42 protein-coding genes and 1 tRNA gene are annotated in these 51,886 nt (G+C 73.7%); 22 read left to right on the forward strand and 21 right to left on the reverse strand.

The genetic code is table 11. The annotated features are described in order from the left end of the window. Positions 1-105: 105 nt before the first annotated feature. Complete coding sequence (locus tag ACFV1L_RS03610; protein WP_380362523.1) at positions 106-1,068, forward strand: zinc-binding dehydrogenase; 963 nt, start codon at positions 106-108, stop codon at positions 1,066-1,068. A gap of 97 nt (positions 1,069-1,165) precedes the next feature. Here ACFV1L_RS03610 and ACFV1L_RS03615 read toward each other — a convergent pair whose 3' ends face one another. The 7 genes from ACFV1L_RS03615 to ACFV1L_RS03645 form a co-directional block, all read right to left on the reverse strand. Further along, positions 1,166-2,155: a PadR family transcriptional regulator gene (locus ACFV1L_RS03615; protein WP_380362525.1), complete on the reverse strand. Its 990-nt coding sequence runs from the start codon at positions 2,153-2,155 to the stop codon at positions 1,166-1,168. Between the two features lies 1 nt (position 2,156). Further along, complete coding sequence (locus tag ACFV1L_RS03620) at positions 2,157-3,050, reverse strand: DUF4097 domain-containing protein (protein ID WP_380362526.1); 894 nt, start codon at positions 3,048-3,050, stop codon at positions 2,157-2,159. A gap of 210 nt (positions 3,051-3,260) precedes the next feature. Then, entirely contained in the window at positions 3,261-3,440 is a 180-nt protein-coding gene (locus ACFV1L_RS03625; protein ID WP_035866044.1) for a DUF6104 family protein, read from the reverse strand. A gap of 59 nt (positions 3,441-3,499) precedes the next feature. After that, positions 3,500-5,221: a serine/threonine-protein kinase gene (locus ACFV1L_RS03630; RefSeq protein ID WP_380362529.1), complete on the reverse strand. Its 1,722-nt coding sequence runs from the start codon at positions 5,219-5,221 to the stop codon at positions 3,500-3,502. Positions 5,222-5,430: 209 nt separating this feature from the next. Further along, the gene (locus ACFV1L_RS03635; RefSeq protein WP_380362530.1) at positions 5,431-9,177 is read right to left on the reverse strand and encodes a multifunctional oxoglutarate decarboxylase/oxoglutarate dehydrogenase thiamine pyrophosphate-binding subunit/dihydrolipoyllysine-residue succinyltransferase subunit; all 3,747 of its coding nucleotides are present in this window, start codon (positions 9,175-9,177) and stop codon (positions 5,431-5,433) included. Between the two features lie 305 nt (positions 9,178-9,482). Continuing rightward, on the reverse strand, positions 9,483-10,622 hold the full coding sequence (locus ACFV1L_RS03640) for an ATP-binding protein (protein ID WP_380362532.1): 1,140 nt from the start codon (positions 10,620-10,622) through the stop codon (positions 9,483-9,485). Positions 10,623-10,705: 83 nt separating this feature from the next. Beyond that, positions 10,706-11,416, reverse strand: a complete 711-nt coding sequence (locus ACFV1L_RS03645; RefSeq protein WP_035866049.1) for a response regulator transcription factor — start codon at positions 11,414-11,416, stop codon at positions 10,706-10,708. A gap of 381 nt (positions 11,417-11,797) precedes the next feature. Between ACFV1L_RS03645 and ACFV1L_RS03650 the strand changes: the two genes are divergently transcribed. The 3 genes from ACFV1L_RS03650 (at position 11,798) to ACFV1L_RS03660 (ending at position 15,660) form a co-directional block, all read left to right on the forward strand. Next, positions 11,798-12,493 (forward strand): rhomboid-like protein, encoded by a 696-nt coding sequence (locus tag ACFV1L_RS03650; RefSeq protein WP_380362534.1) that lies wholly within the window; start codon positions 11,798-11,800, stop codon positions 12,491-12,493. 122 nt (positions 12,494-12,615) lie between these two features. Beyond that, positions 12,616-15,057 (forward strand): endopeptidase La, encoded by a 2,442-nt coding sequence (gene lon, locus ACFV1L_RS03655; RefSeq protein WP_380362535.1) that lies wholly within the window; start codon positions 12,616-12,618, stop codon positions 15,055-15,057. A 78-nt stretch (positions 15,058-15,135) separates the two neighbouring features. Beyond that, positions 15,136-15,660: a GtrA family protein gene (locus tag ACFV1L_RS03660; protein ID WP_380362537.1), complete on the forward strand. Its 525-nt coding sequence runs from the start codon at positions 15,136-15,138 to the stop codon at positions 15,658-15,660. A gap of 25 nt (positions 15,661-15,685) precedes the next feature. Here the strand turns inward: ACFV1L_RS03660 and ACFV1L_RS03665 are convergent, their stop codons facing one another. After that, a complete protein-coding gene (locus ACFV1L_RS03665) occupies positions 15,686-16,720 on the reverse strand; it encodes a DUF3533 domain-containing protein (RefSeq protein WP_380362539.1) in 1,035 nt (344 codons plus the stop codon). A gap of 107 nt (positions 16,721-16,827) precedes the next feature. On the opposite strand from ACFV1L_RS03665, the gene ACFV1L_RS03670 reads away from it, so the two are divergent. Together ACFV1L_RS03670 and ACFV1L_RS03675 are read left to right on the forward strand one after the other, a co-directional pair. Beyond that, on the forward strand, positions 16,828-17,292 hold the full coding sequence (locus ACFV1L_RS03670) for a MarR family winged helix-turn-helix transcriptional regulator (protein ID WP_380362541.1): 465 nt from the start codon (positions 16,828-16,830) through the stop codon (positions 17,290-17,292). Positions 17,293-17,398: 106 nt separating this feature from the next. Continuing rightward, positions 17,399-18,979: an MDR family MFS transporter gene (locus tag ACFV1L_RS03675; RefSeq protein ID WP_380362543.1), complete on the forward strand. Its 1,581-nt coding sequence runs from the start codon at positions 17,399-17,401 to the stop codon at positions 18,977-18,979. A gap of 85 nt (positions 18,980-19,064) precedes the next feature. Here ACFV1L_RS03675 and ACFV1L_RS03680 read toward each other — a convergent pair whose 3' ends face one another. Both ACFV1L_RS03680 and ACFV1L_RS03685 read right to left on the reverse strand, forming a co-directional pair. Continuing rightward, positions 19,065-19,292, reverse strand: a complete 228-nt coding sequence (locus ACFV1L_RS03680) for a hypothetical protein (RefSeq protein WP_380362545.1) — start codon at positions 19,290-19,292, stop codon at positions 19,065-19,067. Between the two features lie 13 nt (positions 19,293-19,305). Further along, positions 19,306-20,460, reverse strand: coding sequence for an anion permease (locus ACFV1L_RS03685; protein WP_380362547.1), 1,155 nt, complete (start codon positions 20,458-20,460; stop codon positions 19,306-19,308). A gap of 288 nt (positions 20,461-20,748) precedes the next feature. Here ACFV1L_RS03685 and ACFV1L_RS03690 point away from each other — a divergent pair, with 288 nt between their 5' ends. Continuing rightward, complete coding sequence (locus tag ACFV1L_RS03690; protein WP_380362549.1) at positions 20,749-22,248, forward strand: NlpC/P60 family protein; 1,500 nt, start codon at positions 20,749-20,751, stop codon at positions 22,246-22,248. Positions 22,249-22,284: 36 nt separating this feature from the next. Here the strand turns inward: ACFV1L_RS03690 and ACFV1L_RS03695 are convergent, their stop codons facing one another. The 3 genes from ACFV1L_RS03695 to ACFV1L_RS03705 form a co-directional block, all read right to left on the reverse strand. Further along, entirely contained in the window at positions 22,285-24,570 is a 2,286-nt protein-coding gene (locus ACFV1L_RS03695; RefSeq protein ID WP_380362551.1) for an FdhF/YdeP family oxidoreductase, read from the reverse strand. Between the two features lie 71 nt (positions 24,571-24,641). Further along, positions 24,642-26,537 carry an FAD/NAD(P)-binding protein gene (locus tag ACFV1L_RS03700; RefSeq protein ID WP_380362553.1) on the reverse strand — a complete coding sequence of 632 codons (1,896 nt, stop codon included), beginning with the start codon at positions 26,535-26,537 and terminating at the stop codon, positions 24,642-24,644. Beyond that, positions 26,534-27,487 (reverse strand): amino acid ABC transporter permease, encoded by a 954-nt coding sequence (locus tag ACFV1L_RS03705; protein ID WP_380362555.1) that lies wholly within the window; start codon positions 27,485-27,487, stop codon positions 26,534-26,536. The genes ACFV1L_RS03700 and ACFV1L_RS03705 overlap by 4 nt, the downstream gene beginning before the upstream one ends. A gap of 594 nt (positions 27,488-28,081) precedes the next feature. Between ACFV1L_RS03705 and ACFV1L_RS03710 the strand changes: the two genes are divergently transcribed. Genes ACFV1L_RS03710 through ACFV1L_RS03720 form a run of 3 tightly spaced genes read left to right on the forward strand, consistent with a single transcriptional unit; the run spans position 28,082 to position 30,943 of the window. Further along, positions 28,082-29,224: an LLM class flavin-dependent oxidoreductase gene (locus ACFV1L_RS03710; RefSeq protein ID WP_380362557.1), complete on the forward strand. Its 1,143-nt coding sequence runs from the start codon at positions 28,082-28,084 to the stop codon at positions 29,222-29,224. Beyond that, positions 29,221-30,159: an ABC transporter substrate-binding protein gene (locus ACFV1L_RS03715; RefSeq protein WP_380362559.1), complete on the forward strand. Its 939-nt coding sequence runs from the start codon at positions 29,221-29,223 to the stop codon at positions 30,157-30,159. The genes ACFV1L_RS03710 and ACFV1L_RS03715 overlap by 4 nt, the downstream gene beginning before the upstream one ends. Positions 30,160-30,175: 16 nt before the next feature. Beyond that, positions 30,176-30,943 (forward strand): amino acid ABC transporter ATP-binding protein, encoded by a 768-nt coding sequence (locus ACFV1L_RS03720; protein WP_380362561.1) that lies wholly within the window; start codon positions 30,176-30,178, stop codon positions 30,941-30,943. On the opposite strand, the gene ACFV1L_RS03725 is transcribed toward ACFV1L_RS03720, so the two are convergent. Genes ACFV1L_RS03725 through ACFV1L_RS03745 form a run of 5 tightly spaced genes read right to left on the reverse strand, consistent with a single transcriptional unit; the run spans position 30,938 to position 36,103 of the window. Further along, positions 30,938-31,801, reverse strand: a complete 864-nt coding sequence (locus ACFV1L_RS03725; protein ID WP_380362563.1) for an STM4011 family radical SAM protein — start codon at positions 31,799-31,801, stop codon at positions 30,938-30,940. The genes ACFV1L_RS03720 and ACFV1L_RS03725 overlap by 6 nt on opposite strands. Further along, positions 31,798-33,123, reverse strand: coding sequence for an STM4012 family radical SAM protein (locus ACFV1L_RS03730; protein WP_380362565.1), 1,326 nt, complete (start codon positions 33,121-33,123; stop codon positions 31,798-31,800). Before ACFV1L_RS03730 ends, ACFV1L_RS03725 begins: the two co-directional genes overlap by 4 nt. After that, on the reverse strand, positions 33,120-33,950 hold the full coding sequence (locus tag ACFV1L_RS03735; protein WP_380362799.1) for an STM4013/SEN3800 family hydrolase: 831 nt from the start codon (positions 33,948-33,950) through the stop codon (positions 33,120-33,122). The genes ACFV1L_RS03730 and ACFV1L_RS03735 overlap by 4 nt, the downstream gene beginning before the upstream one ends. A gap of 36 nt (positions 33,951-33,986) precedes the next feature. Further along, positions 33,987-35,111 carry an STM4014 family protein gene (locus ACFV1L_RS03740; protein WP_380362567.1) on the reverse strand — a complete coding sequence of 375 codons (1,125 nt, stop codon included), beginning with the start codon at positions 35,109-35,111 and terminating at the stop codon, positions 33,987-33,989. A gap of 38 nt (positions 35,112-35,149) precedes the next feature. Further along, positions 35,150-36,103: an STM4015 family protein gene (locus ACFV1L_RS03745; RefSeq protein ID WP_380362568.1), complete on the reverse strand. Its 954-nt coding sequence runs from the start codon at positions 36,101-36,103 to the stop codon at positions 35,150-35,152. Positions 36,104-36,267: 164 nt separating this feature from the next. Between ACFV1L_RS03745 and ACFV1L_RS03750 the strand changes: the two genes are divergently transcribed. Continuing rightward, a complete protein-coding gene (locus ACFV1L_RS03750) occupies positions 36,268-36,594 on the forward strand; it encodes a hypothetical protein (protein ID WP_380362570.1) in 327 nt (108 codons plus the stop codon). 43 nt (positions 36,595-36,637) lie between these two features. Then, complete coding sequence (locus tag ACFV1L_RS03755; RefSeq protein WP_380362571.1) at positions 36,638-37,744, forward strand: DUF6745 domain-containing protein; 1,107 nt, start codon at positions 36,638-36,640, stop codon at positions 37,742-37,744. 25 nt (positions 37,745-37,769) lie between these two features. Here the strand turns inward: ACFV1L_RS03755 and ACFV1L_RS03760 are convergent, their stop codons facing one another. Continuing rightward, positions 37,770-38,528 carry a TetR/AcrR family transcriptional regulator gene (locus ACFV1L_RS03760; RefSeq protein WP_380362573.1) on the reverse strand — a complete coding sequence of 253 codons (759 nt, stop codon included), beginning with the start codon at positions 38,526-38,528 and terminating at the stop codon, positions 37,770-37,772. 135 nt (positions 38,529-38,663) lie between these two features. On the opposite strand from ACFV1L_RS03760, the gene ACFV1L_RS03765 reads away from it, so the two are divergent. From ACFV1L_RS03765 to ACFV1L_RS03785, 5 genes are all read left to right on the forward strand, one after another. After that, positions 38,664-39,326, forward strand: coding sequence for a rhomboid-like protein (locus ACFV1L_RS03765; protein WP_380362575.1), 663 nt, complete (start codon positions 38,664-38,666; stop codon positions 39,324-39,326). A 44-nt stretch (positions 39,327-39,370) separates the two neighbouring features. Continuing rightward, the gene (locus ACFV1L_RS03770; protein WP_380362577.1) at positions 39,371-41,083 is read left to right on the forward strand and encodes a DUF885 domain-containing protein; all 1,713 of its coding nucleotides are present in this window, start codon (positions 39,371-39,373) and stop codon (positions 41,081-41,083) included. Between the two features lie 253 nt (positions 41,084-41,336). Further along, positions 41,337-42,749, forward strand: coding sequence for an MFS transporter (locus ACFV1L_RS03775; protein WP_380362801.1), 1,413 nt, complete (start codon positions 41,337-41,339; stop codon positions 42,747-42,749). A gap of 205 nt (positions 42,750-42,954) precedes the next feature. Next, on the forward strand, positions 42,955-43,929 hold the full coding sequence (locus ACFV1L_RS03780; RefSeq protein WP_380362579.1) for a trypsin-like serine peptidase: 975 nt from the start codon (positions 42,955-42,957) through the stop codon (positions 43,927-43,929). Positions 43,930-44,006: 77 nt separating this feature from the next. Then, positions 44,007-44,759, forward strand: coding sequence for a hypothetical protein (locus ACFV1L_RS03785; protein WP_380362581.1), 753 nt, complete (start codon positions 44,007-44,009; stop codon positions 44,757-44,759). A 7-nt stretch (positions 44,760-44,766) separates the two neighbouring features. Here ACFV1L_RS03785 and ACFV1L_RS03790 read toward each other — a convergent pair whose 3' ends face one another. Continuing rightward, positions 44,767-45,144, reverse strand: coding sequence for a hypothetical protein (locus ACFV1L_RS03790; protein WP_380362583.1), 378 nt, complete (start codon positions 45,142-45,144; stop codon positions 44,767-44,769). Positions 45,145-45,230: 86 nt separating this feature from the next. Then, positions 45,231-45,302: transfer RNA gene (locus ACFV1L_RS03795), tRNA-Arg, on the reverse strand. 166 nt (positions 45,303-45,468) lie between these two features. Here ACFV1L_RS03795 and ACFV1L_RS03800 point away from each other — a divergent pair. The 5 genes from ACFV1L_RS03800 to thrC all read left to right on the forward strand — a co-directional run bounded on the left by ACFV1L_RS03800 (position 45,469) and on the right by thrC (position 51,777). Next, complete coding sequence (locus ACFV1L_RS03800; protein ID WP_380362584.1) at positions 45,469-45,984, forward strand: response regulator; 516 nt, start codon at positions 45,469-45,471, stop codon at positions 45,982-45,984. A gap of 117 nt (positions 45,985-46,101) precedes the next feature. Then, the gene (gene argS / locus ACFV1L_RS03805; protein ID WP_380362586.1) at positions 46,102-47,757 is read left to right on the forward strand and encodes an arginine--tRNA ligase; all 1,656 of its coding nucleotides are present in this window, start codon (positions 46,102-46,104) and stop codon (positions 47,755-47,757) included. A 99-nt stretch (positions 47,758-47,856) separates the two neighbouring features. After that, positions 47,857-49,248 (forward strand): diaminopimelate decarboxylase, encoded by a 1,392-nt coding sequence (lysA, locus tag ACFV1L_RS03810; RefSeq protein ID WP_380362587.1) that lies wholly within the window; start codon positions 47,857-47,859, stop codon positions 49,246-49,248. Positions 49,249-49,380: 132 nt separating this feature from the next. Next, complete coding sequence (locus tag ACFV1L_RS03815) at positions 49,381-50,673, forward strand: homoserine dehydrogenase (RefSeq protein ID WP_035866108.1); 1,293 nt, start codon at positions 49,381-49,383, stop codon at positions 50,671-50,673. A gap of 6 nt (positions 50,674-50,679) precedes the next feature. Then, on the forward strand, positions 50,680-51,777 hold the full coding sequence (gene thrC / locus ACFV1L_RS03820; RefSeq protein WP_380362589.1) for a threonine synthase: 1,098 nt from the start codon (positions 50,680-50,682) through the stop codon (positions 51,775-51,777). Positions 51,778-51,886: the final 109 nt, after the last annotated feature.

Below are 51,886 nucleotides of genomic sequence, written 5' to 3' on the forward strand. Positions count from 1 at the left end.
GGACTGCGCAGTCCCCCGCGCCCGGGCGGCGCCCTTCCCGGTTGTGCGACCCGTCACAGTGAGTCGTGGTTAACAGGCGGGAGGGTGCGGGGCTATGGTCCGGGCATGTTTGCTGCCTATGCCGCCCGAATCAGTCCTGACGACCCGTTGAGCGCGCTGGAGCTGGGCGAGTTGCCCGAGCCCGAGGTGCGGCCGGGGTGGAGCGTGGTGACGGTGAAGGCCGCCACGCTGAACCACCACGACCTGTGGTCGCTGCGGGGGGTGGGGCTGCCCGCGGAGCGGCTGCCGATGATCCTCGGCTGCGACGCGTCCGGCGTGGACGAGCACGGCAACGAGGTGGTGATCCACTCGGTGATCGGGCAGAGCGGCCACGGAGTGGGCCCGGACGAGCCGCGGTCGATCCTCACCGAGCGCTACCAGGGCACGTTCGCGCAGCGCGTCGCGGTGCCGACCTGGAACCTGCTGCCGAAGCCGAAGGAGCTGAGCTTCGAGGAGGCGGCCTGCCTGCCGACCGCCTGGCTGACGGCGTACCGGATGCTGTTCACCAACGCGGGCGTGAAGCCGGGCGACACCGTCCTGGTGCAGGGCGCCGGCGGCGGGGTGTCGACCGCGCTGGTGGTGCTGGCGAAGGCCGCCGGGCTGCGGGTCTGGGTGACCGGCCGGGACGAGGCCAAGCGGGCCCGCGCGGTGGAGCTCGGCGCGGACGCCGCGTTCGAGAGCGGCGCCCGGCTGCCCGAGCGGGTGGACGCGGTGATGGAGACGGTGGGCGCGGCGACCTGGTCGCACTCGGTGAAGTCGCTGCGTCCGGGCGGCACCGTCGTGATCTCGGGGGCGACCAGCGGGCCGAGCCCGAAGGCCGCCGAGCTGAACCGGATCTTCTTCCTGGAGCTGAAGGTGGTCGGCTCGACCATGGGCTCCAAGGAGGAGCTGGCCGGCCTGCTGGCGCTGTGCGCGAACTCCGGGGTGCGCCCGGTGATCGACTCGGTGCGCCCGCTGGCCGACGCCCGGGAGGCGTTCGAGCAGCTGGAGCGCGGCCAGGTGTTCGGCAAGCTGGTGCTGACGCCCTGAGGGCCGTCCGAGCCGGACGAGTCGGACGAGTCGGACGAGTCGGACGAAGAGCTCCCGGCCCCGAGCGGGTGGGAGCTCTTCGTCCGGTCCGGCGCCGTCAGCGCCGGTGCAGGGCGCGGGCGGCGGCGGCCAGGGCCTGCTGGGCGCGGGCCAGTCCGGCGGCGTCCACGCCGCGGTCGCGGGCGGTGTCGCGGACGTGGTCGCGGAACCGGTCGAGCAGGCGCTCCAGTTCGCGGGCGGGGTCGCCGGCCGGGTCGGTGCGGGCCCAGTCGGGGAGGTCGGCGGGGGCGTCGTCCTTGTCGAGGTCGATCCGGACGGGCTCCTCGGCGGGCGTGCCGGGGGAGCCCCAGCGGGCGGCGTCGGCCAGCGAGCCGAGGCCGCGGGTGAGTTCGGCCAGGCCCTCGGCGAGGCCGGTGGACCAGTCGCCGTGCGAGGTGTGCTCGCGGACCTGCTCCTCGATCCGGCGCTTGAGCCGCAGCGCCTCCTGCTGGGCGGCGGTGCGGGCCGCCCTGGACTGCTCGCGCAGCCGCTTGGCCTCCGCCTCCGCGGCCTTGGCCTGCTGCCGGGCCGCCTTCTCCTGCTCCTTGGCGCGCCTGGCCTGCTCCTTGGCCTCGGCCTTGAGGCGGGCGAACTCGTCCTTGGCGCGCTGCCAGGACTCCTTGCTCTGCCAGGGCGCGGCGAACGGGTCGCCGCCGGCGGCCGGGGTGTCCTTGGCCTGCTGCCACAGCTCGGCCCGCAGGTCCTTGGCGCTGTCCCGGACGTCCTGCCGGATGGCGCCGGCCAACTGGCCGACCGAGTCGTGGATCTCCGCCTCCAGGGCCGTCAGTTCGTCCTGGCGGGAGGCGAGTTCGGTGCGCCCGGTGTCGGTCAGCCGGTAGACCTTGCGGCCGCCCTCGGTGGTGTGGCTGACCAGGCCCTCGGCCTCCAGCTTGGCGAGCCGGGGGTAGACGGTGCCCGCGGAGGGCGCGTACAGGCCGTGGAACCGCTCCTCCAGCAGGCGGATCACCTCGTACCCGTGCCGGGGGCTCTCGTCGAGCAGCTTCAGCAGGTACAGGCGGAGCCGGCCGTGGCCGAACACCGGGGTCATCTCAGGCCTCCTTGGTCAGGTCGAGCGGGCTGGCGGGCAGTTCCTTGGCCGGCCGGTCGTCCTCGGCGTCGGGGCGGCGCTGGACGGTGACCGCGCCGGTGACGGTGGTCACCTGGAGGCGGCCCCGGCCGGAGCCGAGCTGGCCGGAGAGCTTCTTGGAGCCCCAGCCGCCGCCGACGCTGAGCTCGTCGAAGGCGCTGGACAGGGTGCCGCTGGTGGTGCCGGCCTCGACCTTGGCGTCGGCGAAGGAGGGCAGTCGGACGCCGACCGGGCCGGAGACGGTGGTGACGCCGATGTCGGTGGGGGTGGCGGCGTCCAGGTCGAGGGTGACCGCGCCGGACACCGAGTGGGCGCGGATCCGGGTGGCGCTGCCGGCCACCAGGGTCACCGCGCCGGAGACCGTGTTGACCTTCAGCTCGCCGGACAGGCCCTCGGCGTCCACGTCGCCGGAGACGGTGTTGGCGGAGACCGCGCCGGTCAGGCCGGCCAGCGTGGTGTCGCCGCTGGCGCCGTGCACCCCGACCTCGCCGGCGATGCCGGAGACGGTGGCGTGCGCGGAGACGGTGCCGACCTTGACCGAGGCGGCGGCCGGGACGGCCAGCGTGACCTCGACGCGGCGCTTGCGACGCAGGCCGGAGAAGTAGGACTTGACGCTCTGCACGGACTTTGCGGCCTCGCCGAACTCGGCCCAGCTGAGGTCCTTGTAGGTGACGGTGAGCACGCCGTCGACCAGGGTGACCTGGAGCGGCTCGCCCTCCAGGGCCGCCACTTCGAGGCGCGCCGGTCCCTCGGTGGGGACCACGTTCACGGTGCCGTCGACGACCCGCACGTGCAGGATGTGCACGGCCTCGTCGAAGGTGATGGTCTCGCTGCTGTCTACCGTCCGCTCGAACATGTCCGGCTCCCCGTCCTCCCATACGCGATGTATCGCGTTGTCGTTGATATTTACGATATATCGCGTCCGGCGGAAGTCAAGGCGGTCCGGCCCCGATCCGGACCCGGAGCGCACCCCCACCCGACCCCGAGGGCACCCCGAGCCCTGACTCCGGAACGCCGACGGCCCGGCAGGCGGAATCGCCTGCCGGGCCGCGCGGGTGACGCTGCGTCAGTCCTCGTCCTCGTCGTCCAGCCGGGCCAGCCAGGTGGCCAGCCGCTCCACCGGCACCTCGAAGTCCGGGTTCAGGTCGACGAACTCCCGCAGGCGCTCGGCCAGCCACTCGAAAGTGACCTCCTCCTCGCCTCGCCGGCTCTCCAACTCCTCGATGCCGCGGTCGGTGAAGTACACGGTGTTCTCGCTCCGGGTGGTGGTTCTGGTACGCCGCCGCCCAGGATAGTGCGCCCCGATCAGCCCCCGTGCCGGTAGTAGCCGATCGACAGCCGGACGGCGGCGGAGCCGGTGTCGTGGCTGACCACCCGCACCACCGCGATGCTCCGGTCCTTGCGGTTGCGGGCGCAGAACACCCGCCCGTCCGGCAGGTCCTCCCAGCCCAGGCGGGCGGCCGGGCTGCGGTCGATGCCGTCCGCGCACTGCTGCGCCGTGAGCGGGTCCGACCGGCCGATGTACGCGTCGAAGTCGGTGTCCAACCGCAGCCCGTCCGCGGTCGGGTCCACGAAGGTCGCGGGCGTCCCGCTCGGCGCCACCCGGCCGTTCGGCAGGTCGAAGCCGTAGTCGGAGCTGGGCGAGGAGAGCTCCCGGTTCTCGTACACCGCGACGTAGCCGCCGGCCGGGGCGGACTCCCGCGGCGAGGCCGAGGCGCCCGGCCGGGTGGCGGACGGCGGCGGCGAGGACGGCACCCGGTCGCCGCCGCCCGCGTTCGCGCCGTCGCGGGTGCCGGAGGCGGTCGGGCCGGCCTGCCCGGAGGCGCCGCCGTCGTCCTTCTGCAGGCCCCGCATCAGCGCCAGCCCGCCGGCCGTGCCCGCCAGCAGCGCCACCAGGACCACCACCAGCAGGGTCCGCCACGACACCCCGCCGCGCGGCGCCGGGTGCGGCTCCTCCCGGGCCGGAGCCGGGGCGGGCGCCGGGGCGGGCACGGGAGCCGGGACCAGCGGGGGAGCGGACGGCATGGTGGGCACCGGCACGACGGTCGGCACGGGGGCGGCCTCCGGTACCGGCAGCGGCGTCGGCGGGGTCCGCGGCAGGTCCGCCCGGCGGGTGATCTCGGTGTTCACCCGGCCCGGCAGCCAGTCCTCGCCGAACCTCAACTGCCCGCCGACCACCGGGTGTTCACGGGCCGCCCGGATCAGCTCCGGCGGCGTCGGCCGGTCCTGCGGAGCCTTCGCCAGGCAGCGCGCCACCAACTCGCGCAGCGCCGGCGGGACGCCTCCCAGGTCCGGCTCCTCGTGCACCACCCGGTACAGCACCGCACTGTCCGGCCCGTCCCCGAACGGCGGGGCGCCGCCCGCCACGTACGCCGTCAGCGAGCCCAGCGCGAACACGTCGGTGGCCGGGGTGATCGGACCGCCCTGCGCCTGCTCGGGCGACATGAACGCGGGCGAGCCGATCCGGTAGCCGGTGCCGGTCAGCGCGGTCGCGTCGGCCGCCCGGGCGATCCCGAAGTCGATCACCCGCGGCCCGTCCGCCGCCACCAGCACGTTCGCCGGCTTCAGGTCCCGGTGCACCACCGCGACGCTGTGGATCGCCTGCAACGCCTCCGCGATCCCGCCGACCAGCAGCAGCACCGTGCGCACCGGCAGCGCCCCGTGCTCGCGCACCACCTGCTGCAGCGACGGCCCCGGCACGTACGAGGTGACCAGCCACGGCGCCCCGGAGTCCAGGCCGCCCGAGTCGATCACCTGCGCGGTGTACAGCCCGTGGATCCGCTGCGCGCTGCTCACCTCCTGCGCGAACCGGCGCCGGAACTCGCCGTCCTCGGCGAACTCCGGGCGGACCACCTTCACCGCCACCGGCCGCCCGCCCGGCGTGTACGACAGGTAGACCCGGCCCATCCCGCCCGACCCCAGCCGGGCGAACAGCCGGTAGCCGCCGACCTCCCGCGGATCGTCCGGGAGCAGCGGCTGGAACACCGGCGGAAGCGGGACGGAGTGCTGCGGACTGTCGGACGGCATGCGGCGAATCCCCCTCGGAACGAGCGAACCCGGCCGGGCCGCGCCCGTGGGAGGCGCCGCGGCCCGGCGGCGGAAACCGGCGAAGGACAACCTATCGATCCGTCAGTTCCCGTGCGGCGCAAAGGAACCGGCCGGTCCCGGGAACGGCGACGGCCCCCGCCCCCGGAGACCGGGGACGGGGGCCGTGCGGGCCGGGCGGCGTCAGCGCGTCAGAGCGCGAACACCTCGTCGACCAGCGCCTTCTGCTCGGCCGCGTGACGCTTGGCCGAGCCGACCGCGGGGGCCGAGGAGGCCGTGCGGGCGACCCGGCGCAGGCGGGCGCCGCCGTTGGCGGAGCGGCCGATGACGACCTGCAGGTGGTCGACCAGGTTCATCGCGATGAACGGCCAGGCACCCTGGTTGGCCGGCTCCTCCTGCGCCCAGACGAACTGGACGTTCTCGCCGTAGCGGGCCAGCTCCTCCTGGAGCTCGGCGATCGGCAGCGGGTACAGGCGCTCGACGCGGACGATGGCGGTGTCGGTGACGCCGCGCTCGGTCCGGGCCGCCTCCAGGTCGTAGTAGAACTTGCCGGAGGTGATGACCACCTTGCGGACCTGCGCCGGGTCCACCGTGCTGTCGCCGATCACCGGGCGGAACGAGCCGCTGGTGAACTCGGAGGCGGCGGACGCCGCGGCCTTCAGACGCAGCATCGACTTCGGGGTGAAGACGACCAGCGGCTTGTGGTGCGGGTTGTGCGCCTGCCAGCGCAGCAGGTGGAAGTAGTTCGACGGCAGGGTCGGCATCGCGACCGTCATGTTGTTCTGCGCGCACAGCTGCAGGAAGCGCTCCGGGCGGGCGGACGAGTGGTCCGGTCCCTGGCCCTCGTAGCCGTGCGGCAGCAGCAGGGTGACGCCGGAGTGCTGGCCCCACTTCTGCTCGGCGGACGCGATGTACTCGTCGACCATGGTCTGCGCGCCGTTGACGAAGTCGCCGAACTGCGCCTCCCACATGACCAGCGCGTTCGGGCGGGTCAGCGAGTAGCCGTACTCGAAGCCCATCGCCGCGTACTCGCTGAGCAGCGAGTCGTAGACGGTGAAGCGGGCCTGGTCCTCGGTCAGGTACATCAGCGGGGTGTAGTCCTCGCCGGTGTTCCGGTCGATCAGCACCGCGTGGCGCTGGCCGAAGGTGCCGCGGCGGGAGTCCTGGCCGGCCAGGCGGACCGGGTGGCCCTCCATCAGCAGCGAGCCGATGGCGAGCGCCTCGCCGGTCGCCCAGTCGATCGTGTTGTCCTCGATCGAGGCGGCGCGGCGCTGCAGCTGCGGCAGCAGGCGCGGGTGCACGGTCAGCCAGTCCGGCAGGTTGACCTGCGAGGCGGCGATCCGCTTGACCATCTCGGCGGAGATGCCGGTCTGGATGGAGACCGGGAAGTCCGCGACCGGACGGCCGGTCTCGGCCGGGGCCGGAGCGGTGGTGGCCTCGCGGACCTCCGCGAACACCTTCTCCAGCTGGCCCTGGAAGTCCTGGAGCGCCTGCTCCGCCTCTTCCATGGTGATGTCGCCGCGACCGATCAGCGCCTCGGTGTACAGCTTGCGCACCGAGCGCTTCTTGTCGATCAGGTCGTACATCAGCGGCTGGGTGAACGACGGGTTGTCGGCCTCGTTGTGACCGCGGCGGCGGTAGCAGATGAGGTCGATCACGACGTCCTTGTGGAACGCCTGGCGGAACTCGAAGGCCAGCCGCGCCACGCGGACCACGGCCTCCGGGTCGTCGCCGTTCACGTGGAAGATCGGCGCCTCGATCATCCGGGCCACGTCGGTGCAGTACATCGACGAGCGCGAGGAGGTCGGGGCGGCGGTGAAGCCGACCTGGTTGTTGACCACGATGTGCACGGTGCCGCCGGTGCGGTAGCCGCGCAGCTGCGACATGTTCAGGGTCTCCGCGACCACGCCCTGGCCCGCGAAGGCCGCGTCGCCGTGGATCTGGATCGGCAGGACCGGGAAGGTCGTGCCGCCGAAGTCCAGGATGTCCTGCTTGGCGCGGGCGATGCCCTCGACGACCGGGTCGACGGTCTCCAGGTGGGACGGGTTGGCGGCCAGCGACACCTTGATGGTCTCGCCGTCCAGGCCGGTGAAGGTGCCCTCGGAGCCCAGGTGGTACTTGACGTCGCCCGAGCCGTGCATCGACTTCGGGTCGAGGTTGCCCTCGAACTCGCCGAAGATCTTGCCGAACGGCTTGCCGACGATGTTCGCCAGCACGTTCAGGCGGCCGCGGTGCGCCATGCCGATGACGGCCTCGTCGAGGCGGTGCTCGGCGGCGGCGTCGATGGTGGCGTCCAGCAGCGGGATGAGCGACTCGCCGCCCTCCAGCGAGAAACGCTTCTGCCCGACGTACTTGGTCTGCAGGAACGTCTCGAACGCCTCGGCCGAGTTCAGCCGGCGCAGGATGCGCAGCTGCTCCTCGCGCTCCGGCTTGGTGTACGGCTTCTCCAGGCGCTCCTGCAGCCAGCTGCGCTGGGCCGGGTCCTGGATGTGCATGTACTCGATGCCGACGGTGCGGCAGTAGGTGTTGCGCAGCAGGCCGAGGATGTCGCGGAGCTTCATCATCTTCTGGCCGCCGAAGCCGCCGACCGCGAACTCGCGCTCCAGGTCCCACAGGGTGAGGCCGTGCGTGGTGACGTCCAGGTCGGGGTGCTTGCGCTGCATGTACTCCAGCGGGTCGGTGTCGGCCATCAGGTGGCCGCGGACCCGGTAGGAGTGGATGAGCTCCATGACGCGCGCGGTCTTGTTGACCTCGTCGTCGTGGGTGGTCGCCACGTCGGTGGCCCAGCGCACCGGCTCGTACGGGATCCGGAGGGACTCGAACACCTCGTCGTAGAAGTTGTTCGCGCCCAGCAGCAGCTGGTGGATCGAGCGCAGGAACTCGCCCGAGGCCGCGCCCTGGATGACCCGGTGGTCGTAGGTCGAGGTGAGCGTCATGATCTTGGAGACGCCCAGGCGGGCCAGGGTCTCCGGGGAGGAGCCCTGGAACTCGGCCGGGTACTCCATCGCGCCGACGCCGACGATGGTGCCCTGGTTCTGCATCAGGCGCGGCACGGAGTGCACGGTGCCGATGCCGCCCGGGTTGGTCAGCGAGACCGTGACGCCGGTGAAGTCGTCCATGGTCAGCTTGTTGGCGCGGGCCCGGCGGACGATGTCCTCGTAGGCCTGCCAGAAGCCGAAGAAGTCGAGCGTCTCGGCCTTCTTGATCGCCGCGACGACCAGCTGGCGGTCGCCGTTCGGCTTGACCAGGTCGATGGCGAGGCCCAGGTTCACGTGCTCGGGCTTCACCAGGTAGGACTTGCCGTCCTCCACCTTGTAGCTGTAGTTCATGCCCGGGTTGGCCTTCACGGCCTGGACCAGCGCGTAGCCGATCAGGTGGGTGAAGGACACCTTGCCGCCGCGGGCGCGCTGCAGGTGGTTGTTGATGACGATGCGGTTGTCGATCAGCAGCTTGGCGGGCACCGCGCGCACCGAGGTGGCGGTCGGAACCTCCAGCGAAGCGTCCATGTTCGACGCCACGGCCTTCGCCGGGCCGCGGAGCTGGATCAGCTCGGGCCCCTCCGCGGCGGCCTTCGCCGGGGCGGCCGGAGCCGCGGCCTTCGGCGCGGGCGGGGCGGCGGGAGCGGCGGCCAGCGGCGCGGGGGCGGCCGCCGGCTGCGCGGGCGCCGGAGCGGCGGCCGGGGCAGCGGGGGCGGGCGCGGCCGGAGCAGCGGCAACGGGAGCGGCAACGGGGGCCGGCTGGGAGCCGACCGGAGTTGCGGCCTGGGTCACTGGAGTCACCTCGGTACCGGGCTTGTAGTCGGCGAAAAAGTCCCACCAGGCGCGGTCGACCGAGGCCGGGTCCTGGAGGTACTGCTGGTAGATCTCGTCGACGAGCCACTCATTGGGGCCGAAGCCAGTGGAGCTTGCCGAGCTGGGGGTTTCTTGGTGTGGCGACACGGGGCAACCGCCCTCTTCCGCTTCCTTTTGGGATGGTGGACAGCGGGGATTAAGGCTACGCCTCCGACCAGTGATCGCGCAGTCCCCGGTGGTCAGGCGTCGCCCAGATCACATCGTCCGACCGGATTTTGGCCGGAACCTTGCGTTAGAGATGCCGGAAATCGGGGAACCGGGGCAGGGCCGACCACTGCCATACCGAGTGAAAATCGGACGAATCGGCGTTCCGGCCGGTCGGACGGCGTCCCCCGCCGGGCCGCCACCCCGCTTTGTACCGGTTCCGCCACAAACGCCGCGGCGGGCCGACGCTAGCCGGGAACCGGCGCCTCACCCGGCAGGGTGACCTCGATCCGGCAGCCCGCGGCGGCCTCCGCCACCCGGATGCGGCCGCCGTGCAGGTCCACCGCCCAGCGGGCGATCGCCAGCCCCAGGCCGGTCCCGCCGTCGCTGCCCGGGCCCAGCGCGGTCGGCGAACCGCTGCGGCCGAACCGCTCGAACACCCGCTCCCGGTCCGCGAGCGGAATGCCCGGACCCTGGTCCTGCACGGTCAGCAGCAGCCCGCCGCCGTCCGCCGCCCGGGCCCGCACCGTGACGGTGCCGCCGGCCGGCGAGTGCTTGCACGCGTTGTCCACCAGGTTGGCCACCACCTGGTGCAGCCGCTCCGCGTCCGCCACCGCCGCCAGGTCGGCCGGCTGCACGTCGAGCGCCAGCCGCACGTCCTCGCGCCGGGCGTACGCGCCGCCCGCCGTCGCGCCGTCCACCGTCACGCCCCGCAGCACGCCGTCCAGGAACTCCCGCACCAGGAACGGGCGGGAGTCCAGCGGGACCACGCCGTCGTCCAGCTTCGACAGGTCCAGCAGGTGGGTGACCAGCCGGCCGAGGCGCTCGGTCTGCTCCAGGGCGGTGCCCAGGTTCTTCGGGTCCGGCTTCACCACGCCGTCCACCACGTTCTCCAGCAGGCCGCGGAGCGCCGCGATCGGCGTGCGCAGCTCGTGCGAGACGTTGGCGATCAGCTCCCGGCGGTGCCGGTCGGCGGCCTCCAGGTCGCCGGCCATCCGGTTGAAGGTGTCGGCCAGCTCGCCGATCTCGTCCCGCGAGGACACGTGCACCCGGGCGCTGTAGTCGCCCGCGGCCATCGACCGGGCGGCCGCCGTCATGTCCCGCAGCGGCGCGGTCAGGCCGTTCGCCAGGAACTGCATGAACAGCAGCGAGGCGATCAGCGAGAAGATCATGATGATCCGGATCTGGGTCTCCGACCGGATCGCCACCACCACCATGCCGGTGGCCAGCACCACCGAGACGACCACCAGCAGGGCCAGCTTGCCCTTCACCGAGCGCACCGGGTCGAACGGGCGGATGTCGGCCCACACCCGGCGCGCGGCGCGCACCGCGAGCGGGGGCCGCGGGGTCGGCTCGGCTTCCCCGTTGCGTTGCTGTGGAAAGGTCATGGTGTCCTTCAGCTCGTCCGTCCCCCCGTGAACGACCGGACCGCCGCGCGGGCCCCCCGGAGGCCCGGACCGGCGGCGCCCGGTCAGGACAGCGGAGCCTCCAGCGCGTACCCCACGCCGTGCACCGTGCGGATCCAGCTCGCCCCGATCTTCCGGCGCAGCGCCTTCACGTGGCTGTCCACCGTGCGGGTCCCGGACGCGTCGGTCCAGTCCCACACCTCGGCCAGCAGCTGCTCGCGGGTGAGCACCGCGCGCGGCTGCGCCGCCAGGCAGGCCAGCAGGTCGAACTCCGTCGGGGTCAGGTGCACGTCGCCCGAGCCCAGCCGGACCCGGCGCTGCACGTGGTCGATCTCCAGTTCACCGAAGCGCAGGCTGCCGAGGGCCGGTGTGCGGGCGGCCTGCTGGGCGCGCTCCACGCGGCGCAGCAGGACGTTCACCCGGGCCGCCAGCTCGCGCATGGAGAACGGCTTGGTCATGTAGTCGTCGGCGCCGACGCCCAGGCCGACCAGCAGGTCCGTCTCGTCGTCGCGCGCGGTCAGCATCAGCACCGGCACCGGGCGCTGGGCCTGGATCCGGCGGCAGACCTCCAGGCCGTCGAAGCCCGGCAGCATGATGTCGAGCACCACCAGGTCCGGCTGCCAGGTGTGGAAGCCGTCCACCGCGCCCGGCCCGTCGTGGGCCACCGCCACCTTGAAGCCCTCGGCGCCCAGCCGCGCCGCGATCGACTCCGCGATGGTCGGCTCGTCCTCCACGACGAGCACCCGTCGCTGGGTACCCACCGGGCCACTGCTCATCGTCTCTTGCTGGATCTCTGTCACGGTCACGCCACCGCCCCCAGGGCTGCGGGCCGGCCGCCTGTGGGGACGGCGGGCTCCGCTTCGTAGTCGTCTTGTTCCGTCGTGGGCTGTGCCCCGCCCGCCGGTGCTGCTCCTGGCAGCGTACGGACGCCGTCCCCGCCCGGGCGGGCGGACCGGAGGATTCCGGCCGCGGACCGTCATGTTTGGCAGGTCCCCGATCGGACGGGCACGGGCCAGTACCTTACCCGCAGCACTTGCGAGCTGTAACGGTACGTGTGCGAGCGGCATATGCGCGGTCAGAGGTCTTCACAGGACTTCCTCAGACACCTCTCAGCCGCCCCGCTTATGGTGGGTCGGACGAGGCGTTCGGGAGGCACCATGACCAGCGCGGAACTGCGACGACGGCTGATCCGGCCCGGGCTGCGCGCGATACCCACCCCCCGGACCAACCCGTTCGCACTCGGTTACCTCGCACTGCTGCTCGGCACCACCCTCTACGCGCGGTTCGGCGACCCCGAGACGGTCCACCGGCTCCAGGCGGTCTCCTCCACCGACGCGCACAACCTGATGGTGCACCCCGCGCTCTCGCTCGTCGGCAGCGGACTGTGGGTCGCCGGCTCGGTGTGGATGCCCTACTTCTGGGCCTTCGGCGTCACCGTCGCACCACTGGAACGGCGGATCGGCGGCATCCGCGCCCTCGGCGTCTTCGCGGCCGGCCACATCGGCGCGACGCTGCTCTCGCAGGGCGTGGTGCTCGGCGCGGTGGCGAGCGGCGGGGCCGCCCCGGACGTCCTCGACGCCATCGACATCGGCGTCAGCTACGGCGTGCTGGCCTCGCTCGGCGGACTGGCCGGACTGCTGCGGCCGGCCGGCCGGGCGGTCGCGCTGGGGGCGGGACTGGCGCTGATCGGCAACCAGCTGCTCTCCGACCCCGACCTGGTGACCTCGGTGGGGCATCCGGCGGCGCTGCTGGTCGGCGTCGCGCTGTGGCCGTGGCTGCGGAGGGGGCGGGAACCGCGACGCCCCCGCCGGGCGGCGGCGTGGAAGGCCGCGGCGGCGGAGGGCGCTTCGTAGCGGTGCGCCCGCGCCCGCTCCCGTCCGGGGGCCTTCGCTCAGGGTGAACAGCGGCCGGGGAACAATCCGCCGCCACCGATCCTTAGTCAGGTCGACTCAACTTCACTGACTGGGGAGAGATCATGGCATCGACGTCCGTTCCGCTCACTCTGCCTGTGCTGCCGCTCGACGACGAGGTGGTGCTTCCCGGCATGGTGGTCCCGCTGGAGCTCTCGGATCCGGAGGTGAGGGCCGCCGTGGAGGCGGCCAGGGCGGGGAGCGGCGGGGGCAAGCCGCAGGTGCTGCTGGTGCCGCGGCTGGACGGCTCCTACGCGGCGGTGGGCGCGCTGGCGACGGTCGAGCAGGTCGGGCGGCTGGCGGACGGGGACCCGGCGGCGCTGGTCCGGGCCGTCCGACGGGTGCGGATCGGCGCGGGGACGACCGGGCCGGGCGCGGCGCTGTGGGTCGAGACCACGCCGTTCAAGGAGTCCGACCCTGGGCTGCCGGTGGCCGGCCGGGCCGCCGAGCTGGTCAAGGAGTACAAGGCGCTGTCCACGAAGTGGCTGCGCCGGCGCGGGGCCTGGCAGATCGTCGACCGGGTGGCCGCGATCGAGGACATCGGCGAGCTCGCCGACAACATCGGGTACGCGCCGTTCGCGACCGCCGAGCAGAAGCTGAAGGTGCTGCTGGAGGCGGACCGCCCGGCCCGGCTGGAGTACGCGCTCGGCCTGCTGCGCGAGCACCTCGCGGAGGAGGAGGTCAACGACACCATCCGCAAGGACGTCGAGGAGGGCGTCGCCAAGCAGCAGAAGGAGTTCCTGCTGCGGCGCCAGCTGGAGGCGGTGCGCAAGGAGCTGGCCGAGCTGAACGGCGACGCCGGCACCGAGGAGGACGACTACCGCTCCCGGGTGGAGGCGGCGGCGCTGCCGGAGAAGGTCCGGGAGGCCGCGCTCAAGGAGGTCGACAAGCTGGAGCGCTCCAGCGACCAGTCGCCCGAGGGCTCGTGGATCCGCACCTGGCTGGACACCGTGCTGGAGCTGCCGTGGAACGAGCGCTCCGAGGACGCCTACGACATCGCCGCCGCGCGGGCCGTGCTGGACGCCGACCACACCGGCCTCGCGGACGTGAAGGACCGGATCGTCGAGTACCTGGCGGTCCGCAAGCGCCGGGCCGAGCAGGGCCTTGACCAGCCCGACGGGCAGCAGGACGTGCGGCGCGCAGCGCCTCCCGGGAAGGGCGGTGGACGACGGGCGGGCGGCGCGGTGCTGGCGCTGGTCGGGCCGCCCGGCGTCGGCAAGACCTCGCTCGGCGAGTCGGTGGCGAAGGCGATGGGCCGGTCGTTCGTCCGGGTCGCGCTGGGCGGCGTCCGGGACGAGGCGGAGATCCGCGGCCACCGGCGGACGTACGTGGGCGCCATCCCCGGCCGGATCGTCCGGGCGATCAAGGAAGCCGGGTCGATGAACCCGGTGGTGCTGCTGGACGAGATCGACAAGGTCGGCTCGGACTACCGGGGCGACCCGGCGGCGGCGCTGCTGGAGGTGCTGGACCCGGCGCAGAACCACACCTTCCGCGACCACTACCTGGAGGTCGAGCTCGACCTCTCGGACGTGGTGTTCCTGGCCACCGCCAACGTGCTGGAGGCGATCCCGGAGCCGCTGCTGGACCGGATGGACCTGGTCCGGCTGGACGGCTACACCGAGGACGAGAAGGTCGCCATCGCCCGCGACCACCTGCTGCCCCGCCAGCTCGCCAACGCGGGCCTGGCCGCCGAGCAGCTGACCGTGGACGAGGAGGTGCTCCGCCGGCTCGCCGCCGAGTACACCCGGGAGGCGGGCGTCCGGAACCTGGAGCGGGCGATCGCCCGGATCCTGCGCAAGGTCGCCGCGCAGACCGAACTCGGCGAGCGCGCGCTGCCCGCCGCGATCGGGCCGGACGACCTGCGGGCGCTGCTGGGCCGGCCGCACCACGTGCCGGAGTCGGCGCAGGAGCCGGCCGAGCGGCGCACCGCGGTGCCCGGCGTGGCGACCGGCCTGGCGGTCACCGGCGCCGGCGGCGACGTCCTCTACATCGAGGCCTCGCTGGCGGACGCCGAGACCGGCTCGACCGGGCTGACGCTGACCGGGCAGCTGGGCGACGTGATGAAGGAGTCGGCGCACATCGCGCTCTCCTACCTGCGCTCGCGCGGCGCCGAGCTGGAGCTGCCGGTGACGGGCCTGCGCGAGCGGGGCATCCACCTGCACGTGCCGGCCGGCGCGGTGCCGAAGGACGGCCCGAGCGCGGGCATCACGATGACCACGGCGCTGGCCTCGCTGCTGTCCGGCCGCAAGGTGCGCCCCGACGTGGCGATGACCGGCGAGGTGTCGCTGACCGGCCGGGTGCTGCCGATCGGCGGGGTCAAGCAGAAGCTGCTGGCCGCGGACCGGGCCGGGGTCACCACGGTGATCATCCCCAAGCGCAACGAGGCGGACCTGGACGACGTGCCCGCCGAGGTGCTGGAGCGGCTGACGGTGCACGCCGTCGCCGACGTCCGCGAGGTGCTGCGGCTGGCGCTGGAGCCGGCGGACGTGCTGGTCGCCGCCGCCTGACGGTGTACCAGGGGTCGCGGAGCGTCCACTTCGCGGCCCCTGGTGGTTGCCGATTCGGGCCCGTGGCAGACTTCCGGCATGCCGTCCCCTACGCAGCGCGCGCTGACCGCAGTTCCGGAGCGCTACCGCCCGTTCCTGGTCAAGCACCGCAAGCTGGTGAAGTTCCTCGTGGTCGGAGGAACCTGCTTCGTGCTCACCATGCTGATCAACTTCGCCCTGAAGATGACCGTGTTCGAAGCCAAGCCGGTCGTCGCGCTGACCGTGGCGACCGTGATCGCCACCGCGGTGTCGTACGTGCTGAACCGGCAGTGGTCCTTCCGGGCCGCCGGGAAGCAGCGCGAGGCCGTGCTGTTCGTGGTGGTCAGCGCCCTCGCGGTCGGCGTGAACGACCTTCCGCTGGTGGCCTCCCGGTACCTGTTCGACCTGCGGGAGCCGGACGTCAGCCACTTCACCCAGGAAGTCGCCGACTTCGTCAGCGGAATGATCATCGGCACCCTGGTGGCGATGGTGTTCCGCTACTGGGCGATGAACCGCTTCGTGTTCACCCGGCTCTCGGACCGGGTGACGGCGCAGGAACAGGGGCGGGAGCCCGAGCGGGTCTGACCCCCGCCCCGTTCGAACCGGCCGCTCACGCCCCGTTGGGGGCGGGGCGGCCGAGCAGCGGCTTGCGGGCCGCCGCGAGGAAGGTCACCGCGACGCCGACGGCCGCCCAGACCGCGAGCACCGTCAGCGGCAGGCCGAGCGCGCTCGAACCCAGGTAGGCGACCGAGCGGGTGGCCGAGGTGCCGGCGCCGTTCGGGATCCACTCGCCGATCGCCCGCCAGAACGTCGGCAGCAGCGGCGGCGGGTAGACGCCGCCCGCGCTCGGGTTGCCCAGTACGACGAACACCAGCACGGCCAGGCCGATGCCGACGATGTCGAACAGGCACTGCATCGCCATGGTGACCGCGCCGACCGCGAACACCACCAGCGCGCCGATCGCGCTCAGGGCCAGGATCGAGCCGGGCAGCGCGTCCAGGATCGGACCGGTGATCAGGGTGCCGCCGATGCCCGCGGCGACCGAGTACAGCGCCAGGGTGCCCAGCCGGAGGCCGGCGCGGGCGGTGTTGGCGGGGCGGGCGCCGGCGCTGACGCCGAGGATCGAGGCGACCAGGTAGCCGCCGACGCACCAGCCGACCACCAGGTAGAAGCTGGACAGGCCCTTGCCGTCGCCGGAGGCCAGCGGAATGGTGTCCTTCACCTCCACGGTGCGGTGCTGGCTCGCCGCGACCTTGGTGACGATCTGCTCGGCGGCGCCGGACGCGGCCGGGCCCCGGGCCTCCGCGACCAGCAGGGTGTCCTGGGTGCCGGCCGGGTCGAACACCCAGGCCGCGTAGATCTTCTGGTCCTTGATCCGGGCCTGCGCGGTGGCCGCGTCCGGCTCGACGGAGGCGCGCACCGCGTTGTCCGGGACGGACTCCAGGGCGGCGGTCAGCTTCGGGGCGACCTCGGGCGGGGCCACCACGGCGATCGACAGCTCGTGCGGCTTCGGCTGGTGGAGCGCGCCCACGTACGAGGTGATGAAGCCGAGCTGGAGCAGCAGGACGGCGACCACCAGGAAGAACGCGCGCGGCGTCACCGCGTCCTTGAACTCGTTGACGAAGCCCTTTGCAGGCTCTGCCATGTCTGGGCATCTCCCTATCAATCCGGTGCCAGTACGCAAAACGGATACTTCATATCATGAAACAGTTGCGCATCGGGGGAGGCGCGGCCTGCGCGATACTGAGCGCCATGAACGACCCCGTGGCGGATCCGGACGCCGCCGAACTGGCATTTCTCGCGGTCGAGCGCGAGGTGGCGACGCTGTTCCGGCGCAGCCGGGCGCGGGCGGCCGAGGTCTCCCGGCTGGTGCATCCCGAGCTGGAGGCCGGGGCGTACGTGCTGCTCTCCTTCATCCGGGAGTCCGGGCGGGTGCGGGTGACCGACATCGGGCTGCACTTCGGGGTGGGCAAGGCCACGGTGAGCCGGCAGATCCGGGCGATCGAGGAGCTGGGCCTGCTGTGCCGGGAGACGGATCCGCTGGACCGGCGGGCCTCGCTGGTGTCCCTGACCGAGGAGGGCGAGCGGCGGTTCGCAGCCGCCCGGGAAGCGCGGATGGCGCGCTTCCGGGCCGCGCTGGCGGCCTGGGAGCTGAGCGAGCTGGAGCAGTTCGCGCGGCTGCTGGAGCGGTTCAACGAGCTGACCGAAGGGGTCTGAGCGGGGCGTCGGGAGGAATCCTTTACCTGGGCTTGAAGAAAGTTGCTCTAGTCAACTATCTGCGTATAGTTGCTTGAGGCAACGAATTTTCGGCCGAAGGAAGCGCATGTCGACGACCCCCCTCCAGACACCCATGCAGACCCAGATGTCCCACCGCCAAGTCCTCGAAGCCCTCTCGGGCCTGCTGCTCGGCCTGTTCGTGGCCGTGCTGTCCTCCACGGTCGTCTCCAACGCGCTCCCGCGGATCCTCGCCGACCTGCACGGCGGCGAGTCCGCCTACACCTGGGTGGTCACCGCCGCCCTGCTGTCGATCACCGCGGCCACCCCGCTCTGGGGCAAGCTCTCCGACCTGGTCAGCAAGAAGCTGCTGGTCCAGATCGCCATGGTGATCTACGTGCTCTCCTCGGCGCTGGCGGGCCTCTCGCAGAGCATCGGCATGCTGATCTTCTGCCGGGTGCTGCAGGGCATCGGCGCCGGCGGCGTCATCGCGCTCGGCCAGATCTGCCTGGCCGCGATGGTCTCCCCGCGCGAGCGCGGCCGGTACAGCGGCTACTTCGGCGCGGTCTTCGCGCTCGCCACCATCGGCGGCCCGCTGATCGGCGGCGTCATCGTGGACACCTCCTGGCTCGGCTGGCGCTGGTGCTTCTACGTCGGCATCCCGTTCGCGGTGGCCGCCATCCTGGTGCTGCAGCGCACCCTCAAGCTCCCCGAGCAGGCCGTCCGCAAGCCGAAGATCGACTACCTGGGCGCGGTGCTGATCACCGCCGCCGTCAGCCTGCTGATGATCTGGATCTCGCTGGCCGGCAAGAACTACGACTGGCTGTCCTGGCAGACCGCGGTGATGGTGATCGGCGGCCTGGCGCTGGCCGCGCTGTTCGTCGCCGTCGAGAAGCGCGCCGCCGAACCGCTGATCCCGCTCGACCTGTTCCGCCACCGCACCGTCGCGCTCGCCTCGGTCGCCTCCGCGTTCGTCGGCGTCGGCATGTACGGCACCACCACCTTCCTCGGCCAGTACTTCCAGCTCGCCAAGGAGAAGACCCCCACCCAGGCCGGCCTGCTCACGCTGCCGATGATCCTCGGCCTCGCGGTCTCCTCCACCGTGGCCGGGAAGCTCATCAGCAAGTACGGCAAGTGGAAGGGCTACCTGGTCGGCGGCACCGTCATGCTGGCCGTCGGCCTGGGCCTGATGGGCACCGCCCGGGCCGACACCTCGTACGCCCTGCTGTCGCTCTACATGGCGGTGGCCGGCATCGGCCTCGGCCTCACCAGCCAGAACCTGGTGCTCGCCGTGCAGAACACCGTCCCGCGCCACGAGCTCGGCGCGGCCAGCTCGGTGGTCACCTTCTTCCGCACCATGGGCGGTGCGATGGGCGTCTCGGCGCTCGGCGCGCTGCTCGGCCACAAGGTCGCCTCCTACCTGGCGGAGAACTTCGCCAAGGCCGGCATCCCGGCCGCCGGTGGCGTCGGCGACGGCATCCCCGACCTGCACGCGCTGCCGGCCCGGATCGTCCCCCTGGTCACCGACGCGTTCGGCCACGGCGTCGGCACCGTCTTCCTGATCGCCGCTCCGTTCGCCGTGGTCGGCTTCCTGCTGGTGCTGTTCATCCGCGAGGTGCCGCTGCGCACCGCCGTCGACGAGCGCACCGCCGCCCCCGCCGCCGAGCCCGCGGCGGTGGCCGCCGACTGACCCTCCCGTCGACAGCCGACATGCGAGAAGGCCCCCGCCGGTCCGGCGGGGGCCTTCGTCGTGCGGCGCTACTGGTCGCGCGGCGCTACTTGGCGGCGATCAGCGAGATGCCGTACAGCACCACCGCGGCGCAGGCGGCGAAGCAGACGCCCGCGGCCACCAGGGCCGGGACGCCCTTGCCGTTGCCGGCCGCGACGGCGGCCTCGCGGCGGGACAGGGCGAGGTTGCCCAGGGCGAAGACGGCGACCACCGCGAGGGTGACGGCCAGGCTGACGCCCGCGGTCTCGGCCAGTGCGGCCCACTTGATGTGCATGACGGAGGTCCTCTCAGGCCGCGACGGTGGTCTGGCCGGTCGGGGCGGCGGTGACCGGGAGGTCCACCGTGGCGCTGTCGTTCACGTTGCCGGCGTGCACCGGCTGGCGGCGGGAGACCAGCCACATCGAGCCGGCGCCGAGCACCAGCGCCAGGCCGACCACGGCCACGCCCCAGTCGCCCTGATCGGCGACCAGCGCGGCCACCCCGGACACCACGGCGGCGGCCGGCAGGGTCAGGCCCCAGGTGTAGACCATGCGGCGGACCATGCCCCAGCGCAGCTTGCCCGACGGGCCGCCCAGGCCGGCGCCCATGATGCCGCCGGAGCAGACCTGGGTGGTGGACAGGCCGTAGCCCATGTGCGAGGAGGTCAGGATCACGGTGGCGGCGGCGGTCTCCGAGGCGAAGCCCTGCGGCGGCCGGATGTCCGCCAGGCCGGAGCCCATCGAGCGGATGATCCGCCAGCCGCCCATGTAGGTGCCCAGCGCGATCGCCAGACCGGCGCTGATGATCACCCAGGTCGGCGGGCCGTCGCCCTTGTGCAGCTGGCCGGCCGAGATCAGGGTCAGCGTGATGATGCCCATGGTCTTCTGCGCGTCGTTGGTGCCGTGCGCCAGCGAGATCAGCGAGGAGGAGAACATCTGGCCGCGCCGGAAGCCCTTCTCACTGGTGGGGGTGCCCCGGGTGATCAGGTACGCCAGCTTGGTGGCGCCCCAGGAGGCCAGGCCCGCGATGATCGGGGAGGCGACCGCGGGTATCAGGATCTTGGAGACGACGGTGGTGAAGTTGACCCCGCCGAAGCCCGCGCCGACCACGGTCGCGCCGATCAGGCCGCCGTACAGGGCGTGCGAGGAGGACGAGGGGAGGCCCTTCAGCCAGGTCAGCAGGTTCCACAGGATCGCGCCGACCAGGGCGGCGAAGATGATCGAGGGCTGCAGTCCGGCCTTCTCGTTGACGATGCCGCCCGAGATGGTGGTGGCCACCTTCACCGAGAGGAAGGCGCCGGCGAAGTTCAGCACCGCGGCGATGGCCACGGCGACCTTGGGCTTGAGGGCGCCGGTGGCGATGGAGGTGGCCATCGCGTTGGCGGTGTCGTGGAAGCCGTTCGTGAAGTCGAAGGCGAGCGCCGTGATGATCACAACGGCCACCAGGAACGTGATGTGTTCCATACCCAAACAATCGTCGAAGGTGTCGGACTGACGTTGCTGTCCGGGGCGACCGTAGGAAGCCTCGGTGAACGGGAGGTTAACTGGGCGCGGAGTCGGGGTTCCTTGAATGGCGCGGGAGTTGCCGATCCGTCGGATTTCCATGGAGATCGGGGCGGGCGATGAGAGGGTTGTCACACCCCCGCGCGGATGAGAACTCACTTCGCGCCCCCCGGGAGACCTGCCGGGAACCGCCCTCCCCGTGGCAGGATCGGTCCGATCGCCGACGCAGCAGCAGGGGAGGGCCGGCCGATGGGGGCAGGGCAGCGCACGGATTCGACCGGACAGCGGCCGTGGGTGCGGGCCGCGCTGCGCTGCGGGGCGGTGCTCGCCGTCGCCGCACTGGCCCTGCCGTTCGCCTCCGCCGCCCACGCCGCGCCCGACCCGGGCGCCACGATCGCCGCGCCGACCGTCGCCCCCGGGTCCGACCCGCTGGCCGACGCCAAGCGCACCCTGGGCCCGCTGCTGGAGCAGCTGCACACCCTCTACCAGCAGGCCGAGGCCGCCACCGAGCAGTACAACGGCACGGTCGCCCGGCTCGCCGAGCAGCAGGCCGCCGTCCAGGACCTGAACGCCCGGGCGGCGCGCCAGCAGGAGGCCGTCGACACCGGCACCGACCTGGCCTCGCAGCTGGCGTCCGCGCAGTACCGCAACAGCCAGATATCCGGGTACGCCGAGATGCTGCTGGCCAAGGACCCGTACGAGGCGGTGGTGATCGCCCAGCTGCTGGACTCCGCCGGGCGCTCGCAGAAGGCGTTCCTGGACCGGCTGAAGTCCGACCGGGACACCCTGGCCGCGCTCCAGCTGGCCGCCCAGCAGGCGCTGGCCGAGGCGCAGACGCTGGCGACCCAGCAGGAGCAGCAGAAGAACGAGGTGGCCAGGAAGCTGGCCGACGTGGAGACCCTGGTCGGCTCGCTCACCGGCGCCCAGCGCAGCGAGCTGGAGGCGATCGAGAAGCAGCAGGCCGACCAGGCGCAGCTGGCGTTCCTCGCCTCCGGTGCGCTCGGCAAGGGCGAGCGCACGCCGTCCGCGATGGGCCGCAAGGCGGTCGCCTGGGCGCTCCAGCAGCTCGGCAAGGACTACGTGTGGGGCGGCGCCGGACCGGACGTGTTCGACTGCTCGGGCCTCACCTCGCAGGCGTGGCTGCACGCCGGCCGGGCCATTCCGCGCACCAGCCAGGAGCAGTGGGCGCAGCTCAAGCACGTGCCGCTGAACCAGATGCGCCCCGGCGACCTGGTCGTCTACTACGGCGGCGCCACCCACATCGGGATGTACATCGGCGGCGGCCTGGTGGTGCAGGCCCCGCGCACCGGCGACGTGGTGAAGATCTCGCAGGTCGGCGCGATGCCGATCCTGGGCGCCGTCCGGCCCGACCCGGAGGACTCCGCGGACGACGCGGGCGGCGAGTGGAAGGTCCCGGACGTGAAGGTCGGCCCGGTGCGGATCGCGCCCGCCAAGCCGTCCACGCTGCCGGCCCCGCCGGCGCCGAGCACCCCGGCGCCGGGCGGCTCCGCCTCGCCGGACCCGCAGCCCAGCACGCCCGGGGCGACCGCCCCGCCGCAGCCCGGCGGCAGCGGCTCGCCGAGCACCGGTCCGACCGGCTCGCCGAGCGGTTCGGGCTCGGGTTCGCCGTCCGGTTCCGGCTCGGCGTCGCCCTCCGCGGGCGGTTCGGCGTCGGCGTCCGGGTCGAGGTCGGCCTCGGTGGCGGCGAGCGCCGACGCCTCCGGGTCGGCCGCGCCGTCCGCCGGCTGACCGGCCGCCGCCCGGGAGCGGCGGCCCGCCGGCGGGTCAGGCGGGCCGCGTGGCGGGCTCCAGGCGGACCACCACGGCCTTGGAGGTCGGGGTGTTGCTGACGTCCGCGGTGGAGTCCAGCGGCACCAGCACGTTGGTCTCGGGGTAGTAGGCGGCGGCGCCGCCCCGGGCGACCGGGTAGTGCACCACCCGGAAGTGCGGGGCGCGGCGTTCCACGCCGTCCTTCCACTCGCCCACCAGGTCGACGAACTGCCCGTCGGCGAGGCCGAGTTCGGCGGCGTCCTCGGGGTTGACCAGGACCACCCGGCGGCCGCCGGTGATGCCCCGGTAGCGGTCGTCCAGGCCGTACACCGTGGTGTTGTACTGGTCGTGCGAGCGCAGCGTCTGGAGCAGCAGCCGGCCCGGCGGGACGTCGGGCGCGGTGAGCGGGTTGACGGTGAAGTTGGCCTTGCCGGTGGCGGTGGGGAAGGTGCGGCTGTCGCGCGGGGCGTGCGGCAGGGCGAAGCCGCCGGGGCGGCGGACCTTGGTGTTGAAGTCGTCGAAGCCGGGGACGACGCGGGCGATCCGGTCCCGGATCAGGTCGTAGTCGCGGGCGAAGTCCTCCCACGGCGTGGGGTCCTGCGGGCCGAGGGCGGCGCGGGCCAGCCGGCTGACGATCGCCACCTCGGAGAGCAGGCCGGGGGCGGGCGGGCGCAGGCCGCCGCGCGAGGAGTGCACCATGCCCATCGAGTCCTCGACGCTGACGAACTGCGGGCCGAGCGTGCTGACGTCCCGGTCGGTGCGGCCCAGGGTGGGCAGGATCAGCGCGCGGGCGCCGGTGACCACGTGCGAGCGGTTCAGCTTGGTGGAGACGTGCACGGTGAGCCGGCAGCGGCGCATCGCGGCCTCGGTGGCGTCGGTGTCCGGGCTCGCGGAGACGAAGTTGCCGCCCATCGCGAAGAACACCTTGACCCGGCCGTCGCGCATGGCGCGGATGGTGTCGACGGTGTCGAAGCCGTGGGCGCGCGGCGGCTCGAACGCGAACTCCTTGCCGAGGGCGTCCAGGAACGCGGCGCTCGGGCGCTCGAAGATGCCCATGGTGCGGTCGCCCTGCACGTTGGAGTGTCCGCGGACCGGGCAGACGCCCGCGCCGGGGCGGCCGACGTTGCCGCGCAGCAGCAGGAAGTTGACCACCTCTCGGATGGTCGGCACCGAGTGCTTGTGCTGGGTCAGGCCCATCGCCCAGCAGACGATGATCTTCTTCGAGGAGAGCACCAGGCGGTGCAGCTCCTCGATCCGCTCCCAGGGCAGGCCGGTCGCGGCGAGCGTGGCGGCGCGGTCGAGCTCGGCGGCCTCGGCGGCGAACTCCTCGTAACCCGCGCAGTGTTCGGCGACGAACGCGTCGTCGACCGCGCCCGGGGTGGTGAGCAGCAGGTGGTTCAGCGCCCGGAACAGCGCCAGGTCTCCGCCGAGCCGGATCTGCAGGAACAGGTCGGTGAGCCTGGTGCCGCCGCCGACCAGGCCGCGCGGGGTCTGCGGGTTCTTGAACCGCTCCAGGCCGGCCTCCGGCAGCGGGTTGACGCTGACGATCCTCGCGCCGGCCCGCTTGGCGCGCTCCAGTGCGGACAGCATCCGCGGGTGGTTGGTGCCGGGGTTCTGGCCGGCGACGATGATCAGGTCGGCCTGGTACAGGTCCTTCAGCGAGACGCTGCCCTTGCCGACGCCGAGGGTCTCGGTGAGCGCCGAACCCGAGGACTCGTGGCACATGTTGGAGCAGTCCGGCAGGTTGTTGGTGCCCAGCCGGCGGGCGAACAGCTGGTACGCGAACGCCGCCTCGTTGGACGTCCGGCCGGAGGTGTAGAACGCGGCCTCGTTCGGCGAGTCGAGGGCGGTGAGTTCGGCGGCGATCAGCGCGAACGCGTCGTCCCAGCCGATCGGCGCGTAGTGGGTGGCGCCCTCGTCCAGCAGCATCGGGGCGGTCAGCCGGCCCTGCTGGCCGAGCCAGTAGCCGGAGCGGTCGGCGAGTTCGGCGACCGGGTGCGCGGCGAAGAACTCCGGGGTGATCCGGCGCTCGGTGGCCTCCTCGGCGACCGCCTTCGCGCCGTTCTCGCAGAACTCCGCGAGGTGCGGCTTGTCCGGCTCCGGCCAGGCGCAGCCCGGGCAGTCGAAGCCGTCCGGCTGGTTCACCCTGCGCAGCGTGGACAGCACCCGGCCCGGCGACATCTGGTCGGCCGCCATCCGCAGGGTGTGCCCGATCGCGGGCAGTCCGGCGGCGGCGTGGGCCGGCGGCCCGACGTGCGGCGCGTCCTGGGCGGGGTCGCGGTGCGGGGGCTGCTTGGCCATGGCGGACTCTCCGGAGGGCTCGGGGTGCTTGGAGCGTATCCGGTACGGCCGCGGGTGTCGTGGGGCGGCGGTCAGGCGTCCTTCTGCAGCTCCGTCAGCAGTCGGCGGGCGACCGCGTCGTTCTGGCGGAACGCCGGGGCGTCGGTGCGGGGGCGGGCGAAGGCCGCGGGCGCGCGGGTGGTGGTGGAGGCGCCGAGGGCGGTGCGGCGCGGGTGGGGCCGGCCGCCGAGGGCGGGGTCGAGCAGCCGGGCGTCGGGGTCGGTGCGGACCAGCCCGGAGCGGTAGGTGTGGCCGTCGGCGTCGGTGAGGTGCTCCTCGGCGATCCGGCCCTCGTGCAGCAGCCGGCGCAGCAGCGGGTCGGCGGTGCGGTCGAGGGCGTGCCGGGGCAGGAAGGCGTCGACCAGAGCGGTGCCGCGGACGTGGTGGCCGGGCAGCGCGGGGGAGGAGGCGCGGAAGGCGCCGTGCTCCTCGTCGAGGTCCACCCGCAGGTCGGGGCCGAGGAAGTGGAGCAGTCCGGCGTCGGCGAGGGCGAGCAGCTGGTCGAGGCGGAAGCCGGGCGGGCCGGAGGCGAAGAAGGAGAAGAATCCGTTCCACCAGCCGTCCAGGTCGGCGGCGGTGGAGCGGGCGGTGAGCGGGTGCCGGGGCAGCAGCCGGACCAGCTGGCCGTAGAGCGACAGCAGGGCGTGGAACGCGCCGAGGTCGGCGCTGTGCCGCGGGTCGGAGCGGCGGGCCAGGTCGGCGCGGAGGTGGGCGTGCAGGCGGTGGCGGAGGTCGGCGGGGTCGGCGGCCCGCAGGCCGGCCAGCGGGCGGTCGAGCCGTTCCAGGTCGAGCCGGTCGTCCGGGTCGGGGACGGCGGCGGCGACCAGGGCCTCGCGCTGCGGGCTGTACCAGTCGAGCGGGTGGTAGGCGGCGAGGAAGTCGGCCCACGGCAGGGCGGTGCGGTCGGGGTGGCCGTGGAACAGCTCGTGGTAGTAGCCGTAGCCGATCTCCTTGGCCATCGCGGGCCACAGGTCGCGGCGGAACTCCAGCGGCCCGTCCGGGAGTTCGGTGTCCGGCCCGAAGTAGCGGGGCAGCGGCGGGGGCGGGCCCTGGAGCCGGTAGCCGGTCTTGGCGTGGTACGGGACGCCGCGCCGGGAGCCCGCGTACAGCACCGGTTCCCGGCCGGACGGGTGGTAGCGCAGGCCGCCGCACGGGTCGGGGGCGAAGCGGCCGCCGCGGCCCTCGGTGAGCAGCGCGACCAGGTCGACGAAGGCCAGTCCGAGGCCGCGGACGATCACCGTCTCGCCGGGGGCGAGGCCGTCCAGGTCGGCGTCGGCGGTGAAGGCGGGCGGCAGGTAGCTGCGGCCGTGCCGGGCGGCGAAGGCGCGGGCGGCGGCGGTGTCGGGGGCGGGCGCGGAGTCGAGGTGGCCGAGGGCGAGCACCACCCGGTCGGCGGGCAGCACGGTGCGGGTGAGGTGGACGCGCTGCGGTCCGTCCGGCTCGCCGGTGAGCCGCCACGCGGTGTCCCGGTGGACGAACAGCCGGACGTTGTCCGGGAGTTCGGCGACGGCCCGGCGCAGCACCCAGTCCAGGTAGGCGCTCTGGGCGCGCCGGGTGGGGAAGTCGGTGGGCGCGAGGGTGCGCAGTTCGTCCGCCACGTCCGGGTCGTCGACCGGCCAGTACGGCGGGTGGGCGGCGGGTTCGGCGGCCCATTCGGCGAGCGACGGGCCGGGGCGGACCGGGCCGAGCACCGTGGACCGCTCGTCGGTGAACATCGTGACGTCCTCCGCCATCGAGTTCATCCGCAGCAGCGGCGACTGCGCGTGCCGCCAGATCCGGCCGCCGCCGGGCGGGTGCGGGTCGACCAGGTGGATGTCCAGCCCGGTCCCGGGGGCGAGCAGTTCGGGGGCGTTGGCGGCGATCCGCTCCAGCAGGCCGGTGCCGCGCGGGCCGCCGCCGACGATCACCAGGGCCGGCACCCGGCTCACCGCCCGCCGGCCCGGCGCAGCGCGGCCCGGGCCCGCTGCCACGGGGTGGGCGGCAGCTCGGCGCGGGTGGAGCCGCGGGCGAAGTGCCGCTCCAGGTAGTACTGGCCGACCGACAGCAGGCTGGTCACCGCCACGTACCAGAGCGTGGCGACCACCAGCAGCGGGATCACCTGGTACGTCCGGTTGTAGATCAGCTGGGCGGAGAACAGCAGGTCGTGGACGGCCAGCACGGAGATCACCGAGGTGCCCTTGAGGGTGCCGATCAGCATGTTCCCGGCGGGCGGCAGGATCGCCCGCATGGCCTGCGGCAGCACGATCCGGCGCAGTACCCGGCCGCGCCCGAGGCCGAGCGAGGCGGCCGCCTCCAGCTGTCCCTGGTCGACCGAGAGGACGCCGGAGCGCACCACCTCGGCGGCGAACGCGGCCTCGTGCAGGGTGAGTCCGATCGCGGCGGTGAGCACCGGGCCGAGCAGGTCGACGGTGCGCACCGAGAACAGCTCGCCGCCGAACGGCAGGCTCAGCGCGAGCCTCGGGTACAGCGCGCCGATGTTGAACCAGAACAGCAGCTGGACCAGCAGCGGAGTGGCCCGGAAGATCCAGACGAAGCCCCAGCTCAGGCTCCGCAGCACCGGGTTGCCGGACAGCCGGGCCACCGCCAGGCCGGTGCCGAGGGCGAAGCCGAGGACCGTCACGAGGGCCGTCAGCCAGAGCGTCAGCCACAGCCCGCGCAGGATCGCGGACGAGGTCAGGTAGGCGCCGACCACCTGCCACTCGAAGGCCGGGTTGCCGGCCAGCGAGCGCAGCAGCAGCCCGGTGGCGAGCAGCGCCAGGCCGCCGCTCACGTACCGCCAGGGGCGGCGGCGGGGCGCGATCGGCAGCGCGGCGAGCGACTCGGCGGCCGTCGGGCGGCGGACGGGCGGGGCGGTGGACGGGACGGCGGGCGAGGCCATGGGGGCTCCAGGGGCGGCGGGACAGGCGGTCTCCGCATGCCGTCACACACGCGTGCCGCGCCCCTCAACGCGGCTGCACCGGGCGGCAGTTCGGCCGGGCCCGGGCGGTACTCGCTCCGCCCCGATGGTACGGGCGGGCGGCGCGGTGCCGTCAAGAGCGGCCAGGTTTCGCCCCGTGAACGATGGTTGACGGATCATCGGGGCGCTGCTCAACTGTTCGACATGACAGCCGAGCAGCCCGCCCTGGTGACGCGCGGCCACATCGACTTCGGTCGGGTGTGGTCCGCGGCGTGTTGCGGCTGACCCGGCGGCGGGCCGCCTGACCGGTCCGCACTCCTTCGGGAGCCCTCCCTCGGTCGCCCCGTCGTGGGCCGGGAGCCGTCCGTCCGGGACGGCCAACAGGCTCGACCCGCCGCCCTTTTCGCGTTCCGCTCGCTCCGAGCCCCGCCGGCGCCCCGTCACGCGCCGCACATCCTTCCCCGTCCGCACGCATCCCGCTGACGTCCGCCGCATCCAGCCGTTCCCCGTCCCGCCCGCCGAGGCGTCCCCCGGCGTGCCCGGACGCGGAACCGCGCCGACCCGGAGAGGCCTGCCATGCCCGTCGAGTTCCTCGGAATCGCCGCCACCGGCGACGGTTCGGAGACCACCGCCCGCACCACCCACGCCTTCGACCGCGAGTACACCCTGCGGCTGGCCCGCGCCCACGAGGACCACGGCTGGGACCGGGTGCTGTTCGCCTACGGCGCCGGCTCCCCGGAGCCCGCCGCCTCCGCCGCCTACCTCGCCGCCAAGCTGGACACCCTGCAGATCCTGCTGGCGCACCGCCCGAACGTCTCCTACCCGACCTTCGCCGCCAAGACCTTCGCCACCCTGGACCGGATCAGCGACGGCCGGCTCACCGTGCACTTCATCACCGGCGGCAACGACCACGAGCAGCAGCGCGAGGGCGACTTCCTGCCCAAGGACCGCCGCTACGACCGCACCAGGGAGTACATCCGGATCGTCAAGCAGGCCTGGACCAGCCGCGAACCCTTCGACCACGACGGTGAGTTCTACCGCTTCAACGACTTCGTCTCGGACGTCTTCCCGGTCCAGCTGCCCCGCCCGAACGTCTCCTTCGGCGGCTCCTCGCCCGCCGCGTACGCCGCCGGCGGCGCCGAGGCCGACATCTACTGCCTGTGGGGCGAGCCGCTGGCCCGCACCGCCGAGCAGATCGAGCTGGTCAAGGCGGCCGCGAAGGCCGCCGGGCGCACCGACGTCCCGCGGATCCAGGCCGCGTTCCGGCCGATCATCGCGCCCACCGAGGAACTCGCCTGGGAGAAGGCGCACCGCACGGTCGGCGCGATCAGGGCCCGGCGGGAGAGCAACGACCTGGTGCGCCGCCGGCTGGCGGGCGGTCAGCAGCCCGAGAACACCGGCTCGCAGCGGCTGCTGGAGATCGCCGCGGCCGGCGAGCGCTACGACCGCGCGCTGTGGACCCCGACCGCCGCCGCGACCGGCGGCGCGGGCAACTCCAACGCGCTGGTCGGCACCCCCGAGACGGTCGCCCAGGCGCTGCTCGACTACTACGACCTCGGGGTGGAGATCCTCTCGGCCCGCGGCTACGACCACATCGACGACGCCATCGACTTCGGCCGGTACGTCATCCCGCTGGTCCGCGAGGAGGTCGCCAAGCGCGACGCCGCCAAGGCCGCCGCCACGGCCGACGCCGGAGCCGGAGAGGCCGCGGCGCGATGAGACACCCGAGGACCAGGCTCCCGCTGGCGCCTGCCGTCGCCGCCGTGCTGCTGCTGTCCGGCTGCGGCAGCGACCCCACGGCCGGCCCGGCGGGAGCCGCGCCGGTCGGCGTGCAGCCCTCCCAGGACGTGCTGGGGCAGGTGCGCAAGGACGACGCGGCCGCCGCCCTGCTGCCCGCCGAGGTGCGCGCCGCCGGCACCATCCGGCTCGGCGGGTCGATCGGCACCCCGCCCGGCGCGTACTACCCCGACGGGGGCGGCCACCGGCCGGTCGGGCTGGACGTGGACATCGTCGACGGCGTCGCCAAGGTGCTCGGGCTGACGGTGCAGCGCGAGGACGCCGCGTTCGAGACCATCCTGCCCGCGCTCGGCAGCGGCAAGTACGACGTCGGCACCGGCAACTTCGGCGTCACCGAGGCCCGGCTGAAGACCGTCGACTTCGTCACCTACATCGACGACGGCCAGGGGTTCGCGGTGCGCGCCGACAACACCGCGCTGACCGCCGTCACCGACCTGACGCAGCTGTGCGGGCTGACCGTCGGCACCGGCGCGGGCACCACCTTCGAGGCCACCCTGAACGCCAAGAAGGACGTCTGCGCGCAGGCCGGCCGCAAGCCGTACGAGGTGAAGGTGTTCTCCGAGAACGGCGCCGTCACCACCGGCCTCCAGCAGGGCCGGCTCGACGTGGTGATGTCCACCATCAACGGCCTGCGCTACCAGGCCGCCCAGCCCGGGGCGCACGTCCGCTTCCTCGGCGAGTACCGCCGGCTCGACGTGGGCTTCGCGTTCAAGAAGGGCTCACCGCTCACCCCCGCCTTCCAGGCCGCCGTCAACCGGCTGATCCAGGACGGCAGTTACCGGAAGATCCTGGCCAAGTGGGGCACCGCGGACTCGGCGATCACCGAGTCCCGGATCAACCCGCCCGAGCACCCCTGACCCGGGAGGAGCAGGCATGAGCGGCACGGCGATGGTGGAGGTGCGCGGCGTCCACAAGCGGTACGGACGGCTGGAGGTGCTGCGCGGCATCGACCTCGACGTCCGGCCGGGCACCGTCACGGTGGTGCTCGGGCCGTCCGGCTCCGGGAAGTCCACCCTGCTGCGGGCGGTCAACCACCTGGAGAAGCTGGACCGCGGGTACGTCCGGGTGGACGGCGAGCTGATCGGCTACCGGCAGGTCGGCGGCAGGCTGCGCGAACTGCCCGAACGGGAGGTGCTCAGGCAGCGCACCCGGCTCGGCTTCGTGTTCCAGAACTTCCACCTGTTCCCGCACCTGACCGTGCTGGAGAACCTGGTGGAGGCGCCGGTCGGCGCGCTCGGCGTCCCCCGCGAGCAGGCCCGCGCCCGGGCCCGCGAACTGCTGGCCCGGGTCGGCCTCGCCGACCGGGCCGACGCCTACCCGCGCCGGCTCTCCGGCGGCCAGCAGCAGCGGGTCGCCATCGCCCGGGCGCTCGCCCTGGAACCCAAGGTGCTGCTGTTCGACGAGCCGACCTCGGCGCTCGACCCGGAACTCGTCGGCGAGGTCCTCGACGTCATCAGGGACCTGGCCCGCGCCGGCACCACCATGATCGTGGTCACCCACGAGATCGGCTTCGCCCGCGAGGTCGCCGACACGGTGGTGTTCCTGGACGGCGGAGTGGTGGTCGAGCAGGGGCCGCCCGCCCAGGTGCTGGACGCCCCCCGGCACGAACGCACCCGGGCCTTCCTCGGCAAGGTGCTATGAGCCGGCCGGCGGCCAGCCGTGCGGGATCCGCTCCAGCACCCCGCCCGCGAACACGTCGTACAGCGGCAGCGGCTCCAGGTGCACGTAGCCGATGTGACAGTCGCACTCGCCCAACGGGCAGGCCCGCGGCCGCAGTTGCTCCCGGTACGAGTCGTCGTACAGATTGCCCAGCGGCGGCCGGACGAAGTGGCAGCGGCGCACCGTGCCGTCGCCGTCCACCGACACCACGCTCTCCCCGGTGCGGCACGGCAGGCCCGCGCTGCGGTGCGGGTGGCGGCTGTAGCCGAACAGCGGGTCCAGCTCCGTCCATTCGGCGGCCTCCGCGTCAGTGCAGGTGAGGCCCTCCGCCGCGTTCACCCACAGGTAGACGGACGGCGGCAAAGCCGCCCGCAGCCGGCGGGCCGCCGCCAGGTGCTCCGGCTGCCCGACCACGCCGACGCTGAACCGGACGCCCAGCGCCGCCAGTTCGTCGCACTTGGCGAGGAAGCGCTGCTCCGTCACCTGGCCGGGGTGGTACGTCACCCAGAGCGCCAGCTTCGACAGGTCCGCGTCCGCCAGCCAGCCGGTGCGGCAGCTGGCGTTGGTCTGGATCGCCACCCGGTCCAGGTGCGGCAGCCGGCTCAGCTCGACCATCGCCCGCCGGTACCAGGACCGCACCAGGCCCTCGCCCCACGGCGTGAACAGGACCGAGAGGCGGCCGTGTTCGTATCCGGACGCCCAGGCGGTGAACCGCTCCAGCGCGGCCCGGTCGGTGCGCAGCAGCTCCGGGCTGTCCCGCCGCTTGGCGAACGGGCAGTACGGGCAGTCGTAGTCGCAGGAGGACAGCGGCCCCCGGTACAGGATCGTCAGCGCGCTCATTTCGGCGAGTACTCCGCCATCCTGGCCCGCACCCCGGCGGAGAACAGCCGCGGGCCGATCGCGTCCGACCAGGCCAGGCCCTCCGGGGTGAGCAGCAGGCGGTCCGGGTCGTCGGCCAGCCAGCCGCGGGCGGCGAACTCGGCCAGCTCGGCCGGGAAGTCCCGCTCAGGGGTGCTGCCGAACCGCTCCCGGTAGGCCGCCAGGTCGACGCCCTCGCCCTGCAGCAGCGACTGCACCAGGTGGCGGCGGCGGGTCTCGTCGCCGGTCATCTCCCAGCCCAGCTCGGCGCGGGAGAAGTCCGGCGCGGCCACGAAGTCGTCGATGATCCGGCGCACCTCGCGGGCGTCCACCGCGTAGTCGAAGGAGTAGTGCAGCTTCGAGGTGTACGAGCGCGCCCCGCAGCCCAGGCCCACCATGCCGTCGGTCTGGCAGGCGTACTCGCCGGCGCTCGCGCTCGCCGCGCCGGCCCGGCGGAACATCCGCATCGACACCTGCTGGTAGCCGTTCGCCAGCAGGTGGTCCCGGCCGGCCCGGTACAGCGCCAGCCGCTGGGCGTCCCACTCGGGGGAGGGCGTGCCGTCGCCGTGCCGGCCGAGGCCGGTCAGCGGGCGGACGTACAGCGGGTACAGGTACAGCTCCTCCGGCCGCCAGGCCAGCGCCGCGTCCAGGGACTCGATCCAGCTGGCCGCGGTCTGGCCGTCGATGCCGTAGATCAGGTCGATGTTCAGCACCGGGAAGCCGGCGTCCCGGACCCGGCCGAGCGCCGCCTCCACCGCGGCCCGCTTCTGCGGGCGGACCGCCGACCGCGCCTCCTCGTCGAGGAACGACTGCACGCCGAGGCTCAGCCGGGTGGTGCCGCGCTCGGCCAGCACCCGCAGCCGGTCGGCGGTGGCGGTGTCCGGCGAGGCCTCGACGGACAGCGGGATGCTCCGCAGGTCCGCGCCCATCCGGTGCTCGGCGATGTCGCACAGGCGCTCCAGCTCGGCCGCCGTCAGGTAGGTCGGCGTGCCGCCGCCGAACGCCGCGAGGGCGAACCGGGCGTCGGCGGAGAGCGCCTCCCGGACCTGGCCGGCCTGCCGCTCCAGCGCGTCCAGGTACGCCGTGGTCAGCCCCTCCGGGCTGCCGATCCGGGTGAACAGGTTGCAGAAGCCGCAGCGCACCTCGCAGAACGGGACGTGCAGGTACAGCGAGAGGGCGTCCTGCTTCTCGTCCCGCCACAGCCCGGCCAGCTCCGGCCGGTCGGGCAGCGGGCGGTACGCCGTCTTGTGCGGGTACGCGTACACGTACGACTGGTACGGGGACCCGGGGGCGGTCGTCGTCATCGGGCGGGCTCCTGTTCCTGCGGCGCGAACGGCAGGGTGAAGTGCGCGTACGGCACCGTCCAGACCACCTCGTGGCCGATCCGGTGACCGGTGTAGCCGTCCTCGCCGTACGCGGTGCCGTGGTCCGAGCAGACGATCGCGAAACACGGCCGGCGGGCCGACATCGCCGCGAACAGCCGCCCCAGGTGGGCGTCCACGTACTCCAGCGCCGCGGCGTGGCTGGCCCGCGAATCACCGTCCTCGCGGGTCGCGCCCGGGAGGTGGAACCAGTTCGGCTGGTGCAGCGCCGAGACGTTGACGAACAGGAACAGCGGCCGGTCCGGCGGCTGCTCGGCCGCCACCCGCTCGGCCACCGCCACCTGCGACTCGAACGAGGTCGGCGACGGGACGCCCAGCTCCGGGGCCCAGTGGCTCTCCTGGAACAGGCCCGGGAGGACGGAGCCCAGCGGGCCCTGCTTGTTGAAGAACCCGACGCCGCCGATGCAGACCGTGCGGTAGCCGGCGTCCGCCAGCGCCGCCGGCAGGTCCGGCGCGTCGAACACCCAGGTCCGGGACTCGGTGGACTCGGAGCCGGCGAACCGCGCCGCGAACAGCCGCGGGTGCGGCCCGTCCGGCGAGGCGGGCGTGGGCAGGAAGCCCGCCAGGATCGCCTGGTGCGCCGCGTACGTGAAGCTGCCGGGGGAGTGCCGGCGCTCCCACGCGCCGTTCGGGATCACCCGGGCGAGGTGCGGGAGGCGGCCGGCGGCGAGCAGCTCCTCGGCGACGTCGAAGCGGAGGGTGTCGAGGGTGACGAGCAGGAGGTCGTGGGTGCCGACGATCTCGTTCATGTCGGGTATGTCGTGGTGCATCGGGGTTCCTTGGGGTCACGCCGCCGGGGCGTCGGCCGGCTGCGGGGCGGACGGAGCGGACCGCGCCCGCGCCCCGCCGAGGGCGGCGAGGTACATCGGCGAGGCCAGTTGGGCCGCGTAGGTGTCGAGGCCCGGGGCGGGGCCGTCCGGGAGGCCGGGGAGGCGGGGGAGCAGGTCGCCGAAGGCGTTGACCTCGCCGACCAGGGCGCGGCGCCACCGGGCGGCGGGGAGCAGGTCGACGCCGACCGTCGGCGACCGCGGGAAGCAGCCGGCGGCGGCCTCCGCGGCGGCCAGCAGGGCGGGCCAGGCGTCGCCGGCGGCGGCCCGGACGGCCGCCAGGTCGCCGCGGGCGCCGCCCAGGTGGAGGTTGGTCATCGGGTGGCGGCTGGTGCGGACCACCACGTGGCTGGCCCGGCCGCCGACCACCAGGACGCGCAGGTCCGCGGCGCGGCCGCCCTGGCCGGACTTGGGCACCCACTGCTCGACGTGCAGGCCCTCCGGGGCCAGCCGGTCGACCAGGCCGGCGACCTCGCCGGTCGAGCGGTAGCGGCGGACGGTGAGCGAGTTGTGCAGCCCGTCCGGGGCGACCTCCACCGAGGTGGTGGCCTGGACCCGGCCGCGCGGGCCGAACTCCAGCGCCACCACGCCGGAGGCGGACGAGCCGTGCACCGGCTTGAGGAACACCCGGCGCATCCCGGCCGCCGTCAGGCGCTCGCGCAACTCCTCGAAGGAGCGCGGCAGTTCGCCGGGCAGTGCGGCCGGAACCGGCACCCCGGCGGCGGACAGCAGCGCGTGCGTGCGGCGCTTGTCGAACATCACCGCGATCTCCGCCGGATCGCCGAGCAGCCGCACCCCGGGCCGGGCGGCCAGCCCGCGCAGCGCCGCGGTGACGCCCGCGTACCAGGCCGGGCCGCCCTCGACCCGGGTGGCGGCGTAGCCGTCGCCCAGGGCGGGGCCGCGCAGCAGCCGGTCGGCCTCCGGGTCCTCGCCGGGCGAATCGACCCGGACCACCGCGCCGGGCGGCAGCTCGTACCGTCCGCGCAGCACCGAGGACCAGGGCAGCACGGCGGGCTCCGGCAGGCCGGCGGCGCGGGCCGCGGCGGCGAACAGGGTGACCCGCCGGTGCCCCGGGCAGCCCACGACGACTAGCTGTGGCGGTGTCAACTCGACGCCCCCGCCTACTCGGAGACGGCGACGTAGCGCCAGTTGTCGTTCGGGTCCTCGGCGTCGGACAGGTCGATGTCGACGCCGGGCAGGGCGTCCCGCAGGCGCTTCTGCATGCCCTCGGTGAGGTAGTGGTGGTGCAGGTCCAGGGTCTTCAGGTGGGTGAGCGGCTGGCCCTCCAGCAGCGCCGCCGCGCCCTCGTCGGTGAGCGCGCCCAGGGACAGCGCCAGGCCGGTGAGCCGGGGCACCACCGGGGCCTGGGCGGCCAGCGCGGCGATCCGGTCCTGCGCCTCGGCGTTCTGCAGTCCGAGGTACGTCAGCGACGGCAGGTTGGCGCCGGACAGGAACGGGCCGAGGTCCTCCAGCGTCCAGTCGCCGCCGTAGTTGTCGACGCCGAGCCACAGCTCCAGCCTCTCCAACGCGGGGAAGTCGCAGGCGGCGACCGCGCGGACCACCGAGCCGGGCAGGCCGCCGGCTTCGAAGCGCAGCGCCTTCAGCTTCTCGTGCTTCACCGGCTTCAGGGAGAGCGGGTTGTTGCCGTCGTAGTCGCCGTCGGCGCCGCGCACCACCAGCTCCTCCAGGTGCGGGAAGGACTCGAAGACCGGGGTGATCTCGGCCATCTGGATCCAGGAGACCTCGCACTCCTCGGCGATGATGTCGCCGACGAACAGCGCCTTCAGGGCGGTCAGCCGGGGCGCGGCGGCGAGGACCGCGGGCAGCACCTCGGCCAGCGGCTCCGGCTCCTCGGAGAACCAGGGGCCGAGCACCAGCGCGGTGACCTGCTCCGGCGCGACGGTCTCCAGGAACTTCGCCCAGACCTCGCCGAACTCGCGCTCCTCGTCGTAGTCCAGCCCGATCCGCCAGGCGGTGGCCGCCGCCTCCGGCAGCCGCTTCCCCTCCTCCACGGCCGTCCGGAAGTCGGTGACGGGGAGGCCGTGGAACTCCTCGATGTGCTGATTGATGGTCATGCGCCGCTCCTGGCTGCTCGTCGTGGGGCCTGACCCTGTCTACCAGTCGCCGACGACGGTCACCCGCACGGGGAATCCTCCCGGCGCGGTGTTGTCGGTGGGGCCGCCTAGTTTTCCGGTCGGGACGTCCGGCGCCCGGCCGGACCCGACCGCGGGAGGACTCCGTGTACCGCCAGGGTGACGTACTGATCGTGCCGGTCGAGCAGAGCGCGGTCCCGGCCGCCGCGGCCCACCTGCCGCGCCAGCCGCGGGACGGCCGCGGCCGGCTGGTGCTGGCCCTCGGCGAGGTCACCGGTCACGCCCACGCCGTGGTCGGCCCGGGCGAACTGCTGCGCGAGTCCGGCCCGTTCGGCCGGGCCTGGCTGCACCTGCCGGAGGGCGGCAAGGTCGTGCACGAGGAGCACGCGCAGATCGTGCTGCCCAGCGGCTGGTTCCGGGTGGTCCGGCAGCGCGAGTACGTGCCCGGCGCGGTCCGCATCGTCGCGGACTGAGCCCGGCCGCCGCCCCCACCCGTACGAGACGAGGACAGAACTGATGAGCACCCAGCTGACCGGCCGTCCGGCCGACGCCTCGGTGGCCCACTGGCGGGCCGTCGCCGCCGCCACCGGGCCGGCCGACCGGGCCACCGCCGAACAGGCCGTCCGGGCCGCCTACCGGGCCGCCGGGCTGGCCGAGCCCGCCGCGTTCCGGTGGTACCCCTCGCCGCTCGCCGCGGTCACCGACCTGCTCGACCGCCGCGCCGAGTTCGGCGCGAGCGTGCGCGAGCAGGTGCGCACCGCCGCCTGGGAGCGGGCCCGCACCGCGGCGATCGCCGCGCACGGCCCCGGCGGCTGGGCCGAACTGTGGGGTGCGACCGGCGCCGAACTGTCCGCCACCACCGCGCTGCCCGCCGAGCGGGTCCGCGCCGCGCTGCTCGACCACTTCGCCCCCGAGCCGGAGCCGCTCGACTGGGCCGAGGCCCGCAAGCCGGAGAACCGGGAGATCCGCCGGGTGGCCGGCGAGGCCCGCGCCCGGGTCCGGCTCGCCGTGCTGGACGCGGTCGCCGGCCAGCACGACGCCGCCTGGTTCGCGGCCTTCGACACCGCCGGCACCGGCGACGAGGCGCTGGCCGCGCTGGCCGGCGTGGCCCGGCAGGCCGGCTGGTGGTGGCCGTTCGAGAACACCGTGCTGCTCAGCGAACGCCCCGTCGCCCTGCACCGCGACGAGGCCGGCCGGCTCGACCGCGCCGACGGCCCGGCGCTCGCCTACGCCGACGGCTTCGCGCTGTACGCCTGGCGCGGCATGCCGGTCCCCGCGGACTTCCTGGACCGGCTGACCGGCCTCACCGCCGAGCGCATCCGCACCGAGGAGAACGCGGAACTGCGCCGCGTCATGCTGGAGCACTTCGGCTACGACCGCTACCTCGCGGAGTCCGGCGCGGAGCCGCTGCACCGGGACGAGACCGGTGTCCTGTGGCGGATCCAACTCCCCGACGACGAACCGGTGGTGATGGTCGAGGTGGTCAACTCCACGGCCGAACCGGACGGCACCTTCCGCACCTACTACCTGCGCGTCCCGCCGTCCACCCGCACCGCGAGGGCCGGCGTCGCCTGGACGTTCGGGGTCGAGGAGGAGGAGTACCACCCGCAGCGCGAGACGTGAGACGGGACCGCGCGCCCGCCCCCAGTCACAGCCCGACGTCCCGCAACCGCCCCAGCAGCACGCCCGCCGGGCTCTCGTCCGTCTCCAACTGCAGCCAGCGGTGCAGGACTTCGGCGGTCTGGCCGTCGTGGACCGCGGTCGCGGCGGCCATCACCACGAACTGGTCGACGAGCCAGGCGCAGAGCGAGTCGACCGGGATCTGCCGGCCCTCGTCGAGCCAGCTGATCGCGGAGGCCTCGACCACCGAGATCCAGGAGCGGACCAGCAGGGTCAGCCGGGGGCCGGCGGTCCGCACCCCCAGGTGGCGCAGGGTGCGGCGGAGCGCCGCGCGCCGGACGTCGTCGACGATCGCCGAGGTGCGGGCGGTCTCCACGACCGAACCGCCGCGGAGCAGCGCGCCGTAGCCCGCGGCGTGCTCGCCGACGAAGTCGAAGTACCGGCGCAGGACCGCGCCGAGCTGCTCGGTCGGGGTGCCGGGGAGGGCGGCGACGGTGAAGCGGGCGGTGAGCTCGGCGGCGGCGCTGCGCAGCGCCGCCTCGTACAACTGCTGCTTGCCGCCGACGAAGTAGCGGTACACCAGCGGGCGGGACGCCCCGGCGGCCTCCGCGACGTCGTCGAGCGAGACCTCCTCGGGCGGGCGGGCGGCGAACAGTTCGAGGGCGACGGCGATCAGCTGCTCGCGCCGCTGCTGGACGGGCAGCCGGCGGTAGGAGGCGCGCCGGGGGCGGTCCGCCGCGGCGCGGTCGTCGACGGATGCCTCGACGGGGGAGGGGGTCGCTGCCATGGGTGCCAGGGTAATCGCCGGGCGGGCCGGCGGAACCCGCCGCACGGCCGCCACCGGCGGGTCCTTGCGGACCCACCGCCCGCACCGACCCCAGACTGTGACGAGGTGTCGGCGGAGCGCGGCGAGGAGCGGCCGGTGCGGTGGTTGCGGGCGGTCGGACGGTGGATCGCGAAGTCCCCGGGAACGTACGGGTGGCTGCTGCTGCTCGCGGCCACCAGCTTCGTGGTGGCCCGGATGGACCCGGCCGCGCTGGACTACTTCCTGCAGCGGCGCTCCACCAACCTCGACCAGCTGAACTCGCACCCGGTGCACGCCCTGCTGGCCAGCCTGATCTGGACCGAGCAGGCGAACTTCCCGTTCTACTTCGTGCTGTTCCACGTCTTCCACGTCCCCGCCGAACGCTGGCTCGGCACCGGCCGCTGGCTGACGGTGGCGCTGACCGCACACGTGCTGGCGACGCTCGTCAGCCAGGGCGTGGTGGCGTGGGGCGTGCACCACCACGTGCTGCCGATGAACATGGCGGACACCGTGGACGTCGGGGTGTCGTACGCGCTGGCCGGCGTGGAGGGCGTGCTGACCTACGGCCTGGCCGGGGCCTGGCGGTGGGTGTACGGCTGCGGGCTGGTGGTGTTCTACCTGGTGCCGCTGCTGGTCCTCCACACCTTCACCGACCTGGGGCACTTCTGCGCGGTGCTGATCGGCCTGGCGTTCCGCCCGATCACCCGCGGCCGGCCGGTCTGGGACCCGGGGCGGACGCTGCGCCGGCTGCGGCCGGGCCACCGGCGGGCCGGCAGCTGATCCACGGGACTTGAATTCGTCCGGCGCTGCGACAGGATGGCCCGATGGCTCATGAACTGAACGACCGTCACCCCGGCGGCCCCACCCCGCGCCGCATCGCCGATGCCCACGTCCACGCCCTCGCCGACCTCGACCCGCTGACCGCGGTCTACCTCGGCCTCAACCCGGACGACGACCGGCTGACCGACCTGTCCCCGGCCGGCCTCGCCGCCACCGCCGACCTGGCCCGCCGCACCCTCGCCGAACTGGACGCGCTGGAGGCGTCCGGCCCGGTCGAGGACGAGGCGGAGCGCCGCTGCGCCCGGCTGCTGCGCGAGCGGCTGACCGCCGAACTCGCCGTGCACGACGCCGGCGAGGAGGTCCGGTCGGTCCGCAACCTGGGCTCGCCGGTGCACAACACCCGCGAGATGTTCACCCTGCTGCCCACCGACACCGACCAGGACTGGCTGCGCCTCGGCCGCCGGCTGGCCCGCTTCCCGCAGGCGATGGCCCAGTACCGGCAGACCCTGGAGGAGGGCATCGCCCGCGGCCTGTTCTCGGCGCCGCGCCAGGTCGACACCGTGGTCGGCCAGCTGGGCGAGTGGATCGAGTCGGAGCGCCCCGGCGGGTGGTTCGGCGACCTGGTCGCCCCCGCGCCCGAGGCGCTGCGCGAGCAGCTGACCGCCACCGCCGTCGAGGCCACCGCGGCCCTCGCCGAGCTGCGCGACTGGCTGCGCGACGTGTACGGCCCGGCCGCGCAGGGCACCCCCGACGCGGTCGGCCGGGAGCGCTACACCCGCTGGGTGCGCTACTGGACGGGCGCCGAACTGGACCTGGACGAGGCGTACCGCTGGGCCTGGGAGCAGTTCCACGAGCTGGACGCGCAGATGCGCGTCGAGGCGGAGAAGGTGCTGCCCGGGGCCACCCCGATGCAGGCCATGAAGTGGCTGGAGACCGAGGGCCCGGCGATCCGCGGCGAGCAGGCCGTGCAGGAGTACCTGCAGGGCCTGATGGACCGGGCGATCGAGGACCTGCAGGGCGTGCACTTCGACCTGGCCGACCCGCTGCTGAAGGTCGAGTCGAGGATCGCCCCGCCCGGCAGCGCCGCCGCGCCGTACTACACCCAGCCGTCGCTGGACTTCTCCCGCCCGGGCCGGACCTGGCTGCCCACCCTGGGCCGCGAGGCCTTCCCCGAGTGGGACCTGGTCTCCACCTGGTACCACGAGGGCGTCCCCGGCCACCACCTGCAGCTCGCGCAGTGGACGTACATGGCGGACCGGCTGTCCACCTACCAGGTCACCCTCGGCGGCGTCAGCGCCAACATGGAGGGCTGGGCGCTGTACGCGGAGCGCCTGATGGACGAGCTCGGCCACCTCACCGACCCCGGCCACCGCCTCGGCTACCTGAACGCGCAGATGATGCGGGCGCTGCGGGTGATCGTCGACATCGGCATGCACGCCGAGCTGGACTTCCCGGCGGACTCGCCGTTCGCCCCCGGCGAGCGGATGCTGCCGGAGCGCGCCCGAGCGTTCTTCGGCGAGTACTGCGGCCTGTCCGCCGAGTTCCTGGACTCCGAGCTGGTCCGCTACCTGGGACTGCCCGGCCAGGCGATCGGCTACAAGCTCGGCGAGCGCGCCTGGCTGAGCGGCCGGGCCGCGGCCCGGGCGGCGGCCGAGGCGCGCGGCGAGGAGTTCGACCTGAAGGCGTGGCACATGGCCGCGCTGTCGCAGGGCTCGCTGGGCCTGGACGACCTGGTGCGGGAGCTGAGCGCGCTGTAACCGGAGGAGTGTCCCGGGTGGCCGAGCGGCCGGGCACCCGGGCCCCTCGTCCCAAATGGTGACAAAAACACCCGAGCCGCCTTGCCGGTCCCCCGATCGGGCGTTTGGCTGGAGAGAGCGCCGTGAGCGCGCCAGGCCCATTCCCGATTCGGCGGAAGGCGGTCCTCCGGTGACCTCCCAGCACGCCCCCGACACCCAGACGGCGGATCCGCGCCGCTGGTGGGCCCTGGCGGTCATCGCCATCGCCCAACTGATGATCGTCCTGGACGCGACGATCGTGAACATCGCCCTCCCGTCCGCCCAGCACGACCTGGGCATCTCCAACGCCAACCGGCAGTGGGTGATCACCGCCTACACGCTGGCCTTCGGCGGACTGCTGCTGCTCGGCGGCCGGATCGGCGACCTCTTCGGACGCAAGCGCACCTTCATCGTCGGCCTGCTCGGCTTCGCGCTGGCCTCCTGCCTCGGCGGCTTCGCCACCACCGGCGGCATGCTGTTCGCCGCCCGCGCGCTGCAGGGCGCGTTCGGCGCGCTGCTCGCCCCGTCCGCGCTGTCGCTGCTGTCGATCACCTTCCGCGACCCGCGCGAACGGGCCACCGCGTTCGGCGTGTTCGGCGCGCTGGCCGGCGGCGGCGCGGCGATCGGCCTGATCACCGGCGGCCTGCTCACCGAGTACCTGAGCTGGCGCTGGTGCCTGTACGTCAACGGCCCGATCGCCGCCGCCACCGCGATCGGCGCCTACTACCTGCTGCGCCGCGACCACATCGACCGCTCGCACCGGGTCCGGCTCGACCTGCCCGGAGCGTTCTTCGGCTGCGGCGGCCTGCTGGCGATCGTCTACGGCACCTCCGAGGCCGTCGACCGAGGCTGGGGCGACTGGCTGGTGCTCACCGCGCTGAGCGTCGGCGCCGCCCTGCTGGTGGTGTTCGCCCTCGTCGAGCGGCGCACCCCGCACGCCCTGCTGCCGATGCACCTGGTCCGCGACCGCAACCGGGCCGGCGGCGCGCTCTCGGTCGGCCTCGCCGTGATCGCCATGTACGGCCTGTTCCTGTTCCTGACGTACTACCTGCAGGTCATCAAGGGCTACTCGCCGATCCGGGCCGGCGTCTCGTTCCTGCCGATGACCGGCGCGATCATCGTCAGTTCGGCCGGGATCGGCTCCCGGCTGATGACCCGCATCCCGACCCGCGCGCTGATGGTCCCCGGCCTGCTGATCGGCGCGGGCGGCATGGCCTGGCTCACCCAGCTGCAGGTGGACAGCTCGTACGTCGGCCTGGTGCTGCCCGCCGAGATGCTGCTCGGCATCGGCCTCGGGCTGGTGTTCATGCCGGCGATCAGCCTGGCCACGCTCGGCGTCGCCCCGGAGGAGACCGGCGCCGCCTCCGCCATCATCAACAGCGCCCAGCAGGTGGGCGGTTCGATCGGCACCGCGCTGCTGAACACCATCGCGGCCAGCGCCACCGCCAGCTACCTGCTCACCCGCAACCCGGCCGATCCCCTGGTCCAGGCGCAGGGCGCGGTGCACGGCTACGCGGTCGCCACCGTCGTCGCGATGGGCATCCTGCTGCTCGCCGCGGTGGTCGCGTTCCTGATGATCGACCACCGGCCCGCCCCGGGCGAGGCCGAGGGCGAGACGGCGCAGGCCGAGGCCCGCGCCGTCGCCTGACCCGCCGTCAGGCGTCGCCGCCGCCGCACCCGGGCCCGGTCGTGAGACCCTGCTGTCCGCCGCCGGAAATCTCACCCGCCTCCCAGGTGGGAATCACCGCATTTCCAGGTCGGCAGCGCATATTCGAGACAGCTCGGGTCATCCGGTGACCACGTGCACGGACGGGGACACCGGTACCACCACCGGTCGGCAGGAACGGGACAGCATGGGACGGCACACCAGGCAGCGCGAGCGCCGCTCGCTGCGGCCGGTCGCACTCACCTCGGTGCTCGCCGTCGGCGTGGTCGGCGCGATAGCCGCCGCCGGCGTGCTGAGCCTCCACCTGCGCGACCCGCAGCAGCGGCCCAGCACCGACGCCGTGGCGGCGGCCGGCGCGGCCCCGGTCCGGCCGGCGAGCCCCGCCGCCGTCGCGAGCCCCGCCGCCGGCCCGGACACCGCAGGCGGCGCGGGCGAGCCGCCCGGCGCGCTGAACGCCGCCCCGTCGACCGGTCCGGCCGCCGGCGCCACCCGGCAGATCCCGCCCACCGCCCCGCCGGACGTCCGGCTCGGCAGCACCGCCGCCGCCCCGGTCAACGCCGAATCGGCCCGCGTCGGCGCGCTGTTCGACGGCAACGTCGGCCCCGGCGACCACTTCTGCACCGCCAGCGTCATCGACAGCCCCGGACGGAACCTGATCCTCACCGCCGCGCACTGCCTGTCCGGGGTCGGCGACGTCACCTTCGTCCCCGGCTACCGCGACGGCCAGGCGCCGTACGGCAGTTGGCAGGTCACCAAGGTGTACACCGCGGACGGCTGGCGGAACGGCGACGACCCCGACGAGGACTTCGCGGTGCTCGCCGTCGCCCCCCGCGACGGCGTCCGGATCGAGGACGCCGTCGGCGGCAACCCGATCGCCGTGGGCGCCGCCTGGACGGTCCAGAGCCGGCTGTACGGGTACCCGGCGGGCTCCGAGACGCCCGTCGTGTGCACCAACGTCACCGGCCGCGAGGACACCTACCAGCGCCAGATCGACTGCCCGTCGTTCCCCGGCGGCACCAGCGGCGGCCCGTTCATCGACGCCGCCACCGGGCAGGTGGTCGGCGTCATCGGCGGATACCAGCAGGGCGGCGACACCGACGACACCTCCTACAGCGCCTACTTCGACCACACCGTCGCCGACCTGATCGCCCGCGCGGGCTGAGCCGCCGCCGCACCCCCTCCCGCGCCGCCCCCGCGTCACCCACAATGGGGCGACGACCCACACGAACGGGAGGCGCGGTGTTCCGCCGCTGGTGGTTCCTCAAGGCCCAGGTGCCCGCCCCGGCACCCGAGCACCACCCGAGCCGCCGGGAGCTCCGCGCGCACCGGGCGCTCGTCCTCGGCGAGTGGCAGGCCCTCCGGGACCGGCTGCGGGAGCTCGCCGCCGAGCGGGTCACCGCCGCCGGCGAGGTCTTCCGGGCCGCCGAACTCCGGCTCCCCACCGAGGAGTCCGCCGCCCGCCGGGCCTACCAGTGGGCGCTGGAGGCGTACGAGGCCGCGGGCCGGCTGCTCGACCGCGCCCACCACGAGGACACCGACCTGCCCGACCTGGCCGCCGCCGTCGTCCTCGCCGAACAGGCCGTCGAACGGCTCGCCGCCGCCCACCTGCTGCACGCCGGCGGGCGGCCCGGCCCGCTCGCCGTCCGCTGCTACTGGAACCCGCTGCACGGCCCCGCCGAGAGCGCCGCCGAGCCGCCCGGGAACCGCAGGTCCCGCCAGCGGCCCAGGAACACCGCGCGCGAGGCCGCCGCCGACCGCCGGCCCGCCTGCCGCTCCTGCCGCACCGCGATCCTGGCCGGCCAGACCCCCGACGTGCTGCCCGCCCTGCTCCCCGCCAAGGCCGCGCCCGGCCGCAAGGGCCCCGTGCTGGTGCCGTACTTCGCCGTGCCCCGCCAGTGGTCGCCCTGGTCGACCACCGCGTGCGGCGCCTACGACCCCGCCACCCCGGCCCTCGTGCTGCGCGGCGACCACCGCCGGCACCCGCCGCGCTGAGGCGCCGTCAGGCCGCCGCGCGGGCGAAGCCGCCGTGCGAACGGCCGTCCAACAGCGCCGGCCAGTCGAACGGCCCGTCCGGGTCGGTCCCGTCCGGCAGCGACACCACCAGGGCCCCGCCGGCCCGTTCGACCTCGGCGCACCAGCGGGACACCTGCTCCGGGCCGGCCGCGCCGCCCAGGGTCGGGAAGAGGCAGCCCGCGTCCCCGGGCCCGTCCAGCACGCAGAGCGTCAGCCGGGCCAGCACCGACCAGCCGTCCAGCGCGGGCGCCGCGCCGTCCCGCAGTCGGAGCGCGGGCAGCGCGGGGTGCACCGGGGCGCCGGTCAGCAGCAGGATCGGCGCGGACGCCCCGGAGACGAGCCGCACCTGCTCGGGAGAGATCATCACGGTCTGCACCCTGCCACATCCCGGAACACGAAGAAGGCCCAAGTCCCCTGGACTTGAGCCTTGTTCACGCACTTGCTGCGAAGTGCCCCCGGTAGGATTCGAACCTACGCACCCGCCTCCGGAGGGCGGTGCTCTATCCCCTGAGCTACGGGGGCCCTGGCTGGTCCTGCGACCACCCGGCCTTGCGGGGAAAACACTACCAGGGAAACTCCGTGCTCCGTGCACGGGTTTCCGGCGGGGGTGTCCGACGGGCCGTCAGGGCAACCGGCAAGTAGCGGAAAGGCCGGACGGGGAGGGCGGACCGCGGCTACCCTCGGTGAGGTGGCGGCGACGTCGGGGCGGGTCCTCGTGGTGGACGACAGCGAGGTGATCCGCCGACTGATCAAGGTCAACCTGGAGCTGGAGGGCTTCGAGGTGGTGACCGCCGCCGACGGTGCCGAGTGCCTGGAGGTGGTCCGCCGGGTCGCGCCGGACGTGGTGACGCTGGACGTGATGATGCCCCGGCTGGACGGCCTGCGGACGGCGGCCCGGCTGCGCGCCGCGTGGCAGACCGCGCACCTGCCGATCGCGATCGTCAGCGCCTGCACCCCGGCGGACCTGGAGCGCGGCGAGTCGGTGGGCGTGGACGGCTACCTGGCGAAGCCGTTCGACCCGGCCGACCTGGTGGAGCTGGTGCGCCGGCTGCGGGCGATGGACCGGCCGGCCGCGGCGGGGGCCGGGCGCCGCTTCGCGTACGACTTCGGCAGTTCGGCGGGCCAGGCCGCCCGGAACCCGCGGGATTTCGCCCTGAGCGAACAGTCGCAGGAACTTGTTCCGCCGGACGAGGCACGCCCCTGAGATGTGCCCGTCTGCGGCGCGGTCCGACGAGACGAAGCACAGCCGGCGGCACGACGCGCGCCCCGTTGCGCAAACCGAGTGGCGGTCGACCACCCCGTCTCGCCTAGGCTTGGGCCCGTGACACCCGCAGAACTCTCCCAGGCAGTCCAGGCCGCCGTCAGCGCCGCCGTCCAGGCCGGCGAGCTGACCGTCGACGTGCCCGCGCACGTGACGGTCGAGCGGCCCAAGAACAGGGACCACGGCGACTACGCCACCAACGTGGCCCTCCAGCTCGCGAAGCCGGCCGGCAAGCCGCCGCGAGCCGTCGCGGAGATCCTCTCCGCCCGCCTCCGAGAGATCACCGGCGTCGCCAAGGTCGACATCGCCGGTCCGGGCTTCCTGAACATCACGCTGGACGCCGCCACCCAGGGCGAGCTGGCGCGCACCATCGTCGAGGCCGGCGAGGCGTACGGCCGCAACGAGGCGCTCAAGGGCCTGAAGATCAACCTGGAGTTCGTCTCGGCGAACCCGACCGGCCCGATCCACATCGGCGGCGTCCGCTGGGCCGCCGTCGGCGACTCGCTGGCGCGCGTCCTCAAGGCGTCCGGCGCCGAGGTGTCCACCGAGTACTACCTCAACGACGCCGGCGTGCAGATCACCAAGTTCGCCAAGTCGCTGAAGGCCGCCGCCAACGGGCAGCCCGCGCCCGAGGACGGCTACGTCGGCGAGTACATCACCGACATCGCCAAGGCCGTCACCGACGGCGTGCCCGGCATCCTGGACCTGCCCGAGGACGAGCAGCTGCAGGCCTTCCGCACCGAGGGCCTGAAGCTGATGGTCGCCGAGATCCAGCGCTCCATGGCCGAGTTCGGGGTGCACTTCGACACCTGGTTCTCCGAGCAGACGCTGCACGACTCCGGCGCCGTGGAGAAGGCCATCGAGCGGCTGCGCGAGCAGGGCCACGTCTTCGACCGGGACGGCGCGATCTGGCTGCGCACCACCGACTTCGGCGACGACAAGGACCGCGTCCTGATCAAGGCCGACGGCGAGACCACCTACTTCGCCGCCGACGCCGCCTACTACCTGAGCAAGCGGGACCGCGGCGCGGAGGTCTCGGTCTACATGCTCGGCGCCGACCACCACGGCTACGTCAACCGCCTCAAGGCCATCGCGGCCTGCGCCGGCGACGACATGGACCGCAACATCGAGGTGATGATCGGCCAGTTCGTGAAGATGCTGCGCGACGGCAAGGAGGTCCGCCTCTCCAAGCGCGCCGGCAACATCATCACGATCGACGACGTGATCGACTGGATCGGCGTGGACGCCGCCCGCTACATGCTGGTCCGGCAGTCCACCGACTCCACCATCACCATCGACATCGACGTGGTGACCAGCCAGACCGCCGAGAACCCGGTGTTCTACGTGCAGTACGCGCACGCCCGGATGTGCTCCGTGGCGCGCAACGCGGCGGAGAAGGGCATCGAGCGCAGCGCGGACTTCAAACCGGAGCTGCTGGACACCGAGTGGGAGAACAACCTGCTCGGCCAGCTCGGCGAGTTCCCGCGCGTGCTCGCCAAGGCCGGCGAGCTGCGCGAGCCGCACCACGTCGCCACCTACCTGGAGCAGCTGGCCCGCGCCTACCACCGGTTCTACGACAACTGCCAGATCCTGCCGAAGGGCGACGAGGAGGTCACCGACCTCACGCACGCCCGCCTCTGGCTCGCCGACGCCACGCGAACGACGCTCGCCAACGGGCTCGGCCTGCTGGGCGTCTCGGCGCCCGAGCGGATGTAACGCACCACAACCCCCAAGCGCAGCACGATGCGGGGGCGGCCGACCGGTCGACGGAGACCGGTCGCCGCCCCTTGCCATAGGTCGAGGAAGTCCACGCACATGTCTCGCTCCGCCCACCCCGCAGGACCCCGGCACGGCGACGTCCTGCCCGAGGGCCACTACCAGGCCCCGCCCGCCGACCTGAACGCCCTCGACCCGAAGGTCTGGTCGCGCACCGTCGCCCGCAACGCGGACGGCGTCGCCACCGTCGGCGGCATCGACGTCCGCACCCTGGCCGCCGAGTTCGGCACCCCCGCCTACGTCCTGGACGAGGCCGACTTCCGGGCCCGCGCCCGGGCCTGGCGGGACGCGTTCGGCGACGACGCCGACGTGTACTACGCCGGCAAGGCGTTCCTGTCCAAGGCCGTGGTCCGCTGGCTGCACGAGGAGGGCCTCAACGTCGACGTGTGCTCCTCCGGCGAGCTGCACGTGGCGCTGGCGGCCGGCATGCCGGGGGAGCGCATCGCGCTGCACGGCAACAACAAGTCGGTGCAGGAGCTGGAGCAGGCCGTGAAGGCCGGCGTCGGGCACATCGTGCTCGACTCCTACCTGGAGATCGAGCGGCTCGCCGAGATCGCCGAGGCGCAGGGCGTCCGCCAGCCGGTGCTGATCCGGATCACCGTCGGCGTCGAGGCGCACACCCACGAGTTCATCGCCACCGCGCACGAGGACCAGAAGTTCGGCCTCTCGCTGAACGGGGGCGCGGCCGCCGAGGCGGTCCGCCGGGTGCTCGCCAAGCCGAGCCTCGAACTGCGCGGCATCCACTCGCACATCGGCTCGCAGATCTTCGACTTCGCCGGCTTCGAGGTGGCCGCCCGCCGGGTGGTCGGCCTGCTCGCCGAGGTCCGCGACGAGCACGGGATCGAACTGCCGGAGATCGACCTCGGCGGCGGCCTCGGCATCGCCTACACCCCCGACGACGACCCGCGGGAACCCGCCGAGATCGCCGCCCGGCTCGGCGAGATCGTCCGACGCGAGTGCGCCGCGGCGCAGTTGACGGCCCCTCGGATCTCCGTCGAGCCCGGCCGGGCGATCGTCGGCCCGACCGCGTTCACGCTGTACGAGGTCGGCACCGTCAAGCAGTTGGAGGGCCTGCGCACCTACGTCAGCGTGGACGGCGGCATGTCCGACAACATCCGCACCGCGCTGTACGACGCCGAGTACTCGGTGGCGCTGGTCTCCCGCACCAGCGAGGCCGAGCCGATGCTGGTCCGGGTGGTCGGCAAGCACTGCGAGTCCGGCGACATCGTGGTCCGGGACGCCTTCCTGCCCGCCGACCTGGCCCCCGGCGACCTGATCGCGGTGCCCGCCACCGGCGCCTACTGCCGGTCGATGGCGAGCAACTACAACCACGCCCTCAAGCCCCCCGTGCTGGCCGTCGCCGACGGTGCCGCCCGGGCCATCGTCCGCCGCGAGACGGAACAGGATCTCCTGCGCCTCGATATCGGCTGACGAAATTTTCGTCTCAGAACGTGGACCGGCCGTAGATCCGTGCGGAAAGTCCCGGAGACTGGTACGGACAGGAAAGCCCCCGGGGACACCGAATCGCCCCGCCGGGGACCGAAGAATGCAGAGCGGAGTCGGATGATGCGTACGCGCCCGCTGAAGGTGGCGTTGCTGGGCTGTGGTGTGGTGGGCTCCGAGGTGGCGCGCATCATGACGACGACGGCCGACGACCTCGCCGCGCGCATCGGCGCCCCGGTGGAGCTCGCGGGCATCGCGGTCCGGCGGGCCGGGCGCCCCCGCCCCGGGGTGCCCGAGCACCTGCTCACCACCGACGCCGAGGCCCTGGTCGGCCGCGGCGACATCGACGTGGTGATTGAGGTCGTGGGCGGCATCGAGCCGTCCAAATCGCTGATCCTGAAAGCCTTCGAGGGCGGCGCCTCGGTGGTCTCCGCCAACAAGGCGCTGCTCGCCAAGGACGGCGCCGAACTGCACGCCGCGGCCGCCGCGGCCGGCGCCGACCTCTACTACGAGGCCGCCGTGGCCGGAGCCATCCCGCTGCTGCGCCCGCTGCGCGAGTCGCTGGCCGGCGACAAGGTGAACCGGGTGCTGGGCATCGTCAACGGCACCACCAACTTCATCCTCGACAAGATGGACACCACCGGCGCCGGCTACTCCGAGGCGCTGGAGGAGGCCACCGCGCTGGGCTACGCCGAGGCCGACCCGACCGCCGACGTGGAGGGCTTCGACGCCGCCGCGAAGGCCGCCATCCTGGCCGGGATCGCCTTCCACACCAAGGTGACCGCCGCCGACGTCTACCGCGAGGGCATCACGGAGGTCACCGCCGCCGACATCGCCTCCGCCAAGCAGATGGGCTGCGTGGTCAAGCTGCTGGCGATCTGCGAGCGCGCCGCCGACGGCGCCTCGGTCACCGCCCGGGTCCACCCGGCGATGATCCCGCTCAGCCACCCGCTGGCCTCCGTCCGCGAGGCCTACAACGCGGTGTTCGTGGAGGCCGAGGCGGCCGGCCGGCTGATGTTCTACGGCCCCGGCGCGGGCGGCTCGCCGACCGCCTCCGCGGTCCTCGGCGACCTGGTCGCGGTCTGCCGCAACAAGGTCAACGGCACCACCGGCCCCGGCGACTCGGTCTACGCCCAGCTGCCCGCCAAGCCGATGGACGAGGTGGTCACCCGCTACCACGTCAGCCTCGACGTGGACGACCGGGCCGGCGTGCTCGCCCAGGTCGCGTCGGTCTTCGCCGAGCACGGCGTCTCCATCGACACCGTGCGCCAGCAGGGCCGCGACGGCGACGCCGCGCTCGTCGTGGTCACCCACCGCGCCACCGACGCCGCCCTCTCGGCGACGGTCGACAAGCTCCGCGCACTGGACAGCGTGCGCGACGTGGCCAGCATCATGCGGGTCGAAGGGGAGTAGGAAACCATGAACGCCCTTGCCGGAAACGCTGCCCGAGGCGTCCACACCCACCAGTGGCGCGGCCTCATCGAGGAGTACCGCGACCGCCTCCCGGTCACCGCCGCCACGCCGGTGGTCACCCTGCTGGAGGGCGGCACGCCGCTCGTCCCCGCCCAGGTGCTCTCCGAGCGCACCGGCTGCGACGTCTACCTCAAGGTCGAAGGCGCCAACCCGACCGGCTCCTTCAAGGACCGCGGGATGACCATGGCCATCTCCAAGGCCAAGGAGGACGGCGCCCAGGCCGTCATCTGCGCCTCCACCGGCAACACCTCCGCCTCCGCCGCCGCCTACGCGGTGCGGGCCGGCATGGTCTCGGCCGTCCTCGTCCCGCAGGGCAAGATCGCCCTCGGCAAGATGGGCCAGGCCCTGGTGCACGGCGCGAAGATCCTCCAGGTCGACGGCAACTTCGACGACTGCCTGACGCTCGCCCGCGACCTGTCCGAGAAGTACCCGGTCGCCCTGGTCAACTCGGTCAACCCGGTGCGCATCGAGGGCCAGAAGACCGCCGCCTTCGAGATCGTCGACATGCTCGGAGACGCCCCCGACATCCACGTCCTCCCGGTCGGCAACGCGGGCAACATCACCGCCTACTGGAAGGGCTACCGCGAGTACGCGGCGGACGGCCTCTCCTCCAGGACCCCCCGGATGTGGGGCTTCCAGGCCTCCGGCTCCGCACCCATCGTGGACGGCGCCCCGGTCCTCAAGCCGCAGACCATCGCCACCGCGATCCGGATCGGCAACCCGGCCTCCTGGGACTACGCGCTGGCCGCCCGGGACGAGTCCGGCGGCCTCATCGACAAGGTGACGGACCGCCAGATCCTTTCCGCCTACCGGCTGTTGGCCGCGCAGGAGGGCGTCTTCGTGGAGCCCGCCTCGGCCGCCTCGGTGGCCGGCCTGCTGGCCAAGGCCGAAGCCGGACTGGTCGACCCCGGCCAGCGGATCGTCTGCACCGTCACCGGCAACGGCCTCAAGGACCCGGACTGGGCGGTGGCCGGCGCGCCCCAGCCGCAGGTCGTCCCGATCGACCCGGAGGCGGCCGCCCGCCGCCTCGGCCTGCTGGACTGACCCTGACCCCGCGTCAACACGGCGAGGGGGGGGCCCCCGGGGGGGCCCGGGCGCCGCCCCCCCGACTCTGGGTACCCAGCGCCGCTTTGGAGGCGGGTTTGGGGTCGCG

The organism is Kitasatospora sp. NPDC059646 (assembly GCF_042734615.1).
GTDB lineage: Bacteria > Actinomycetota > Actinomycetes > Streptomycetales > Streptomycetaceae > Kitasatospora.

Bases quoted from the DNA above. Each gene is read 5' to 3' on its own strand.
- ACFV1L_RS03775 (WP_380362801.1), top strand. From the start codon at position 41,337: ATGATCGTCCTGGACGCGACGATCGTGAACATCGCCCTCCCGTCCGCC.
- ACFV1L_RS03630 (WP_380362529.1), bottom strand. From the start codon at position 5,221: ATGCCGTCCGACAGTCCGCAGCACTCCGTCCCGCTTCCGCCGGTGTTC.
- ACFV1L_RS03685 (WP_380362547.1), bottom strand. From the start codon at position 20,460: ATGGAACACATCACGTTCCTGGTGGCCGTTGTGATCATCACGGCGCTC.
- ACFV1L_RS03725 (WP_380362563.1), bottom strand. From the start codon at position 31,801: ATGAGCGCGCTGACGATCCTGTACCGGGGGCCGCTGTCCTCCTGCGAC.
- ACFV1L_RS03770 (WP_380362577.1), top strand. From the start codon at position 39,371: ATGGCTCATGAACTGAACGACCGTCACCCCGGCGGCCCCACCCCGCGC.
- ACFV1L_RS03690 (WP_380362549.1), top strand. From the start codon at position 20,749: ATGGGGGCAGGGCAGCGCACGGATTCGACCGGACAGCGGCCGTGGGTG.
- ACFV1L_RS03615 (WP_380362525.1), bottom strand. From the start codon at position 2,155: ATGACCCCGGTGTTCGGCCACGGCCGGCTCCGCCTGTACCTGCTGAAG.
- ACFV1L_RS03705 (WP_380362555.1), bottom strand. From the start codon at position 27,487: ATGGCCTCGCCCGCCGTCCCGTCCACCGCCCCGCCCGTCCGCCGCCCG.
- ACFV1L_RS03730 (WP_380362565.1), bottom strand. From the start codon at position 33,123: ATGACGACGACCGCCCCCGGGTCCCCGTACCAGTCGTACGTGTACGCG.
- lon (WP_380362535.1), top strand. From the start codon at position 12,616: ATGGCATCGACGTCCGTTCCGCTCACTCTGCCTGTGCTGCCGCTCGAC.
- lysA (WP_380362587.1), top strand. From the start codon at position 47,857: ATGTCTCGCTCCGCCCACCCCGCAGGACCCCGGCACGGCGACGTCCTG.
- thrC (WP_380362589.1), top strand. From the start codon at position 50,680: ATGAACGCCCTTGCCGGAAACGCTGCCCGAGGCGTCCACACCCACCAG.
- ACFV1L_RS03670 (WP_380362541.1), top strand. From the start codon at position 16,828: ATGAACGACCCCGTGGCGGATCCGGACGCCGCCGAACTGGCATTTCTC.
- ACFV1L_RS03660 (WP_380362537.1), top strand. From the start codon at position 15,136: ATGCCGTCCCCTACGCAGCGCGCGCTGACCGCAGTTCCGGAGCGCTAC.
- ACFV1L_RS03640 (WP_380362532.1), bottom strand. From the start codon at position 10,622: ATGACCTTTCCACAGCAACGCAACGGGGAAGCCGAGCCGACCCCGCGG.
- ACFV1L_RS03610 (WP_380362523.1), top strand. From the start codon at position 106: ATGTTTGCTGCCTATGCCGCCCGAATCAGTCCTGACGACCCGTTGAGC.
- ACFV1L_RS03815 (WP_035866108.1), top strand. From the start codon at position 49,381: ATGATGCGTACGCGCCCGCTGAAGGTGGCGTTGCTGGGCTGTGGTGTG.
- ACFV1L_RS03715 (WP_380362559.1), top strand. From the start codon at position 29,221: ATGAGACACCCGAGGACCAGGCTCCCGCTGGCGCCTGCCGTCGCCGCC.
- ACFV1L_RS03695 (WP_380362551.1), bottom strand. From the start codon at position 24,570: ATGGCCAAGCAGCCCCCGCACCGCGACCCCGCCCAGGACGCGCCGCAC.
- ACFV1L_RS03745 (WP_380362568.1), bottom strand. From the start codon at position 36,103: ATGACCATCAATCAGCACATCGAGGAGTTCCACGGCCTCCCCGTCACC.
- ACFV1L_RS03620 (WP_380362526.1), bottom strand. From the start codon at position 3,050: ATGTTCGAGCGGACGGTAGACAGCAGCGAGACCATCACCTTCGACGAG.
- ACFV1L_RS03755 (WP_380362571.1), top strand. From the start codon at position 36,638: ATGAGCACCCAGCTGACCGGCCGTCCGGCCGACGCCTCGGTGGCCCAC.
- ACFV1L_RS03645 (WP_035866049.1), bottom strand. From the start codon at position 11,416: ATGAGCAGTGGCCCGGTGGGTACCCAGCGACGGGTGCTCGTCGTGGAG.
- ACFV1L_RS03675 (WP_380362543.1), top strand. From the start codon at position 17,399: ATGTCGACGACCCCCCTCCAGACACCCATGCAGACCCAGATGTCCCAC.
- ACFV1L_RS03780 (WP_380362579.1), top strand. From the start codon at position 42,955: ATGGGACGGCACACCAGGCAGCGCGAGCGCCGCTCGCTGCGGCCGGTC.
- ACFV1L_RS03650 (WP_380362534.1), top strand. From the start codon at position 11,798: ATGACCAGCGCGGAACTGCGACGACGGCTGATCCGGCCCGGGCTGCGC.
- ACFV1L_RS03735 (WP_380362799.1), bottom strand. From the start codon at position 33,950: ATGAACGAGATCGTCGGCACCCACGACCTCCTGCTCGTCACCCTCGAC.
- ACFV1L_RS03680 (WP_380362545.1), bottom strand. From the start codon at position 19,292: ATGCACATCAAGTGGGCCGCACTGGCCGAGACCGCGGGCGTCAGCCTG.
- ACFV1L_RS03790 (WP_380362583.1), bottom strand. From the start codon at position 45,144: ATGATCTCTCCCGAGCAGGTGCGGCTCGTCTCCGGGGCGTCCGCGCCG.
- ACFV1L_RS03665 (WP_380362539.1), bottom strand. From the start codon at position 16,720: ATGGCAGAGCCTGCAAAGGGCTTCGTCAACGAGTTCAAGGACGCGGTG.
- ACFV1L_RS03760 (WP_380362573.1), bottom strand. From the start codon at position 38,528: ATGGCAGCGACCCCCTCCCCCGTCGAGGCATCCGTCGACGACCGCGCC.
- ACFV1L_RS03720 (WP_380362561.1), top strand. From the start codon at position 30,176: ATGAGCGGCACGGCGATGGTGGAGGTGCGCGGCGTCCACAAGCGGTAC.
- ACFV1L_RS03710 (WP_380362557.1), top strand. From the start codon at position 28,082: ATGCCCGTCGAGTTCCTCGGAATCGCCGCCACCGGCGACGGTTCGGAG.